The organism is Streptosporangium sp. NBC_01469 (assembly GCF_036227305.1).
Classification (GTDB): Bacteria; Actinomycetota; Actinomycetes; order Streptosporangiales; family Streptosporangiaceae; genus Streptosporangium.
In genome coordinates, this window is sequence record NZ_CP109465.1 from 2576429 (window position 1) to 2633755 (window position 57327).

Below are 57327 nucleotides of genomic sequence, written 5' to 3' on the forward strand. Positions count from 1 at the left end.
ACGACGACCCGCCTGATCACCTCCGCACTGTCGGAGCTCGGCGACGTCGCCACCAACGCCTTCGGCGCCAACATGCCCGCAGGGCACGTCTCGGCGCTGTCGTCGGCCAAGCACGCCCCGTACGGCGTGCTGGAGGTCGACGAGAAATACCTGCCCGAGGTGATCGACACCACCGGTGCCGGGGTCATCTGCCTGATGAACCTCAGCCGCGACCAGATGGACCGGGCGGGTGAGATCTGGCTGCTCGCCCAGAAGTGGCGGCGGGCGCTGGCCGGGAAGAACACCCACGTGATCGCCAACGCCGACGACCCGCTGGTGACCTGGGGCGCCTCCACCGCCGCCTCGGTCACCTGGGTCTCGGCGGGGCAGCCGTGGAAGGAGGACTCCTGGTGCTGTCCCCAGTGCGGTGGCCCCCTCGACCGCAAGGGCATGGAGTACGTCCCGCCCGGCAGCATGGGCGCCGGGGCCTCCTCCGGCGCGGGGGAGAACGACTGGGCCTGCCGCGAGTGCACCTTCCGGCGGCCCGAGCCGTCCTGGATCCTCGACGACGACGCGGTGATCGACCCGCGCGGGCAGCGCTGGGTGCTCGACATCCAGCTCCCCGGGCGCGCCAACCGGGCCAACGCGGCGATCGCGCTGGCCACCGCCGAGGTGTTCGGCCTGCCGGTCGAGCGGGCGCTGCCCCGGCTGCGCGAGGTCAGGTCGGTCGCCGGCCGATACACCACGGTGGAACGCGACGGCCGGCACGCCCGGCTGCTGCTCGCCAAGAACCCGGCCGGATGGCTGGAGGCGTTCGACGTGCTCGACACCTCGCTTCCGGTGATCCTTTCGGTCAACGCCCAGGGGCCCGACGGCCGCGACACCTCGTGGCTGTGGGACGTCGACTACCGCGTGCTGCGCGGCAGGCCGGTCTTCGTGACCGGTGAGCGGCGGCTCGACCTCGCGCTCCGGCTGGACGTGGCCGACGTGCCGTTCCAGCTGGCGAACTCGTTCGAACAGGCGCTCGCCGCGCAACCGTCGGGCAAGGTCGACGTGATCGCCAACTACACCGCCTTCCAGCAGATCCGATCGGAGTTCGGTCGTGCAGTCTGACAGCGCCCTGCGCCTTGTCTGGATTTATCCGGACCTATTGAGCACGTACGGCGACCAGGGCAACGTCCTGGTCCTGGAGCAGCGCGCCCAGCGCCGGGGCATCCCGGTCGAGACCGTGCACGTGCGCTCGGCCGACCCGGTTCCCGAGGGCGGTGACATCTACCTCATCGGCGGCGGCGAGGACCGGCCGCAGATCCTGGCCTCCGAGCGGCTCCGGCGCGACGGCGGCCTGCATCGGGCCATCCAGCGGGGCGCGGCCCTGCTGGCCGTGTGCGCGGGCTACCAGATCATCGGCACCACGTTCGGCGGCGAGGAGGGCCAGCCGGTCGACGGCATCGGCCTGATCGACATCTCCAGCGGGCGCGGCCAGGGCCGGGCCGTCGGCGAGCTGGCGGGGGAGGCGGACCCGGCGCTCGGCATCCCGACGCTGACCGGCTTCGAGAACCACATGGGCGTCACCCGGCTCGGGGCTGGGATCCGGCCGCTGGCGCGTACGGCGGTCGGCGTCGGCAACGGCGACGGCACCGAGGGCTGCTACACCGGCAAGATCGTCGGCACCTATCTGCACGGTCCCGCGCTCGCCCGTAACCCCGGCCTCGCCGACCTGCTGCTCACCTGGGCGGTGGGTGCCCAGCTGCCGCCGATCGACGACGCCTGGTTCGACCGTCTCCGAGAGGAGCGCCTGGCCGCGGTGCTGCCCCACTGACCAGGTGTCGCCCCCGCCGGCGGGGATGTCTCACCGGCAGGGGCGGCTCACCGGCGGGAGTGTCTCACTGACAGAGACGTCCTACCGGCGGGGCGCCTCGTGGCGGGAGCGTCTCACCGGCGGAGGCGTCTCAGCGGCGCGGGAGACCGGCTGCCCGGCCTTGCCAGGCGGCCGGTGGCTCGACGGCCGAGGGTTCGGTGGGCGGGTGTTCCGGTGGTCTCTCAGTAGACGAGGGCCTGGACGCCCTCGCCCAGGACCTCCTCCACGAAGGTGGAGGCGCCCGCGATGCGTATGCCCTCGATCACGTCGTCGACCGTGATGTCCCGCCGGGCCGCGCACTGCGTGCACAGCGTCACCGTGCCGCCCGCGAGCACCGCGTCGAGCAGGTCGCCGAGCTGGGCCGCGTGCGGGAGGGTGAACTCCTTCGCCCGGCCGGGAAGGGCGAACCAGGCGGACTCGCCCGTCAGCCAGAGCGAGACGGGGACCCCGCTCGCCAACGCCGCCGCGGCCACCGTGAACGCCTGATTGCAGCGCTCGGGTGAGTCTTCGCCTGCGGTAACCTTGATCACCAGTGATCGTGCCATGTTCGCAGCCTATGTGTCCCGGTGTCACCGGCGCGAACCATATCGGAGCGGCTCTAGGCTCGTTTCCATGGACGTTCCCGAACTGCATCCCGATCTTGAGCCGATCGCCTTCCTCGTGGGTCGATGGGAAGGCGCGGGGGTCGGGGGATATCCGACGATCGAGAGTTTCAACTTCGGCCAGGAGATCGTCTTCGGTCACAACGGCAAGCCGTTCCTGACCTACAGCAGCCGCACCTGGCTGCTCGACGAGGCGGGCGACAAGGTGCGCCCGCTGGGCACCGAGACCGGTTTCTGGCGCCAGCTCCCCGGCCGCCAGCTTGAGGTGTGCCTGTCACACCCCACCGGCATCGTGGAGATCTACGTCGGCGAGGTGGTCTTCAACAAGATCGAGCTCCAGACCGACGTGGTGGCCCGCACCGCGACCGCCAAGGAGTACACCGCGGGCCACCGCCTCTACGGCCTGGTCAACGGCAACCTGATGTGGGCGTACGACATGGCCGCCATGGGGCAGCCGCTCCAGTCCCACATCTCGGCCGAGCTCAAGCGGGTCGGTGACTTCGTACCCGACGCGGAGTGAGGTCCGTCCCCGGCGGCGGGTGAGCCGGGGCGTCACGGTGCGCGGCTCAAGCGGGTCGGTGGCTTCGTACCCGAGGCCGAGTGAGGTCCGCCTCCGGCGACGGCGGGTGAGCCGGGGTGTCAGGGTGCGCGTCCGGTGCCGGGTGAGGCCGGGGCCGGGGTCCCTGACCGGTGCCCGAGGCCGGGTGGGGCGGGGCGCTGGCTACGCTCTGGGGCATGAGCACCCCTTTCACCCCCGACGTGGTCGAGGCCATCAAGCGCCACATGAACGACGACCACGCCGATGACGCGCTGCTGATCTGCAAGGGGCTGGGCGGGCAGCCCGAGGCCACCGGCGCGACGACGACCGGCGTCGACGCCGAGGCGATCGAGTTCGCCGCCGTGGTCGGCGGACGGGACGTCACGGTCCGCGTTCCCTGGAGCACCACGCTGACCGAACGTGCCCAGGTCCGTATGGAGGTCGTCCGCCTCTACCGTGACGCCTGCGCCGCCCTCGGCGTCCCCGCTCGCGGCGAACACTGACCGGCGGGTCCCCGGGCCCGGCCACCGATCGGCGGGCCCCCGCCGCCCGGTCGGCGCCGGGCGGTCAGGCCTGTTCGATCAGGGTGGCGATGCCGTCGAGCATGCGGTGAAGGCCGAACTCGAAGATGTTCTCCGGCTCGGACGCCTGAAACGCCTCGGCGCCGAACCCCGACACCATGGGAAGTCGCGCCGCGCGCAGGGTGCGATGGAGCGTGTCCTGCCGGGCGTCCGCCCACTGCTGCCGGGTGTGCTGGGTGGTCCGCGCCGCCTGCGTTTCCTGGGCGAGGGGCATGGCCGCGCTCTGCAGGTACGTGCCTATCATGATGGCGATCTGAACCATGGTGGCGAAGTCCAGACGGTGGCCGTCCACGGCCCGCATGCGCCAGTCCGTGTACGCCATGAGCCTCGGGGCGATCGGCGGCCGGGTGGTGGCCGCGACGAGGTGTGACACCCAGGGGTGATCTCGGTATAGCGCCCACTCCTCACGCGCGGAGAGCTCCAGCTTGGGCCGCCAGCCGTCCGGGCCCGGTTCGGGCAGCGGCCGTTCCCCGAAGACGGTGTCCACCATCAGGTCGTTGAGTTCTTCACGGCTCACGACATAGCGGTACAGCGACATCACGCTTACCCCGAGCTCCAGGGCGATGCGCCGCATGGACACCGCGGCGACGCCGTCACGGTCGGCGAGCTCGATCGCGGTGCGCACGATGAGCGGCTGATCCAAGGCCCTTTCCGAGATGCCCGCTCTGGCGCCGCCCTTGGGCATCTGCCGGACGTCGACGGAGACATCAGGCCGGACATCGGGTTGGACGTCGGGTTGGACGTCGACCGCGGAACGGTCCGAGACCCGCATCCGGTAAGCCCGTGCCCGGCACGCGCGCGAGCAGTATCGCGGCGGTCGCCCCCGTACGGCGGGGCGCAACGTCCGTCCACACATCTCACACGTCGGCATCTCCGGCGGCCCTCTTTCGATTTTCGTCACGAAACTCGGATCGTGTCGAAATTATAGCGCCGAACGCACGGGTGAACCTGTATAGCCTATTGAGCTGCGGTTTTACTATTGAATTCCGCCCTGCTTGTGAATGATGTACGGTGTATTTATGACTCGTATAGCGTATTCAAGAACGGCGCACACAACGTCGGACCACGCCCTCGAACTCCGGGAGGTGGTCAAGCGCCACGGACACGGCGATGCCGTCGTGACCGCGCTGGACAGGGTCACGATGCGCGTCCCGCGGGCCACCTTCACCGCGGTGATGGGTCCTTCGGGCTCGGGGAAGAGCACGCTGCTGCACTGCGCCGCGGGGCTCGACCGGCCGACCTCCGGATCCGTGGTCCTGGACGGTCACGAGCTGAGTGACCTCGACGAAACGGCGCTGACCCGGCTGCGGCGCAACCGCATGGGGTTCATCTTCCAGTCGTTCAACCTCGTGCCGACGCTGACGGTGGCGCAGAACGTGGCGCTCCCCCTCGAATTCGCCGGCCGCCACCCCGATCAGCGGGTCATCCGGGCGCTGCTCGCGCGGTTGGGGCTCGCCGACCGGATCGATCACCGGCCGGCGGAGCTGTCCGGCGGCCAGCAGCAGCGGGTGGCCATCGCCCGCGCCGTACTCTCCCAGCCCGCCGTCGTCTTCGCGGACGAGCCCACCGGCGCGCTGGACACCCAGGCCGCGGGCGAGGTGCTCGGCATCCTGCGGGAGGCGGTGACCCTGACCGACCAGACGATTGTGATGGTGACCCACGACCCGGTCGCCGCGTCCTATGCCGACACGGTCGTGTTCTTCGCCGACGGGCGGATCGTGGACAGCATGGCGCGGCCGAACCCCGGCGCGGTGGCCACGCGAATGGCCCAGCTGTCCGCGTCGGCCCGATCCGCCGCGACGGCGGACGCGGGGCAGGGCCGCCAGGGCGGTGATGTCCGATGATGTGGAAGCTGGCCTTCCTCACGGTCCGTGCCCACCTCGGATCGCACTTCGCCTCGGCCGCCGTGATGACGGCCGGCACCGCACTGCTCACCGCGTTCGCGGGCCTGCTGGAGACCGGTCTGGAAACCGGTCACAGCGCCGGTTTCCTGGTCATGCTGCCCGCCATCTTGGGTGGGTGGACGGTGGCGATCGTGGCTTTCGGCGTGGTCTCCACCGTTTCTCTGACGATCCAGCATCGTGAGCAGGAGCTCGCGCTGTTACGGTCGATCGCCGCCACCCCGCGGCAGATCCGGCAGAGCGTCGTGCTGGAGACGGTGATCGTGGCGCTGCCGGCGGTCGCCGCGGGCCTGCTGCCCGGTATCGCGCTCGGTACGGTCATCCTCGGGCGGTTGGTCGACGGCGGCCTGGTCAGCGCTCCCACCGAGCTGAACGCGGGCGGCCTCTGCGTCGCGATCGGCGCGGGCACCTCCCTGCTCGCCGCGATCGGCGCCGCCCTGATCTCCAGTGGGCGAGCCGCGTCCATTCCGCCCGTGCGCGCACTGACCGAGGCGACGCCGTCGCCGGCCCGGTCTCTCACCCGCATTCGGGCGATCAGCGGTACGGGGCTGCTGGTCGTCGGCCTGAGCCTGGCGACGGCGACCCTCTTCATGGCGAACGGCCCGCTGCTCTCCAGCACCGCGGGCCCGGCGGGCGTCGCCGTCGCGGTCGGGCTCGCCCTGCTCAGCCCGGCGGCCATGAGGCCTGTCAGATGGTTCTGTGACGCCCGGATCGGAGCCACCGCCCGGCTGGCCGCCCGCAACACCCACACGCGGGCGAGGCACAGCGCCAACGTGGCGTCCCCGCTGATACTCCTGGTCGGCATCGCGGCCGGAACCCTCTACATGCAGAGCACGGAGGACAGCACCCACCGGGGTCCCATCGTCGCTGGTGATGTCAGCGGGCAACTCGCCCCGGTGAACTACCTGATCGTCATCATGATCATCGGATTCTCGGCGATCGTGGTGGTCAACACGCTGGTGGCGGCCACTCGCCGGAGACGCCGCGAGTTCGGCCTCCTGCGGTTGTCCGCCGCGACCCGTGGTCAGGTGCTGAGGATGGTGACCGTCGAGGCCGTCGTGACCGCCACCATCGCCGTCGTGCTGGGCACCGTCGCGGCGGCGGCCACGACGGTGCCGTACAGCCTGGTCAAAACCGGATCGCCGATCGCGTCCGGCCCGGCGTGGATGTACCTCGCCATCGTCGTCGGCGCCTTTGTGCTGGTCGTGCTGGCCACGGTGCCGACGGCCGTGGGAGCCCTCCGCATTCGGCCGGTCGACGCCCTCTCCGCCGCGTAGCCGCCTTCCATGTGGTGAGTGGGTCGGTTGATGACGGTCCGGTCACTGTCGAGACCGATCGTGGTGTTCGTGGAAAGCTCCCAGATACCAAAATTTCCTGAAAAAGGAGGCGCGGTGAAACCACGAGCACTCGTACTGGCGCCGATGCGGGGTCAGGAGTGGAACCGCCTGAGAGAGCTGATCGACGTCCACTACGACCCGGCCGACCACCGTCCCCACCAGGCGGCCGAGCTCGCCCGGCAGCTCGCGGACACCGGCTCGCGCATCCTCATCACCGAGGCCGACGAGGTGGCGGGTCCGGTCCTGGACCTTCCCCTGCTGGTGGTGGGCTGCGCCCGCAGCGAGGCGGGGAACGTGGACCTCCCGGTCGCCACGGCGAAGGGCATCCCCGTCGTCTGCGCCCCCGGCCGCGACGCCGACGCGGTCGCCGAGCTCACCCTCGCCCTGATCCTCGCGGTGACCCGCCGGGTGGCGGTCGGCGACCGGGAGGTCCGGCGGGGCATGGCCTCCTACCGGCGGCACCGCGCGTGGGAGCTCGCGGGCCGGACCGTCGGCCTGATCGGTTACGGGGCGGTCGGCCGCGCGGTGGCCTGGCGGATGAAGGGGCTGGGCATGCGCGTCATGGTCTACGACCCCGAGGCGGCGGAGAACCGGTACGGTCTCGACGTCCTGCTCGCCCAGGCCGACGTCGTCTCCGTGCACACCCCCGCGTCGGCCGGTCGGCTGGTCGGCGCGGTGGAGTTCGCCACGATGAAGCCCGGAGCGATCTTCGTCAACACCGTGGACGCGGCCCTGCACGACATGGACGCGCTCGTCGGAGCCCTGAAGGCGGGCCATCTCGGCGGCGCGGCCCTCGACCGGTTCGCCGGGGAGTGGCTCGATCCGGCCCACCCGCTCGCCGACATGGACAACGTGGTGCTCACCCCGCACCTGGGCTCCGGGACCTACGACACCGAGATCAACCACACCCGGATGATCTGCGAGGACATCGTCAGGATCCTCGGCGGCGAGCGCCCGCTGCACTGCGCCAACCCCAACTTCCAGGAGTGACGGCCGTCACTCCTGGAAGCGGCACCGTGGTGATCCCCTGGCCGCATCGGGCCAAAGGCGGCGCCCTGGTGCTCGGCGTGAGCGGGCCGGGCGAGTGTGACGGCCTTGTCGCGTTCGGGCCGCCGGGTGGTGCGAATGGAGATCTTCCCGGAGAGGACGTCATGATGAGCACATTCCCTTGCGTGTGGAGGTGGCGGTCAGGCGGTGTAGGGGCGGGTGGTCTTGGCGTCCCGAAGCGCACTGGCCCACCACGTCACCTGGTCGAGAAGCGTCTTGGCGGCCGTGGCGGGGCCATCAGGGTCCTTGGGCTGCCCGTCGGCTTCGAACTGCGTCCACGCTCCGTGGAAGCTGACGGTGTCTCTGGTCGTGACGGCGTGTAGCTCGGCGAAGACCAGCCGCAGGTGTTCCACCGCCCGCAGGCCACCGGAGATGCCGCCGTACGACACGAACGCCACGGGCTTGGCGTGGAACTGGCTGCTGTGCCAGTCGATGGCGCTCTTGAGTGCCGCGGGGAAGCTGTGGTTGTACTCGGGGGTCACCATGACGAACGCGTCGGCGGCCTCCAGGCGGGGCGTGAGGCCGCCGAGTGCCCGCAACACCTCGGGCGCCGGTGACATCGAAGGGGCGGCCGATCCGATCGGCACCTCCGCCAGGTCGATCAGGTCGACCTGGAATCCCTGGTGACGTTCGGCCTCGCCCACGAACCAGTTGGCGACCGTCGGGCCGAAGCGTCCTTCGCGGACGCTTCCGACGACGACGGCCAGCTTGAGCTTGTTGTCAGACATGAAGTGCTCCTTCTCGATTCGGCAGGTCAGTGGTGTTGGGCTCGTACGGCAGGCTGTCGCGCAGGGGGATCTCGCGCACGAACCAGGAGAGCGCGAACGCGACCAGCCCGAGGACCGCGCAGCCGATGGCCATGGCGTGTACGCCGCTGGACACCGCGATCTGGGTGGCCTCGCGCATGGCCGCGGGGAAGGCGGTGAGCGCCTGGGCCGTCAGCTCACCGCCGGAGAAGATCCGCTTCCCCGCTTCGGCGCCGAGGTGGTCGATGAGGGTGTCCTGCAGTCGGCTGGTGTAAAGGGCACCCAGTACGGCGACGCCCAGCGAAGCGCCCATGGTGTGCCACAGGGTGATCGAGCCGCTGGCCGCGCCCATGTCACGGGGTTCCGCGCTGTTCATCGTGATGATCGTGGTGCTCTGCATGAGCAGGCCGACGCCGACGCCCCCGATCAGCGTGAGCCCCGAGGCGAGCGCCAGATTGGTGTCGGTGCGGAGTGCGAGCAGCACGAGCATGCCGACGGTCAGGGCGGCCCCGCCGAGGATGGGGTAGATCCGGTAGCGCCCGTTGCGGGTGATGAGCTGCCCGGTGCGGATCATCACGAGGACCATGCCGAGCATGGAGGGCAGGATCAGCAGCCCGCTCTCGGTCGGGGAGGCGCCCTGCACGATCTGCATGTACTGGGGCAGGAAGTTGGCCGCGACCACCATCCCGACGCCGCCGAGGAAACGCAGGATCTGGGCGAGGGTGAAGTTGCGGTCGGCGAACAGCCTGAGCGGGACGATCGGTTCGGCGGCGTGGCGCTCCACGTGGATGAACACCGTCAGGGCCACCACGACGGTCGCCGCCAGCGAGACGATCGGGACGGAGGCCCAGGCGTACTGCGTGCCGCCCCAGCTCGTCAGCAGGCTCAACGCCACCAGTCCGACGGTCAGGAGCGACGCGCCCAGGAAGTCGATCCTCGCCTTGATCCGCCGTGGTGCGAGCCGTACGGCGAAGCCGATGAGCAGGAGGGCGACAGCGCCGATCGGGAGGTTGACGTAGAAGGTCCAGCGCCAGCTCAGCCGCTCGGTGAGCAGGCCGCCGACGAGCGGCCCCGCGATGAAGGCGATCGGCATCATCGTGCCGATCAGTCCCATCAGTTTGCCGCTCTGGCGGGGCGGCACCATTTCGGAGATGAGCGCTATGGCGCCGACCATCAGGCCGCCACCGCCCAGCCCCTGCACCGCTCTGAATCCGACGAGCTGGGTCATGTCCTGCGACAGCCCTGACAATCCCGACCCAAGCAGAAACACCACGATCGCAGCGATGTAGACGACCTTGCGGCCGTACAGGTCGCCGAGTTTTCCCCAGATCGGGGTCGAGGCGGCCATGGCGACCAGGTAAGCCGTCATGACCCAGGAGAAGTTCTCAAGACCGCCCAGATCGCTCACGATCGCCGGCAGGGCCGGGCCGAGCATCATCCCGTCGAGGGGAGCGGTGACCATGCCTAACACCACCCCTGACAGGCCCACGTACATCGATCGATTCATGACTCCTCCATTTCGGGTACGACGTACTCGAAATGGACAATAGCTTTCAGGTACGATGTACGCAAGAGAGGGAGGGGGCCCATGACCACCGAGGAACACGTCAGCATCTGGATGCGCCCCGAGCGCGTGGACCGGTCGGGGCCGGGGCGGCGGCCCGGGTTCAGCAGGGAGCAGGTCACCCGGGTGGCCGTGCGGATCGCCGACGCCGAGGGGCTGGGCGCTGCGACGATGCGGCGGATCGCCTGCGACATGGGCACCGGCGCGATGTCGCTCTACAGGTACGTTCCCAAACGCGACGACCTGATCGACCTCATGATCGACGAGGTGATGGGTGAGATAGATCTCCCCGACCGGCCGACGGGGGACTGGCGGGCCGACCTCTCACTGGTCGCCCATCAGTCCAGGACCGTGGGTCTACGTCATCCCTGGCAGAGCGCGCTGGTCACCCGGCGCCCGACCATGGGCCCCAACCTGCTGCGTGTGCACGAGTTCACGGTCGGCGCCCTCGCCGGATTCGACCTCGACATCGACGAGATCACCAGCTACGCCGGGATGCTGAACGACTACACCAACAGCGCGACGCTCAGAGAGATCGGCTGGATCGAGGAGGCCCGCCGTACGGGCATGGACATGAAGCAGTGGATGCACGAGTACGTCGGCCCCTACGTTCAGGCGGTCGTCGCGTCAGGCAAGTATCCGATGTTCAACCGATCCATCCTGGAGGCCCGGGTTCCGCACATGCCGCCGGAGGCGCGCTTCCAGTACGGGCTGGACCGGGTACTCAACGGCATCGCCGCGGGTCTCCCCGTCTGATGTTCTCCTCGCCGGCCGGGCCGGGGCCGCCGCCCCCGTGGTGTCAGGGCGCTGGAAAGGGAAGAACCCCGGGCCACTTCCCCCTGCTCGGCAGGGGGGCCGGTGGACTACAGGCGGGATCGCCCGCCTCCGGCGGCCCGGGGTTCCGGTGATTGTCGTGGATTCGCCGAACGTCGCCAGACGCCCGGACAGAGTCCGGTCGCGGCGTCCTAGCGGACAGCCACCTCGCTAGCCCAACTATGAGCAACCATCGTTCGGACCACCTCCTTTCGGCGTGCCCCGAGACTACAAATCCTGTCCTGCCAGAGCAAATGTTTTTCGACCGCCCTCAGTGCCCCCTGTCCCCGACCCCGCCAACACCCTCCGAACAGGGCCGACGGGAACAAAATGGGAACACCACGTAAACGATCACGCCTCCGCCGCCGGCCCCTGAACGAGCGTCAGCACCCGCTTCGCCGCGCCGTCGTGAATAGAGAAGCGCCCCGCTCCGTCACGGAGCGGGGCGCCCTATCGCGTTCGTGGGTTACGCGCTCCGGGAGAGGCGAAGCTTGAGCGGAGGAAGCGTCCGCTCCATTGGTAACCCCGGCTAATGGAACCTGTGGAACAGCCCGCATAGCTCCAGAAGCCGCGCTCTCTCGGAGAATGAGGCCCCAAGGCGAACCGACGGGTCCTACCTGAGATGGCCTGAGACGTCCCAGTACAGTAGCAATGGAGCAGAATCCAATGAACTCGCCTCTGACCTGGGGTTATTGGGTTTGGGGGCGACTGACGATCTCTGCTATTACGGTTCATACTGGTTTCGGTGCGATCGTGCCCTCCATGCCTGGCTGAAGCGTTGAAGTTGCGGGGTCTCGTACGGGATGTATGAGTTACCGGTGCCTGCGCAGGGTGTGTGATCCTTTGGGGGATGCGTAACCCTACAGGGGTGCTCGCTGCCCTGGTCCTTGTGGGCGTGTGCGTCCTGGCCGCCGACACGCCCCCGAGCGGTGCTGGGCGGACCGCTGACGACGCCGTCGAGTCGGCGTCGCGCTGGACGCTGAGATACACCGGCCAGGGCGACTTACGGATGATCTCCACGACGGGCGGCGGGGCGTCGCTGTTCACCATGGAGGGGCGACGGTCCGGCTGGTCGATGCTGCGCTGGGACGGAGCCTCATGGAGACGCACCGGACTGCCCGGACCGTTCGGCAAGGCCAGGCGGCTCGATGTCACCAGCTCCCCGACAGGGAAGACGATCTGGGCGGCTGCAGCCGTCCACGGCGCGTACGACAACGTGACAGAGCAATTGTGGCAATGGTCGGATGGGCGCTGGACGCGACACCTTTCCCGAAGCGCGGAGTGGAATCCGGCGGTCGGCATCGCCGTGGACTCCCACGACGACGTGTGGCTCGTCACCGGCATGGATCCCGACGGCGGCTCCTCGAAAGTGCTGCATCGCAGTGGGAAGACCTGGCGGGATGACACGCCCCCGGTGCGTTCCCTGGCCAGGGTCGCCGCGGCCCGCCCTGACGATGTCTGGGTGGTGACCGACCAGCAGATGAGTAACGAGGTGGCCACCACGCTGCACTGGAACGGCGCGAACTGGAAGAAGATCGATCACCCGTGCATGGTGGACGCGGCTCCGGGATCGTGTCGCGGGCGGAGCTACCTTGGGCAGCTGAGCCTGACGGCCCAATCGGACGGCCAAGCGTGGGCGGTCGGCCCATTCTGGGCGGACGGCGGCAGCCCGGTCGTCCTGCATTGGGACCGCACCCAGTGGAAACAGGTGAGCCTGAACGTGGTGCGGACAGGCTTGACCGCAGTGCGCACCGACCCGGTGTCCGGCCTGTGGATCGCCGCCAATCCCACCGCCGGCGCGCCCTATGTGCTCAACCTGCGCGGCGGCAGATGGACCAAATCGACCTTACCGGTGGGCGGCCCAGCCGACCGCATCGTGAACATCGCCCCCGTGCCCGGCACGACGCGACTCTGGGTCCAGACCGAGCGCCGCGACCCTGCTGGCCACGAGGCCGGGGACAAGGTGGCGTCGCTGGTGTACGAACTCTCCTGAACATCTGGAGAGCAGCGTCAACATGAACTCCCCTACCGGACCGCTTCCGGTAGGGAGCCACGCATCACGACAGTCCTTCTCAGGTTTTGGGGTGATGCCGATCGGGGAGTTCTGCCGCGTAGCGAACCCACTTGCCGCCCGTCTGCGTCCAGGCGGTGACGGTCTCTGGGCTGATTCCCAGGAGCTCCGTGAGGACCATGGGCGGCAATGCGGTGGAGAGGCTGAGGAGAGCCGATGTCCGATTGGGGCGGGAGCAGATGCCCAGCCGCTTCAGCCGGGTTCCCAGCTGAAAGTCGCTGAGGTGCAGTCCGGCGAACCCGCCGGGGAAGAGCCAGGGCGAGTCCTCGGTGACGCCGATAACCCGAGCAGCTTCCCGCATTCGTCCGGTCGATGGCTCAGTTGGGTAAGGCGTCGATGGGTGTCACCCCGTTCGGCGACGGCCGGGCTTCCGCGCGCATTGCCGATCTCACCGAGATGCTTGCCGCGAGCGCGCCCTGACCGGGCCCCGCCGGCCGGAATGGTGCCGACGCTTTCACAACAAACCGGGACAAAAGGTGAGGTTGTTGCAGGCGGGATCCTAGAGACATGCGGACTTGAAGATCAGTAGCATGGCGTCCGCCACGGCACATTCACCCCGAATGGGGCTGAATCGTGCGATGGCTTCCACTGGAAGTACCGAAGATGAAGGATCACGCGTTGAGTCGCAGAAGAATCCACCGTCTGACGGCGGTGACGGCTTCCATGGCCGTCGTCGCCGGGCTGTCCAGCCCTCCCGCAGGGGCGGCAGCCGCGAACGTCACCGTCGACTTCGCCACCGTCGAACGTCCCGTGTCGCCACACGCGTTCGGCCTGGATATCACCGGATACGGTTACGGGCACTACATCACCAACGACCCCCGCGAGCAGGCCATGGTCCAGGGCCGGTTCGGCATGATGCGGATGGGACTGCAGTACGCCACCCCCGGAGACCCGACCAGCGCGATCGTGGCCAACGGGGCGGGTGCCGACACCACTGTTACGGGTGACCAGTGGGTTTCGGCCATCAAGGCACGCGGTGCCGAACCCATGGTGATCGTTCCGGAGAGCGCCGTCGACGCCGCCAACATCGTCAGGCACTTCAACACCGGTTCCACGCAGAACCGGGTCGCCCGATGGATCATCGGCAACGAGCCCGCCGACTTCGCGGCGTACTCCGTCAAGTTCAACGCCGCCTACGACGCGATGAAGGCCGTCGACCCGACCATCAAGATCGGCGGACCGGCGGCCGCGTCGCCCAACATGGATTCCATCCGGACCTTCCTCAAGACCAGCGGCAGTCGTACCGACTTCGTCGACTTCCACAAGTACGGCGAGGGCCGCGAGGTCGGTAAGCCCGGCGGCAAGCTCGTCTGCGACAGCCAGCTGCTCGCCGAGACCACCCAGTGGGGGAGTGACGTCAACCAGGTCCGTTCGATCATCAAGGAGGAGGTGCCCGCGCGCGCGGACAAGATCGACGTCCAGGTGGGAGAGATCAACTCTTCCTGGAGCGTCGACAACGATCCCCCCGAGCTCGCCCACTGCGGCAACATCGGCACCGAGCCCTTCCAGTACCGCAACGCCGCGATCTGGTGGTCGGCCAGCGTCTGGGGCCACCTGCTGAAGGCCGGCGCCCAGGGCTTCCTCTACGGTGACAAGAACGGCGCGCTCGGCCTGCTGTACGACCAGCCGAACGACGAGCGCCCCCTCTACGCCCGCAACGGGGCCGGGCTCAACGAGCGCATGCCGATCTACCAGGGAGTGGGCTTCTTCACCGGGCAGCAGGACACCGCGCTGGCCCGCTTCGGAAGCTCCCTGGTCCGCGCCCAGACCACCCTTCCCGACGTCGAGGTGTACGCCTCGGCCAACCCCAAGGTCGTCGTCCTGGTGAACAAGGGCTCGACGCCCGCCGCCGCCGTCGTCGGCGTCGGCACCGGAGTGACGAAGGCCGCCGCCATCCAGAAGAGCGGGAACACGGCGAGCTATGAGTTGCCCGCCTCGCTGGGCACGCTGCCCGTCTCGCAGGGCACCGTGACGGTGACGCTGCCCGGACCGTCGGTCACCCAGCTGGCGATCTCGTAACCGTTCGGCTCATTGGCCGGTGCTCTGCCGGGCGGCAGTGGACGGTCAGTGCGCCGTACCGGAGCGGGCAGGGACCGGACATCCAGCGGCAGGCACGGGGACACCTGCCGCTGGACGAACGGGGTGGTCTCCGCCCGAGGTGTGGGCGGAGACCAGGCCCGGCAGGAGTCCCGCTGGAGAATCAAGCCAGCCCGCCGGCCAGCAGGAAGATCGCGGTCCCGTGGGCAAGGGCTGCGGCGATGACCCCGTGGCGCAGTCTCAGGAAGGCGCAGATCAATCCCTCGAACAGGGTGAAGACCAGTAGTGGCCAGCCGACACCGGTCACCGTGGAGGCCAGGAAAACATGACAGGCGGAAAACAGCACCGCTGACAACAGGGCCGCCCGTTGGGGGCTGTCGTGCTCTTCCAGGCGGCCCTGCAGGAAACCGCGAAACAGCACCTCTTCGGCCAGGTTGCCGGCCAGACAGAAGAACAGCAGTACCGGCAGCAGGCCGAGGGCGACCGCTCCACCGCGCTCGGGCAGTGGCGTGAACCGCGACAGCAGCAGCACCGGGGCGGCGGCCAGCACGCCGCCGCCGATGCCGAGCCCTACTGCGGCGATTCCAAAGTGACCCCAGCGCACCAGCGCACGAAGGCCGTGATCCAGGCGCAGCACGAGCGCGGTCAGCGCTACCGTGCTCACGCCGAACACCAGCAGGATCCCCGCATGGTCGGTGAAGCGCAGCCACGGCACCATGCCGGCGGCCCCGAAGCGCCAGAACCCCAGGGGCGTCATCGCGTCGCGGATCAGCACGAACCCGAAGACGAGCACCATGATCCTCAGCAGGGGGTCGCCCCCGCCGCGTGCCAGGGCGAAACAGGCGCCGATCAGCAGGAGGCCGGGCAGGACCCGGCCGGCGTAGGTCAGCAGGTCGACCAGCACGAAGAGGTCTCCGTTCAAGGAGGAGAAAAGGAGGAGAAGGGGAGGGGGCGCGAAGTGGCGCCTGCCACTCCATAATGCGAGTTATTCTCAGTTTTTGGTACTCGCATTGGAGGCCCGTGCTCACACCCCGTAAACACCCCCGTCAGCAGCGCTCACGCGAGACCGTGGAGGCGATCCTGCAAGCGGCTGCTCAGCTTTTCCAGCGGCATGGCTACGCCGACACCACCACCAACAAGATCGCCGAACGGGCAGGGGTGTCCATCGGCTCGCTCTATCAGTACTTCCCCAACAAGGACGCGTTGCTGGTCGCGCTGGCCGAGCAGCACCTGAGCCAGGCCGCCGAGCAGGTCGACCTGGTCTTCACCCGCGCCGCCGACGACCACCCGACGCTGTACCGGCTGCTGACCGACCTGGTGCGGTGCGTGGCAGCCCTGCACACCGATCGGCCTGGCCTGCACCGGCTGCTGTTCGACCTGGCACCTCGCACCCCCGACCTGGTCGCCCGCTTCCGTCACGCCGAACAGCGGATCGCCCACGCCCTGGCCCGCGAGTTGTGCCGGCTCGACGCCGGCGGTCCCGACCCGGAGACGACCGCGCTGCTGGCCGTCCAAGGCATCGAGGCCCACCTTCACGGCGCCCTGCTCGACCCTCCGGCGGAAGGCGGCACCACCGACCGTGTCCAGGCCGTCATCCACCTGTGGCATCGGGCACTGACCCAGCGGTAGTCCCGCATGGTCGTGCCTACTGCCCAAAACCGTTCCGATCCTCCCCGATCCCCGTGGTCATCGTTTGAGATCGTTCTCTGACGAGTGGCTTTGGGTGCCGCGTGCGGCGCCCTACGTCGAGCCGTCGCACCCGTTACCTGACCGTGCGACCGCCCTCGCAGTACGTCCTGCTGCGGTGAGTCAGTCAGTCATCTGGGAGTGGCCGGTGGTGGGTGTACCGTGCCAGGGCTATATCGATGATCTGGGTGTCGCCGGGAGGAGCGCCGGTGGTATCCCACCAGCAGGAGGCTGTCGGCAAGGGCGACTGCGCGGAAGCCGTCATCGAGGGTGGCCAAGTCACCTGGGACGCCCTGCTGAATCAGGTGAAGGAAGTCTGCGTGCTCGGCAGCGAGGGGCTCATGTCGGGGTAGAGAGCAAGCCCGGCCGTTAGCGTAGAGACGGTCACCGAGTTATGGAGAGCCAGCGTGGAACGCCGCCGATTCCTGCAAAGCAGCGCCTTCGTCACCGCGCTGGCTGTCGAGGCCGCCCTTGACTGGCGTGATACTCCGGCAGAAGCGTTCACAGGACGGGAAACCGGGACATCTGCCGTCACCGACGCGGACGTCGAACGCCTCCAGCAAGCCCGAGATGAGTTCCGCCATCTGGATCACGTCCACGGCGGCGGGTACGCACTGTCATGGCTTGAGGGGTATCTCCACACCGAGGTCGCTCCGCTGCTGCAGGGCCGCTACAGCGACTCGGTCGGTGGTGACCTGTTCGTCGCGGCGGCCACCCTCACGGACATGGCGGGCTGGATGGCGATGGACGTCGGCCATCAGGGACTCGCCCAGCGCTTCTACACCCAGGCGGCGGGCCTGGCCAAGCATGCCGGAGATTCGGCCTACGGCGCCTACGTACTGGGCAATCTCGCCACGCAGGCTCTGTTCGTCGGGCAGACCCGCACCGCCGTACGGCTCGCGCGCTCGGCCCGCAACGCGGGCGGCCGGGCCATCACACCAACGCTGACCGCCCGGATCACCACCACCGAAGCCCGCGCCCATGCGCTGATCGGCGACGCGCACGAGACCCGTCGCGTGCTCCAGATCGCGGAGCGTGCAATGGCCCGATCCGATCCGGCTCACGATCCGGACTGGCTCGGGGTGTTCACCCCCGCGCACTACTCCGGCTCGGTGATGCACGCTTTACGGGACCTCGGCGATGCCAAGACAGCCGCGCGTCACGCAGCCGACGCGATGGACCTCCCAGCGGCGAATGCCCGCACTCGCGCTCTGCACACTGTGTTGCACGCCACCGTGCTGGCAGAGCGCGGCGACCTGGACGGGGCCGTCGAGATCGCCAGGCCGGTTCAGCAGGCCGCCGCAGGAATCAAGTCCCAGCGACTGGACCAGCGACTGGATGAATTCGCTGAACGACTCGCCCCGCACCGCAGCGCGCCTGTCGTCGCTGCCTACCTGGAAGCGAATCAGGACCAGTAGCGTTCGCTTTCGCCGATCTGCCCCAACGGTTGCGGACCATGAGAAAACTGCGCGGGCGCGTGACCTTATGGAGCCGGAGCGGGGAAGTCCGATCCGGGTGTCAGCGTTGTCGCGCCTCACCGTCCCATGTGGTCGATGTGATCCCGTCCTGCCGCAGGCGGAATTTCTCGATCTTCTGCGTTGGTGTCTTCGGGAGCACCGGCACCAACTCGATGTAGCGGGGCACCATGAAACCCGGCGCCGTCGCACGGCAGAACGCGTGCAGCTCCTCAGGCGTCAGCCGCGTGCCGGGCTTGAGAACGACGGTGACCTTGACGTCCTCCTCCGTGAGCTCGCTGGGTACGCCGACGGCGGCAGCCTCCAGCACCGCCGGATGCCTGAGCAGCAATTGTTCTACCTCGTAGGCGGAGATGTTCTCGCCCCGCCGGCGGATGGAGTCGCTGAGCCGGCCCTCGAAGGTCAGGTATCCGTCGTCGTCCAGCGTGCCGAGGTCGCCGGTGTGCAGCCAACCGTTCTGGAAGACCCGCGCCGTGGCCTCGGGCATCGCGTGGTAGCCGTTCATCACCAACCCCGGCTCGCGACCGCGTATGACGATTTCCCCCACGCTTCCGCTGGGCAACGGCCCTCCACGGTCGTTCACGATCCGAACGTCGAACTCCGGGATCACCAGGCCGCACGCCCCCGGCTTCCGCGGGCCGTCGACGGGGTCATAGACAGGTATGCCGCCATCGGTCAGGCCGTAGACCTGTCTGAGCGGGATGCCGAAACGCTCCTCCCAGCCGCGTTGCCACTCGGGCATGGGCACCCCCCACGCCAGCCGGACGCGGTGATCGCGGTCCCTGGCACCGGGCGGCTGTTTCCACAGGATCGTCAGCGTCGCGCCCATGAAGTTGAAGACGGACGCGTCGAAGGCACGGACCTCCTCCCAGAACCGTGAGGCGCTGAAGCGGCGGCCCAGCGCGGCCGTACCGCGGCACGCCAGAGCCGCCACGACGGTCAGAGTGGCCGCGTCGATGTGAAACAGCGGGAAAGGACAGTACAGGACGTCGTCGGCCCGCAGCCCCATGTATTTGGCGTGCAACTGCCCCTGCCGGGCCAGGTATCGGTGGGAGAGGACGCACGCCTTGGACGGACCGGTCGTGCCGGAGGTGAACAGCATGGTCGCCGCGGCCAGCTCGTCCACCTCGGCGACGGGAGCCAGGTCGGTGCCGCGTCGATAGTCGGCCAGGTCCTCGAACCGCCTGTCACCCGGAACGCCGTTCACGATGACCCGATCCAGCTCGGGAAGCCGGCCGAGCACGGGCGTGAGGACCGTCAGCAGCTCGGCATCGGCGATCAGCACCGAGGCCCGTGCCACCCGCAGGGCGTGGACGAGGCGATCCCCGAGCAGGGCGGTGTTGAGGGGAGCGTGGACGGCGCCCAGGCGCATCAGGGCGAACCAGACAAGAACCTGATCGAGGCTGTTGTGCATCAGCAGCGCGACACAACTGCCCGCACCTATTCCAGCCTGGGAGAAGGCCGCCGCGAGCCCGGCCGACCGCCGCTCGACCTCGCGGTAGGTCAGGTCCCCTTCATGCGTACGCAGAAAAACAGCGTCGGGGGTGTCGGCCACCGCCCGGGTGAGCATGGCGGTGACCGTGACTCCGTCGCCGTTCTCGGCCGACCCGTGCGTCACCGCGATGGGCTTCCGAGTCCGAAGAGCCGGGCGGCGTTGTCATGCAGGAGGGCCTGGAGCGCCGCGTCCGGCAATCCCGAGGCTCGCCATTCCGCGACGGCACGAGTGGGGGACATCATGGGCCAGTCGCTGCCGTAGAGCACCTGATCACGCAGAACGTTGGGCATCATGCCGAACAGCGGGTCCCAGCCGGTCCCGGCCTTGGCGACATACTTCGGCGCCAGAGCGCCGAACTCCAGATAGACCGTCGGGTGACGGCGCGCCACCGCGCAGTACTCGGTCACCCAGGGCCAACCGGCGTGGCAGGCGATCAGCGTCAGGTCGGGGAAGTCGCAGGCCACCTGGTCCAGCAGCTCCGGCCGTTCGTGGCGCAGAGGGTGCATGCGGCTGTAGGTGATGCCCGTGTGCACGGCGACGATCAGGCCGAGCTCCTCGGCACGTGAGTACATCGGGTAGAGGCCGCGATCGTCGATGTCGAGCCCGAAGAACGCGGGCTGGAACGTGATCCCGAGCAGACCGAGGCCGGCGATCGAGGCCGTCTGCCGGGCGATACGGGTCGGCCGGGCACCGGCGATGTCGACACATCCGATGCCCGTGAACCGGTCGGGATGCCTGGCCAGGACCTGGCACAGTGCCTCGTTGAGCGCGTCGGCCGATTCGCCCCCCTCGGACTCGGCGTGCATGACCGCCCGGCCGATGCCTTCGGCGTCCATGACCTGGAGCAGGTCGGCCAGGCGGCCGGTGTTCATCTTGTCGGTCAGCTGCAGAACCTTGTCGTACTGCTCGGTCTGCAGGCTGGGAGCGGCATAGGTGGGACTGGGCCGGAGCTCCTGGGGGAGCCGTACCCGGGCGTCGATGATGTTCATCCTGCGGCCTCCATGCCTGCTGTGAGCATGTGGTCAGCGGCAGGCTCGCTGGCCAGCCGAGTTGGAACCGGCAGATCTCCGGACTCCTCGCGACTCACCGGCGGCACCCCGACGAGACGGCAGGCGAACTCGACGAACCGGTCCTGAACGTCGGCGACATCGAGTCGCCCGTCCGGCCGGTACCAGTTGGCGACTCCGTTGCACATCTCCAGAAGCGCCAGCCGGGCGAGGCGTAGATCGGTGAGCTGGAAGGCGCCCGTGCGTGCGCCGCGTTCGATGACCTTGGCGAAGATCGATTCATAGTCGTCACGCATGCCGACGAGTGCTTCGCGGTCCTCCGACGTCAAGGCGCGCATCTCCTGGTCGGTCACCCTGGCTGTCAACGGATTGAGCGCGGACAGTCCCACGTGCGCCCTTACCAGGCGTGCCAGCTGAATGCCCGGATCGGCCGACGCGCCGACCGCGTCGATCGCGGAGCGCAGCAGCTCGTCAAGGCACGAGCGCATGATGCCGGAGAGGATCTCCTCCTTCCCTCCCGCGTAGTGGTACAAGGTCGCGGAGTTGATGCCCGCGGCACGTCCGAGCTCGCGGATGCCGGTCGCGGCGTACCCCTTCCGAGCGAACAGCCGGACCGCCGCCTGCTGGATCTCCGTATGCTTCAAAGGCGTTCCCAATCGATCGATTGAGAGACGATAGCCAGTCCAGCGGGATCGGGTCAAGCGAACATCGGCTTCTCAATGAGGTGTGAACTTCCGTGTACAGGAGGTTTCAGGCTTCCCGGCGAAATGGATTCGGGGATTCGACCGCCTTGATCACGCCTGGATCCCGTGGAGACAACCGATCGATCGATTGGGCCGTGGGGCACAGTGAAGATCGTCAATGGAACCCAGGCGGGGGCCGCTGGGGCTCCGCCGGGTGGACATCGACCTCGACGGGCCTAACTCGAAGTGATCCAGATCCTCCGGAGTGTCGAGCCGCCTCCCGTTCGCCCACCCCGAGCCCGGTGACTCCGAGCGAGCCGTCCCGCTCCCCTTCGTCCGCGCCGAAGCGCTTTGCGCCGGTGCGGGCCGCCATGATGGGCCGGGCTTCTCGTGTTTCGGGGGTAGGGCTCTGCTTCGAGCACCGGCCCGTTGTTCTTCGGCGTCTCGGGCTGGAGAACGACGAGGAGAGTCCCGGTGCTCATAGACTCTTGGTATGACCGAGACGTCGTGGCATGAGGAACTACGGGCGCGCGGTTACCGGGTCACTCCGCAACGCCAGCTGGTGCTTGAGGCGGTCAAGGCCTGCGAGCACGCCACCCCGGAAGAGATCTGCACCCGGGTGCGGGAGACCGCGCGCGGGGTGAACATATCGACCGTCTACCGGACCCTTGAGCTCCTTGAGGAGCTCGGCATGGTCACCCACTCCCACCTCGGGCACGGCGCCCCCACCTATCACCTGACGGCCGAGGCCGATCATGTGCACCTGGTCTGCCGTGGCTGCGGGGAGATCAGCGAGGTCAGTCCCGACCTGGTGGAGAGCTTCGTGGGCAACCTCGATCAGAAACTCGGGTTCCTCACCGACGTGCACCATCTGACGGTCTTTGGCCGCTGCCGAAACTGCCGCGACTGACGATCGTCCCGAGGGCCGCGACGCTCGGCGCGTACCGGTAGGGGCGCCGAGCACCCGCTGGACGCGACCGCCTCGGTGGTTTCCGGCGTCGACGCGCGAGGACGGGGGCCCACTCTCGGCCGGGCCACCCGGGCCGGGGTGTGATCAGCGAAGTGTCGGCACCTCGCCGCCCTCCGTCCACTCGACGCCGACTCCGCGCAGGCCCGCCGCCCACGGAGCGGTGATCTCGGTGAGCCCGGCCGCGTCCGGCGGCGTGCGGCCGAGGCCCACGGCGTACCGGGCGATTCCCGGGCCGGTCTCGAAGGGCCGGGGCCAGGCGTGCGCGTCCCGCACCCCCGCGCGTTCCAGGGAGGTGAGCAGCGCGCGCATCCGGCCCCGCACGCGGCCCAGCGTCACGTCGAACCTCTCGGCTTTCCCCACCTTCACGGTCACCACCGCCCACGCGGCGTGCCGCCGGTGCGACGGCGGTGCCGACAGCAACTCGGGCCGGGGGTCCCGGCCGACCTCCGACGCCGCCTCCACGATCTCCCACGCGTTGTAGAACTCCAGGGTCAGGAGATCTCGTCCACCGGTGCCGACCTGCTCGCTGCACAGGCGGACGGGGGCCGTGGGGGTCATGATCGACACAGCCGCGCCGAAGCTTCCGTCTGCTGACCCGTCCGAGAATCTGCCCGATCCGTCCGGTCTATCCGGTCTGTCTGACCTTGCCGGTCCGTCCGACCTCGCCGGCCCATCCGATCCCTCCGACCCCTCCGGCGGTCCGTCCGCCCCGATCGGTGGTTCGCCTGGATTGGTCGCCGGGCTGTTCAGGCCGGTTGGTGCACCTTTGAGAGCCTCCGGCCGGAGGCTGATCGGCCGGTGCCAGTCCCACGCGGCCCACGTGCCGAAGAAGTGACGGAGCAGGTCGTCCGAGGGGAGATCTCCGGCTTCGCGCACCGTACGCGCCGCGAGGACGGTCCAGGCCAGACCCGGCAGCCCTCCGAACGGAGCCGAGTCGAGCCCGCGCGCCCTCGCCCACGCCTTCACCTCCCGGGCCAGTCCGACGAAGGCGGCACGGTGCTCGCCGACCGAGGCGAGCACCGCGTCGGCGTCGCTGACCGCGCTCAGCGCGATCGCCGAAGCCTCGCCCAGCTCGACGCGGCGCGACACCGCCTCGGCGGGAGTGACGTTCGCGGCCCCCGCGATGTCCGTGACCGCCGTGATGTCCGTGACCCCGGCGGTGTCCGTGACCGCCGTGATGTCTGTGGCCCCGGCGGTGTCCGTGACCGACGTGTCTCCTGTGACCTCAGTGATCCTTGTGATCGACGTGCTCCCTGTGGCCCCGGCGGTGTTCGTGTTCGACAGGCCCCCGGTGGTGTCTGTGGACGTCGTGACGACTGTGACCGGCACGACGACCAGATCGACGTCCAGGTCCCCGACCCGGAACCGGAGGCCGGGCACCCTGGCGCCGATCACGCGCCGCAACCCGGTCGCCTCCGGCAGAGCCGCCCTCACCCGTGCCTCGACGTCTGTGAGATCGGCCGCCGAGGGCAGCGCCGCCACCAGGTCCAGGTCCGCGTCGGCCAGGGCGCAGCCCAGACGCCGTGACCCGGCGACGTGGACGACCCCCTCCGCCAGGGAGGACCGCAGTCGCTGCACGACCTCCCGGGCCCGAGCCTCCCCGCGACGTTCCCTCTCCCGGGAATCGTCCTCGTCGTGGCCGTCCCCCGGGGTACGCGCCGGGTCCGGCAGAGCGCCGGGCGGGTATGTCCCGTGGTCGAGCCAGCGCACCTCGCCCGTTCCGAGAGCGACGGTCGCCCGGGGCCGCATGGGCTCCTCGCCCCGGCGTGACAGCAGGACCAGCTCGCCGACCGGCGCCGTCCCGTCGCCCAGCCGTGTCTCCCAGTCGGCGGCGAACCGTTCGGGATCCCGGACCCTCCCCAGGGTCAGGTGCGGGGTGTAGCCGTCGGAGCGGCCCCGGCAGTTCGGGAAACCGCGCTCCAGCGAGGCACGCAGCGCGGCCCAGGGTTCCGGCCCGCCCGCTGCCGGGTCGAGCCAGACCGTGGAGCCGTCACGATGGGAGAAGGCGCGCACGCCTCGCAGCCGGGCGGTGAACGGGGAGATCGCGGCCACGGCGGTGGCCAGGACGGGAGCCGCCTCCTCGAAGCCGGACTCCGGTACGAAACCGAACATCACCGTGACATGCGGTGGCCACCGGTGGCTCTGGGGGTCGTGTTCCCGGCGGATTTCCTGGATCACCGGCCAGAACTCCACCGGCGGGATCCAGGCCACGGCCGTCCGCGCCGTCGGCCGCGCGCCGAGGACGCCGGGGATGCCGGAGATCCCTGAAGAGCTGTGGGTGCCGGAGAAGCCGTGTGCCGCTGCCGAACCGCGGATCTCGGAGGAGTCGAATGTCCCCGAGGATCCGTGCGCCCCTGCCGAACCGCGGATCCCGGAGGAGCCGTGTGCCCTCGGGGAACCGGGGACGCCGGGGGATTCGGGGGAGTCGTACCCGCTCTCGCCGGCGGTGATGTCCACGGCGACGCCGTAGTGGTCCGACACGAACAGGCCGCCGGGCGCCGGGGAGTCGCCCCGCAGAGCCGCGGCCGTGACCCGCAGGTCGTGGCCGCGCAGCAGCACGCGGTCGAGCCGCGACGCGCGGCCGGAGAGAGAGGAGAGGGCCGCCAGCGGATTGACTCCCGGATCGAAGGTGGCGGTCAGGTCGCCGGGGCCGTGGATCTCGGTCCAGGCGTCCCGCAGGCCCAGCACCTTGGCGGGCCCGCTCCCGCCGTCGTTGAGGTCGCCCAGCAGGATCACGTCTCCGTCCACGCCGAGCAGCACCTCGGCGAGCCGGGCCAGCTCGGCTCCACGCCGGGCGGGACCGTTGTCGGAGTGATCGCTGGTGAGATGCGTGACGGCCACCACGATCGGTCCGGCGGACGACTCCACCGTGACGGCGGTGACGGCCTTGTGCGGGCCGAGGGCGTGCAGGCCCGCCTCCAGCACGGGCAGGCGGGTGAGCAGGAGGAGCCCGTCGTCGTCGACGTCCCGGCCCGTGGGATCGGTGCTCAGCGTGTACGCGGAACGGATCCATGGGGTCCGCAGCAGCATGCCGAGCAGCTCGGCCTCGACCTCCTGCAGCGCGATGACGTCCGCGTCGGCCCGCTCCAGCTCCTCCAGCAGCAGTGGACGGCGCCGCGCGGTGTCCAGCCGGTCGCTGTCGTAGCGGTCCCACAGGGTGTTCCAGGTCAGCACGCGCAGGTGTGTCGCGGTCGGCGCATACCCGGCCGACCCGGCCGACCCGGCCGACCCGGGCGGTACGGGACGCCAGCCCGCGACCGGATCCCACGCGAACGGCGTCCTGGCCGTGAAGAACGGCGCCCGGAGCCTGCGCGGATCCCGCACCCGCCCGGCCTGCGACGAGTCGATGAGGTCCAGGCCCGCCGACCGGTCCCAGACCGTCTCACCGTCCGCCTCGACGAACAGGATCCGGTGCCAGGGAATGTCACCTCCGGGGACGAACGCGGGCAGCGGCACGCGTTTGGGTGAGGCCCCGCGCACGTTTATCCCCAGGACGAACCGCGCCGGGTCGAACCGTGGATCCCAGCGGATCCGGTGGAAGATCTCCTCGCTCGTCCGCATGCTCATCCCTCATCCCCCATCGCCGTCAAGGGCTCCGGCGACGTCGAGGACGTTCCCCTCCGGCCCGATGTACCAGGTGCGGTGCGTCTCTCCCGCGCAGGGCGGGGAGAAGCGGCGAAGCTGGGCCGAGAGCACCTCCGGCGGCACCGGGTGCGTACGGCTCGCGTTACGTCGGGCCAGCAGGTCGCCGGGGACCAGCATGACCGCCTGCGTCGTCAGCGCGTCGCGTCCTCGGGCCACGGTGTGCACCAGGGAGCGCTGGTGCCGGTTCAGGGCCGTGGCGTCCCACACGACGGTTCCACCGGCGGCGAGGAGCGCGTCGAGCCGGTGCAGGCCCTCGCGGAGGATCGCCGGGTTGGCCCGCTGGTCGGATCGGGATCCACGCGCCTGACGCAGGTCGTCGAGCGCGACGACGGCGCCGGTGTCCGTGAGGTTTCCGGCGAACGTGCTCTTTCCGCTGCCCGACGGGCCGACCATGACGACGAGCCGGGGGAACCCGCCGGACCGCCATCGACGGCTCAGCGCCAGACCCCCCTCGGCCGTGGTGATCCGGCCCAGCGCGTAGGCCTCCCGGGTCTCGGCCCAGCACCGGTCCGCCACCTCGGGTTCACAGTCGCCGAGCGCCTGGCGCAGGCCCAGGCGCAGCGGCTCCAGCGGTGCCTCGCCGAGCAGACCGGCCTCATCGGCGTGGAGCTCCGACCACGCGACCTGCTCGCGCGCGTCGGCGGCGTCATCGTCGGCGCGCCCGGCCAGCGCCGCTGCGGCGACCGCGTGCAGGACCCCCAGGTCGGCCGCGACGGCCAGCCGTACCAGGCCGGTTCTGCGTGCCTCGTCGGGGAAGTCGCGGTGCAGGCGGGGGTGCAGCTCAACCAGGTCGGCGACCCGCCGTGCCAGGGGCATGCCGAGGGGGGCCACCAGGGCGGGCGCCAGCCAGGCCCGGCGCGTGCCCTGGAACAGGGCGGCCATGACGCCCTCCAGCCGGGCGTCCCCCGTCCGGCCCAGCAGGTCGAGCCTGGCGGAGACATCGGCCATGGCCGCCTCGGCGCGCTCGACGGCGGCCTCCGGCGGCGCGGGCCTCGCCGGGCCACCGGCCGTAAATCTCCATCCGGGCGGCGCGGTGGCGGCGTGGGCACCGGCGGCCGGTGTCGCGGGGGTCGCGTAGGCGTCGACGGCCCGTGTCGCGGTGGCCGCGCGGGCACCGGCCTCCGGCGGCGCGTGTCCCGCCAGGTCGCCGGCCGTCACCCCCGTCGCGGTGAGGAGCGCCGATACCTTTGGGTCGGCTCCGGCCGTCACCCCCGTCGCGGTGAGGAGCGCCGGCACGTCCGGATCGGCTCCCGAACGTACGTCCCACAGTGCCGCGACCGGGCCCAGGCCGTTTTCGACGACAGGCGCGAGCATCCAGTGCTCGGTCGTCTGGACATGGCGCGGACGCACCCATTTGGCGACGCGGTGGGCGAACTCCTCCCGGTGGAACCCGTCGACGGTCCGCACGACGTATCCCTCCTGCCGCGCCGTGTCCAGGCGCAGGGCCCGCAGCGCCCGCTCGTCGAAAACGCCGCGCCACAGCACCGGGGGGACCGGGACTCCCAGCCGCCGGGTCAGGCGTGCCGTCCTGTCCCAGTCGAGGCAGTGGTCGCCGTCCCAGACGGAGAAGGCGTAGAACCAGCTCTCCAGATCCCGGTACTCGATCGAGTGCCGGGCGTAGAGGTTCTCGCCGCACACCCGCCGGCCCGGAGGGATGAACCGGGCGATCCTGCCGTGCAGGGCCTTGATCCACGCGCGGGACGGATGGTGCGCCGAATCCAGCGAACGGGCGTGCGTCCCGTCCTGGTACAGGGTGGTGTTCTCCCCGTCGAGCTTCTCGGTGACGACGACCTCCCGGCCCACCAGCCCCGCCAGGCCGCCGGCACGTACGTCGTCCGAGGCGACCCCCGGAGACCAGGGCAGATGAGGAGTGCGGGGGTAGGGCACTCGCATGATCTGCTCCCGATGACGAAGTCGCGCTGCGGCGACTGTATGGGAGGCGATGCGGCGGATCCACACAATAACTGCGCTCCTGCTCGAACCGCGTGACGACCGGGCGGAGCCGCACATCCAGCCGCAGCGGATCAACACAGCAGGCGACCACAGCGCCATGGCCGCCAGCCGTTCTCCGCTAACGCTCGCCGAGCAGACGGGTGGCGTCCTGGGCGGCGAGGGCGAGGGCCTGGCGAAGAGCGTTGGGACGGCGCCCTCCGGCGCTGGCGATGGGGCCGCGGCCCCCGGAACCTCCGCCGACGGTCCGGGCCGCTTCGACGAGGACCTGACTGGCTTCGGCGCCGGCCTGGTCAAGGTCAGACGACACGGCGGCCGCGAGGAGCGCTCTGCCCTCATGCTCAGCGCCGAGGACCACGACGGCCGGGCCGCGCTGGACGCGCCGGACGACCTCGATGGACAGGCCACGCAGCTCGTCCGGGGTGACGCCGGTGACGATCTGGGCGACGAGCCGCCCCTCACCGGCAGGCTGCGCCTGACCGGCCAGGCGCTCAGCCTGATGCCGCAGTTCCTCGGCCCGCAGCCGTGACAGCTGGTTCTGGGCGGCGGCCAGGGTGCCCAGGCGCTTACGCAGGACATCGGGGGCCTCCGCCGGGCGGGTGCCAAGCAAACCGGACAGTTCATTCAGCAGGCGCCGCTCGGTGTCGAGGTAGCGCAGCGCGTCGTGGCCGGTGAGGGCTTCAACACGACGGAGGTTGGAGCCGATGGAGGACTCGCTGAGCAGACGGAAAGCCCCGACCTGGGAGCCGTGGGCGACATGGGTGCCGCCGCACAGCTCGCGGGAGAAGTCACCGATGTCGACGATTCGGACGGTGTCGCCGTACTTCTCGCCGAACAGCGCGATAGCGCCCGCGGCCTCGGCGTCGACCCGGTCGGCATACCACGCCCGCACGTACGGGTCATCGAGGACGTGCGCGTTGACGGTCGCCTCGATCTGGGCGAGCTGGTCAGCGGTGAGGGCGGAGAAATGCGCGAAGTCGAACCGGAGCCGATCGGGCTCGACGAGGGAACCCTGCTGGCGGGCATGGTCGCCCAACGTCGCGCGGACGACCGCGTGAAGGATGTGGGTGGCCGAATGCGAGCGCATCAGGCCCTTGCGGCGATCACCGTCGACGGCAGCCTCCCCCTGATCTCCGGTGGACAGCTCACCCCGCAGGACACGGCCGGTGTGGACGCGGAACCCTTCCAGCCCATAGCGGGTGTCGGTGATCTGCACGACGGTGCCGCCGCCGGTGGTCAGGGTGCCGGTGTCGCCGATCTGACCGCCAGCCTCGGCGTAGAAGGGTGAGCGGTCCAGCGCGAGCTCGACCTGCGCCCCCTCGGAGGCGGTGGTGACCACCGAGCCGCCGCTGACGATGCCCTTGACGATGGCTTCGGCCCTGAGATGGTCATAGCCGACGAACTCGGTGCGGGGCAGGTCTGTGGCCAGCTCACGGTAAGTGTCCATCTTCTTGAGGGCTTCGACGGTCTTGGCCTTGCCCCCGGCCTTCGCGCGCCTCCTCTGCTCGTCCAGCAGCGTGGCGAACCGGTCCTCTTCGACGGTGAGCCCGGCGTCGCGAGCCGCCTCGACGGTGAGCTCCAAAGGAAAGCCGTAGGTGTCGGCGAGTTCGAAAGCGGTCTCACCCGGCAGGGCGGCCGACCGGTTTTCGCGAGCGCGGCCGATCGCGGCGTTCAGCAGCCTCGTGCCCTGCGCCAGGGTGCGGGTGAAGGACTCCTCCTCGGCGGTGACGACCTGCTCGATCAGAGCGGTTTGGGTGTGCAGCTCGGGCCAGACGCCGCCGAGGTTACCGATCACGCTGGTGGTGGCGGCCGGAAGGACCGGCCCGCTGATGCCAAGGAGACGAGCATGGCGGATCGCGCGGCGCATCAGGCGCCGCAGGATGTAGCCGCGGCCGTCCTTGGCGGGCAGCACACCGTCGGCGATGAGGAAAGCGATGGAGCGGGCGTGTTCGGTGACGACCTGGAAAGAGACCTTCTCCTCGCCCTCACCCGGGTATGGGCGGCCGGCGAGGTTCTGAACGGTGTCCAAGGTGGGCAGCAGTAGATCGGTGCTGCAGACGTTTTCGACGTCCTGGAGGATCGCGGCGAGCCGGTCCAGGCCGAGCCCGGTGTCGATGCTCCTGCCGGCCAGCTCACCGATGATGGGGAAGTTGCCCTTCTTGTCGCCTTCGCCGCGCTGGAACTGCATGAAGACCAGATTCCAGATCTCCACGTAGCGTTCACCGTCGATGGCCGGACCTCCCTCCTTGCCGAAGGAGGGGCCGCGGTCGTAGTTGACTTCCGAGCAGGGGCCGCACGGGCCGGGCACACCCATGGACCAGTAGTTATCCTCCATCCCGAGCCGCTGGATACGGGAGGCGGGCACGCCGATCCGGCGCCAGAGGGTTTCGGCCTCGTCGTCGTCTTTGAAGACGGTGATCCAGAGCCTGTCCTTCTCCAGCCCGAAATGCTCGGTCAGCAGCTCCCAGGCGAAAGCGATCGCGTCGGCCTTGAAGTAGTCGCCGAAGGAGAAGTTGCCCATCATCTCGAAGAACGTCGCGTGCCGGTTGGTGCGGCCGACGTTGTCGATGTCGGAGGTCCGCGCGCACTTTTGGACGCTGGTGGCGCGGGGGAAGGGCGGGATGGTCTCGCCGAGGAAGTACGGCTTGAACTGGTTCATCCCGGCGTTGGCCAGCAGCAGGGTGGGATCGTCGGGGATCAGCGAGCTGGACGGCACCCGATGGTGGCCGCGGGAGGTGAAGTAGTCAGTGAACAAGGTGCGGATCTGCGTCGAGCGCATGGCGAGATGACCTCACGGAAGAGTCATGGAAGGTGGTGGGGGAAGCACACGCCGAGCCGGGCCGAGAACAGGGACTGAGAGGGTTCTCAGTTCTCCAGCTCGACGCAGATAGCTCGCGCCCCCACGGTGAAGACCATGACTCCAGATCCGTTGATCACAAGGTGGTGCGGCAGGTTGAGCTCACATAGCTGTCTGCCGCACCACTTACTGTAGCGGGTCTGATGTCAAGACCGCTTGGTGCGCGTCGCGGTGAGCGAACCGGCGAGGTGATCCAGCACAGCGGGGCCGAGCTGCGTCGGGTCGTCCAGGACGACCACGGCGCCCGCGTCGGTCAAAGCGGCAGGCCCGGTATACCCCCAGCTCGCCCCGATGGGCGTGACCCCTGCGGCGAGTGCTGCGGCGATGTCGCCTTCGGTGTCGCCGATGAAGACCGCCTCGGTCGGTGCTACGCCGAGCCGGGTCAAGGCGAGCAGGACGCCGTCCGGGGCGGGTTTAGGCCGCGCGTCTTCCCAGCAGACGGTGACGTCCAGCAGCGCCAGAGCGGCGGGCGGCAGCAGCCAGGGCAGCCGATAGCGGGCCTGCAACGTCACCAGGCCCGTCGCCGCCCCACTGCCTTTGATGGCCCTCAGCCCATCCAGCACACCAGGAAACAAGGCGCCGGCGGCGGTGGCCAGCGCCGGATCCCACCACGCCCCGCAGATCACGTCCGGATCCGGAACACCGAGAGAGGCCAGCACCTCCCGCCTGGATCGCGTCGCGGCGGCCACCGGTAGATCAGCGATGGTGACGCGCCGCCCCAGACAGGCGGTGGCGACCCCAGCGAGAGCGGCCAGCATCGCCGACTTGCTGTCCAGTAGCACACCATCCAGATCGAACAGCACGGCCGCGGTCACGGCGTCGTCCTTGAAGCGGGCAGGTCAGCCTCGGTCAGCAGTGAACCGAGGGAGATGCCGTGCTCGTCCAGCAGCAGCCTGCCGCCCAGTGGCCGCTCCAGCACGCACAACGCGCCGACGACCGCAGCTCCGGTGATTCGCAGCATGCGGGCCACGTTCAGCAGCTGAACGCCGGAGCGGACCACGTCGTCGACCAGGACCATCCGCCGCCCTTCGACGGCGGCGCCCTCGACCTGCCGCTTTGAGCCGTATGTTTTGGGCTCGCGCCGCAGGAACGCAGCCGGCAGGCCGGTGGCCGCAGACAGGGCGACGACCAGAGGGACGCCGCCGAGTTCGATGCCGGCCAGCACTTCGGCGTCTTCGGGGACCAGGGCGGTCATGGCGTCGACGACGTCGCCCAGCAGGACCGGGTCGGCGGCCAGCCGGTACTCGTCGAAGTAGGAGTCCAGCATCTGCCCGTCGGTGAGTGCGAACGGGCCGCTGACGCAGGCGACCTGGGCGAGTCGAGCGACCAAAGCGTCCCGACTCACACCGGCGGACAGAGCAGCGACGGTCATAGCTTTCCCCTCAAGGCCAGGGATTCCGACAGGTGGGCGAGTTCAATGGCGAACACCGAGGCTGAGGCGATCGGTGTGAGGAATCCCAGCGGCCGGGTGGGGGTCTCAAACAGCCACATCTCCCGTCGAAGGAACCCCAGCAGCGTCGTCGCGGTGCGCCCGACGGCCCAGACGGGCACGGAACGGATGGTGCCCGCGTAGTAGAGGGCGGCGGTCAGCTCGTGCAGGGTGCCGATCCCACCGCCCATCGCGACCACCAGATCGGCGTGGTGAAGGTAGTGGTTGAGGCGGGCGCCGAGGTCGGGCAGGTGAACTGCGGCGGTGACGTGCGGATTGAAGTCACCCCACTCGGCATGCTTGCCCTCCAGAGTGACCGCGACGACCTTCCCACCTGCGGCGGCGGCTCCGCAGGCGGCGGCCTCCATCAGCCCGTTGTAGCCGCCGTGCAGGAGCGTGAACCCGGCGCCCGCCAGTGCGGTGCCGATCTCCTCGGCCAGGTGTTCCTCCTCCGCCGAGGCGGGGACGACCCCGCCGAAGAACACCGCAGTCTTCTCCTGCTCTTCCCCCTCGCCCCTGCCTCGGTCCACGGTCGAGGCAGGAAGGCGACCCTTGGGTCTCACGCCCACTCCAGGTAGGTGCGGTAGGCGGTCAGCGCGGCGCCCAGGCCGTCCAGCACGTTCGGGCAGGCCCGCTCGGTCAGCGCGAGCACCCGGTCCAGCGCGGCCTCGACGTCGGCGGCGTCAGGGACGGCCGGGGAGGTGATCGCAGCGTCCAGGTCCGTCAGGCAGGTCCGGCCGATCGGGGTGAGCGCGATCTCCTCCCGCAGCTGGTACCAGCCCCAAAAGCGGGAGGTTGGGGCGAGAGCAGTCTTGATGAGGTCCTTGGTCGCGGTGTGCAGCAGGTGCCATTCGGCGTAGGCGACGAACCGCTGGCCACGCTGGATGCGCTTGTGCAATAGCACCACCAGCACCAGGTGCTCGATCAGTATGTCGGTGCACGACCTCGGCTGGTTCATCTGCTCGGTGACGTACGTCTTGGCCTGCTCGATCTGCGACGTGGTGATCTCCGACGGCTCACGTTCCAGCAGGACCGCGCTGGGGATGCGGCGGCGGATCGCGGGAACCTGCGAAGTCGGCGCGAGGTAGAGATCGACCTGCTGGAGTTTTCCCTCGTGCTGGACGAGGAAGACGAACCCTACTCCGCCTAGGTCCATGACGATGCTGTCGCGCCAGCCGGGCAGCAAAGCTCCACCCTCGATGGTCATCAGATCGTCCAGGGCTGTGGCGAAGGCGGTCAGGGCGCCGTCGTGGACACCAAGAACGAAGTCCACATCCGAAAGGCGGTCGGCGGTGCCGGAGGCGAGAGAACCGCGAACCAGCAGATGCGTGACCGCCGTGGACGCGGACAAGATCTTCGCGATGCGGGTGAGCAGCGGCAACTGGGCTGGCAGGTTAGCCTCGGTGAGCTGGGCTAGGCGCAGTTCGGCCGAAACCGAAGCCGGAGCCAAGACGGTGGGCATGTGCAGTCCTTTCGAGCTGAAGGTGGCGTCGGATGGGGAAGGCAAAGACGGCATCAGGAGGTGAGGGCCAGGAGCTTGCTTTTCGCCTCCACCCAGCGGGTGCTCGCCTCGGCGTCGCCGAGCGCGGTGTGCAGTTGGGCGATCAAGTCGTAGGTGGTGCCCTCGGGCAGGGCGAAGGAGTAGAACAGCCGCAGTAGCAACTGCTCGGCCGCGTCGACGTAGCCGAGGTTAGCCAGGCGCCGGGCGGCGGCGACCTTGTCCGCCAGTACCGCCGGGGAGGCGTCCGGCAGCGATTCAGCGGCCGAGGGGGGCAGCTGCCCCTGTCGGGCCAGACGCTGGTAGGCGTCGTTGGCGTAGACGTCCGCGATCAGGTGGATTCGGTCCGGGCCGAGGAGGTTGCACACCCCGTGCGCGTAGGTCGGCGTCAGCCGCCAGATCCGCCCGCCGCCCATGTGGACTTTGGCGCCTCCGGTGACCAGGAACGCGGAGGAGTTGGTGTGCAGCGGGATGTGGAGGCGGTGCCGCTCGACGTGGTCGAGCTCGTCGTAGTCGCGGTGCTCCCACAAGAACGCGTTTGCCTCCAGCCTCGCCAGCCGTACCCACATGTACGACAGGCCTAGCTCGGCCAGCAGAGCGGCGGTGGCGGGCATGGACTCCAGCAGGGCGGTGGGGCGGGCGACGCAGTCGCCGATCTTCACATCGTCCGCCTCGCCGGAGGCGTTCATCAGTGACGTGGTCCACCAGCCGCCCGACTGGTATTCGCCGTACTCGGCTTTCCAAGGGGCCGGCGCGGTCAGGGCCTCATGCCGTAGCCGTTCGATCAGCTGCGGATTGAGGCGGTCCAACTGGGCGATCTGCCCAGACAGAGCGTGAAGCGGCTGGACATCTTCCACGGCGTTCCTCTCGATCTCTCACCCGGTCAAGCCAGGAGTCACGTGGACAGGGGGCGCGCCCCGTCCGGCCGGATGCCCGTGGAGAGTCCGTCGGCCGGACGCGGCGCCTGCCACCAGACTGATCCGCCGACATCTGCGAAGGTAGTGAGAGGTTCCCGCCCCGGATGGGTGACATGGTCGCCCGCAGCGGGCGCCCAAGCCGCCTTCAGACGGGGGTTTGACAGCATCACGCGGCAGGTAAGCATTTTTCGACAGCGCGCGACGCATCCAGTGTCCAGGCCCGTGGCACTCCGGCGGAGGTAGACGTGAGCGTCCAGTCGGCGAGGCGATCAAACCCGGTGCACGGCATTTCTTGCGGCCGAGCCCAGCGCGAACGCGTACTCGGCCAGGCAGGATCCCCCGACCCTGTGCCCTCAGCACTGGTCGCGGTGATCGCCGCTCAGATCGCCGAGCACTGCGGGCACCGGCTTTTTAAATGCCGCCGCCTGGCGGCGGGCTGGACAGTCGCTCAAGCCGTCAAGGCCACCCATGACCTCGTCGAACAGGAGGGGCTGACCAAGGTCGGGTTGACCGTGCGCTCATGGAAAGACTGGGAGGCAGGCCAGCTGCCCAACCCTGACTATCAGGACCTGCTGTGCCGCCTGTTCACCACCAACCCGGTCGAGTTGGGCTTCGCCCGCGACTACTCTCCCGCCCCGCCGCAGCACGACAGCCCGCATTGGAACGCGGTGCGAGGGGATGTAACACTCCCAGAAGGAGAGGCCGACCACGCTGGCACGGGATCGCGGACCAAGGAGGTGGAAGAGACGAAGCGTCGCGACGCGCTGAAGTTCGCCGGGCTGGCCCTGACCGCCCCGTCCGCCGCAGCGCAGATCCTGCAGCAGGCCGCCACCGAAGCGATGGAGTTCACCCGGCAGACCGAGGCAAGCGCGTTGGGCTCCGGCACCCTCGACCACCTCGACCTCGCGGTCACCGAGTTCAACCGCGTCTACTCACTCCAACCTCCCCAGCAGGTCTTCGGCGCCGTACTGGACTACCGGCGCAAGGTCGACGGCCTGCTCAAAGGCAAACACACCCACCGGCAAGGCCAGGAACTGCTCGCCTTCGCCGGGTGGCTGTCGGAACTCCTGGCCTGGCTCGCCCACGACCTGGGCGACGCCCGCACGGGCCTCGCTTTCGCGACCGACGCGTTCATCCATGCCCAGCAGGCCGGACATGGCCAGCTGTGCGCGTGGGCAATGGACGCGGCCGCCTCCATCAACCTGTACGAACAACAGCCAGGAAAAGCCCTGGCCGCCGCACGTAAGGGCCTGACCGAAGTCCCCGCCGACCATCCGCTGACCGTGCGGCTATACGCCCAAGCCGCCCGCGCGGCCGCCGCCGCCGGAGACACCGCAGGCTTCACCGCTGACTTCCAAGCAGCCGAGGACGCCTATCGGCTCCTGCCGTCCCGTCCACCCCGCCGGTTCGGCATGGATGTGCTGCCGCTGGCCGACTACGCACTCACCTCCTACCCCGCGACCTCCTTCATCTGGCTCGGCCAGGCCGAACAGGCCCGCCGACATGCCGAACACGCTCTGTCGGTATACGAATCGGCTCCCGAGACGTCCCGATCGCCCAGCCGGGAAGCCATCGCCCGTATCGATCTCGCCCTCGCCCACGCCCAACTCGGCGACCCCGACGACGCCGTTGCCCTTGGCCACCAAGCTCTTGACTCCACCCGAATCGTTGGCTCCGTCTTGGGGCGGGCCGGCGACCTCACGTTCTTTCTCGCCCGCCGATACCCCCGCCAGGCGGCCGTGGAAGAACTGCGTGAACGCCTGGCAGCAACCGGTGCGGCCGTCCTCCCGCCCTTCCCGTAGCCCGCCCCTGAGCGTGAAGGAGACCAATGGCTTCCCAGCAGCCGCCGCCCGACGAGTACTCGATCACCATCCGCCGGCCGTACTTCGAGCTGATCGCCAAGGAGATCAAGACCATCGAGGTGCGCGTCGGCTACCCCAAGATCCGTAAAATCGCCGCCGGAGACACGCTGTGTTTTGTCTCCGGTGAGGACTCCTTACGCGTCCGCGTCACCGTGGTGAAGGAGTACCCGTCGTTCGAGGCGATGCTGAACGCCGAGGACAACACCACGATCGGCGGCCAGGGCATGACCCGCGACCAGCTACTGGCCGCGTGCCGTGACATTTACCCGCCTGAGAAGGAAGCCCTCGGCGTCTTCGCCATCCACCTGGCGCCACTGCCCGACGTCTGATATCCGGCCGAGCACTTAAGCTGGTGGGGCAGAGCCGCGCGCCTGCTGGCCATCTACCACCGGGCCGTCCCCGTGCTGCTGCATCTGACCGCCGCCTACCGGGTCACCCGGGTACGCCGTGCTTCGGCGGCTGTTCCGCCGAGTCGCGGAGTGTGCCGTACGGCCCGGGACCCGCCTGGGGAAGAGCCGCTGCCGTTCGCACCGGTGGGGCCTCGTAGGCTGTGTGTATGCGAAGCCCTCTGCTGGACACTCCCGGCGCGGTCGCGGCTGAGACCCCCGACGCCGACGTCGCCGGACACTATGGCGACCCGTTCGCCGAGCAGCGCGCGTTGCTCGCCGGAGAGGCGATGGTCGACCGGAGCAACCGCGAGGTCGTCCGGATCTCCGGGCCCGACCGCCTGAGCTGGCTCAACAGCCTCAGCTCGCAGAAACTCGACGACCTGAAACCCGGTCGGCCCACCGAGACGCTGCTGCTGGACGCCCAGGGCAGGGTGGAGCACCACCTCGTCCTCGTCGACGACGGCGAGGCGGTGTGGGCCCACGTCGAGCCGGGCACCGGCGCGGAGGTGGCCGCGTTCCTCGACAAGATGCGGTTCATGCTGAGGGTCGAGGTCGCCGACGTGACGGACCGCTACGCCGTGGTCTCCGTGGCGGGGGAGGCGCACCCCGACCTGCCCGAGGGGGCCGTCGCCGTCGGCAGGGACATCCTGCTTCCACGCGACCTGCTGGCCGGGCGGCTCGGGCTGAGGCTCGCCGGGCTCTGGGCGTACGAGGCGCTGCGGATCGAGGGGCACCGTCCCCGCCTGGGCTTCGAGACCGACCACAAGACGATCCCGCACGAGGTGGGCTGGATCGGCTCGGCCCTCCATCTCAACAAGGGCTGCTACAAGGGCCAGGAGACCGTGGCCCGCGTTCACAACCTGGGCCATCCGCCCCGCCGCCTGGTCTTCCTGCACCTGGACGGCAGCGTCGACACCCTGCCCAAGCACGGCACCCCGGTGACCCTCGACGGCGCGGAGATCGGTTTCGTGGGAAGCTCGGCGCGCCATCACGAGCTGGGCCCGGTCGCGCTGGCCGTGGTGAAGCGGACCGTGCCGGTGGACGCCACGCTGGAGGCCGGAGGGGTGGCCGCGTCCCAGGAGGTCATCGTGCCGCCGGACGCCGGGCGCAACGTCCAGATCGACCCGAGCCTGCGCCGCCGCCTCCGCTGACATCCGACGCTGACATCCGACGGTGTCGCGTCCGGGGCGGGCCGCACCGGCTTTGCGGGGCGCGTACGGCCTCGGGCGGCTCAGATGTCCAGGACCAGGGTGATCGGGCCGTCGTTGGTCAGCCCGACCTTCATGTCGGCACCGAACACCCCGGTCTCCACCCGGGCGCCCAGCCCGCGCAGTTCGGCGCAGACCGCCTCCACCAGCGGCTCGGCGACCGGCCCGGGGGCGGCTGCCTGCCAGGTGGGACGGCGGCCCTTGCGGGCGTCGCCGTACAGGGTGAACTGGCTGACCACCAGCAGTGGCGCGCCGATGTCGGAGCAGGATTTCTCGCCGGAGAGGATCCGCAGGCCCCAGAGCTTGGCGGCGAGCCTGGCCGCCTCGGCGCGCGTGTCGGTGTGGGTCACGCCGACCAGGACCAGCAGCCCCGGCTCGTCGATCGCCCCGACCGTCACGCCGTCCACCACCACCGACGCGGAACTCACCCGCTGTACGACCGCACGCATGCCCCCATCATCCCGTGCTCCCGGGCATCCCTAGACTTCGGACGAAAGGAGACAAAGGTGTCTGCTGAGTCATTGTTCGTCGAGGTTGTCCGTTCGGGGTTCGTGGAGTCCACCCATCGGGCGCGGATGCTCGCGGTGGCGGCCGACGGGTCGCTGGTGAGGGTTCACGGGGAGGTGGACGCCCTGGTGTCGCCGCGCTCGTCCATGAAGCCCCTGCAGGCGCTCGCCATGGTCCGCGCCGGGCTCCCGCTGGAGGGGGAACTGCTCGCGCTGGCGTGCGCGAGTCACGCGGGGGAGCCGTTCCACGTGGACGGGGTACGCAGGATCCTGGCCGGGGCCGGTCTGGACGAGAGCGCGCTCGGCTGCCCGGAGGACCTGCCGGAGGACGTCGCCTCCCGCGACGAGGTGCTGCGCTCAGGAGGGGGCCGGGCCAGGGTCTACATGAACTGCTCGGGCAAGCACGCGGCGATGCTCGCCACCTGCGTGGCCAACGGCTGGCCGCCGGAGACCTACCTCGACCCGGCGCATCCGCTGCAGCGGGCCGTACGCGCCACGATCGAGGAGCTGACCGGCGAGCGCGTCGCCGCCAGCGGGGTGGACGGTTGCGGCGCCCCGCTGTTCTTCGTCTCGATGCTGGGCGTGACGCGGGCGTTCCGCGCCCTTGTCCGGGCCGACCGGGACACCCCGGAGCGCCGCGTCGCCGACGCCTTCCGCGCCCACCCCGAGTGGACGTCGGGGACCACCCGCCCCGAGGCCCGGCTGATGCGGGCGGTCCCCGGACTGCTGGTCAAGGCCGGGGCCGAGGCCTTCGACGCCTTCGTCTTCACCGACGGGCGCTCGGGAACCGTCAAGGTCGAGGACGGCGGCCAGCGCGCCCGGGTCCCGGTCACCGTCGCGGCCCTGACCGCTCTCGGCTTCGAGGCCCCCGGGCTCGACGAGCTCGCCGCCGGGGTCCTGCTCGGCGGGGGGCGTCCCGTGGGCGAGATCCGCGTGCGGTAGCCGCCGTGGATCCGCGTACGGCGGTCGCTACAGCGAGCGGAACTGGCGGGTGGTGGAGATCGCCCCCGAGGTGGTCATGGTGAAGGTCCGCATCGAGTCGGCGAACCTGGACAGGTCCCACTCGGCAGGGCCGTGGTACCAGTACAGGTGGTCGGCCTGCTGGCCGTTGCCGGTGACCGATGAGACCACGCGGGCCCAGCGGTCGACGCTGTCGAAGATCACGGCGTAGGGCAGGTAACGGGAGAACAGCTCCACCCGCTGAGCCACCGGGACGTCCCCGCCGATGTCGGCGCCGGAGAGGTACTCCCTGAAACCAAGGGTGTGGGCGAGGGCGCCCGCGCCCTTGGCGGTCTTGGCGGGCATGTACTGGCCGCCCACGGCGAGGGCGGCCCCGGCGATGATCAGGGCCAGGCCGAGCACCCCGTACGTGGTGAACCAGGCCAGCCCGACGGTGGCGAGGACGCCGAGCCCGGTGAGGACCACGCCGATGGTCGTCCAGCGAGTGCGGACGGTGTCGGGGCGGCGGGCGAACCAGCCCTGCGTGACCACGTCGCGGTAGAGCGCCTCGCGAACCTTGCCCAGCTTGGCCCCGAACGATCCCTGGAGCTCCGAGAGCAGCACCGCGTCCCGGCCGTCGAAGATGGCGTTGTAGAGCTCACGCTCATAGGGCATCAGCGAGGCGACCTGGGCGGCGGGCATCCGCACGAGGCTCCAGTCGGGGGTCTCGTACGTCTGCCGGGACTGCTCGTCGATCCTGAGATAGCCCCGGACGGCCAGGTCGACGATCGTGGCGGTCACGTCGATCACGTCGGCCTGCTCGTCCATGAGGGTGCCGATCTGGCCGGGGCGGACGCCGTCCGGCGGGGTGAAGTGGCCGTTCTCGACGCCGCTGAGCGAGCCCGACTCGTGGCCGACCACGCGGGCGTCGCGACCCCGGGTCCAGTAGAGGAGGGCGAGGCCGCCGAGCATCAGGAGCAGCAGGCCGGCCAGCGCGCCGCCGGTGACGGCGTTCAGGGTGAAGGCGTTGGACAGCTCGAAGCGGCGCTCCAGGACCGGCGCACCCTGGGTGGCACCGGTGGGGTAGCCGACGACCACGGTGAGCACCTCACCGGCGCCGAGGTCCTGCTGCCCGAACTCGGCGGTGACGCCCGTGTGGTCCATGGAGGCCTCGGTGCAGGCGATCGCCGAGGTCAGGGGGCCGGCGAAGCACGACAGGCTCTGCATCGTGGCCGGTCCGCTCACGCTGACCCTGGCCTGCTCGACGGGGACGGACCAGGCGCCCACCGCGTACCAGCGCAGCTCCTGGGCGTCGGCCAGCGGTGTGACGGCGCCCTGGACGTCGTACTCCAGGGTGGCGCTTCCCGCGCCCTTCAGGGTGATGGTCTCGCCGGTCAGCGTGGCGTCGCCCTTGAGGCCGGTGACCCGGTAGAGCCGGTCGCTGCTGTCGTCGTAGCGGGTCCGGTCGACGATGCCGCGCGACGGCGCGTCACCCTCGAAGACGACCTCCTCCTTGACGTGGAGCACGCCGTCCTGCCGGAGCTCCAGCTGGACCGTCGTGCTCGTCACCTTGCCGGCCTGCGTGGTCCGCGCGGCCCGCGCAACCTGCGCGGCCTGCGCAACCTGTGCGGCCCGGGTGCTCTGCCCGGCCTGGGAGGATCCCGCCCCGGCCCGCCCGGCCTGGGGGAACTCGGTGCCGGTCGGGCCACTCGCCAGTGCGGGGGACGCGAGGGCGGGGGACGCGCTGAGTGCCAGCGCGAGGATGGCCGTCGCGGCCAGACTCCCGGCTGCTCGGCGCGAGAAGGCCACTCGGCGCGAGAAGGCCACTCGGCGCGAGAAAGCCGCTCGGTGCGAGAAAGCCGCTCGGTGCGAGAAAGATGCCGCCATGTGTCGGGAGCTTAGCGAGATCCACCGGCCCGTGATGGCCGACCCAGTATCCATTTTTTCCCACTCATAAACCCATATGTGGTTGCATCCGCTAGATTGCCGCCCGGAGATCAACTCTTTGGAGAGGCGGTCGCATGCGCCCACGGGGGTCGAACCCGCTGGCCTTCGGCGTGCTCGGCGTTCTCGCCACGGCGTTCGCCGCGGTCGTGGTGATCGCGGGCCTGGCAGGCGAGAAGGAGGCCGAGGTTCCCGCCGGTCCCGGGACCGCCCCGGTGGCGACGAGGAGCGCGGTCCCCCAGCAGACGGGCGACACCGAGATCACCACGCCGGACTTCACCCCGCCGGAGAAGCTGAACCTCGGCTCGCTGGGCGACGTCGAGATCACGCCGGTCGCCGCGAAGCGGAACCTGGCCGTCGACCTCCGCTACATGCGGCGCTCTGACACCACGGCCAGGCTCAAGCGCAACCCGCTGTACGGCACGGGCCTGATGCGCCCCACCTCGTGCCGCGCCCCGAGGCCCTCGACCCAGCCCCGCGACATGCTGTCCTATCTCAACGCCGTCACCGACTGCCTGGAGCGGGCGTGGTCGGCGAAGTTCTCCCAGGCCGGCGCGGTCTTCCTCCCGGCACGCAAGGTCTACTGGTCCCGTCCCGGACGCGGGCCCTGCGGCACCTACCCCGACGCCAACGCCTCCGCCTACTACTGCCCGTCCAACCGGGGCATGTACATCGGCCTGAGCCACGTGATCGAGCAGAGCGGCGACGTCGACCCCGCCGGGAACCACGTGCCCTACCTGGCCGTGCTCGCCCACGAGTACGCGCACCACGTGCAGAGCATGGCGGGTATCGGCGGGGCCTGGTGGTGGGAGGTCTCCAACAAGTCCCGTAGTGCCCAGGACGCCCACTCCCGCCGCCACGAGCTCCAGGCGCAGTGCCTCTCCGGGGCCTTCGTCCGCACCGTACGGGTCCCGCTCGGGGTCACCAACGCGCGCTGGCAGGAGGTACTGCGGACGGAGTTCGGGCGCGGCGACGACCAGAACGGCAACACCCGGCGCGACCACGGCAGCGGCGAGCACTACGCCGCCTGGCTCCACCAGGGCTGGAAGTACGCCAGGATCGCCTACTGCAACACCTGGTCCGTCAGCCCCTCCGAGGTCAGCTGACCCGTCCCCGCCCCACGGCGTCACCTCGGTCCGGTGGTGACCCGGGCGGTCGCGGTGTGAACGGTGCTGTTCCAAGCTGTTTTACGTCGATGGTGCCGCTCTGATCCGATGGGGCCGAGCCGGATCCGCGGGTCCGGTCGTGTTCGTGGGGCGGAGTCGCCGCGGTCGTCGGCGGACATCTGCAATCATGTCGGGAGTCCGACGTTTCCCGAGGTGGCATGCGCACGCCCGTACGTAGACGACCGTGGGCGTTCACGGTCGCATTTCTTGTAGCGATTTCCTGCCTTATTTCGGGATGTAGCCCCGGAGACGGCGCGACCACGCCGATGGCCGCCGGCACGGAATCCCCAGCCACCTGGCCGCCCCAGGCCCCGCTCGTCATGATCGTCGGCGACAGCTTCACGGTCGGGTCGGGTCCCGTACGGGGGTGGGACGGCTACGCGGCCCGGGTCGCGCGGGAACTGGGCTGGCAGCTGATCACCGCGGGCGCCGCCGGAACGGGCTTCGTCAACCCCGGCAGGGTGGGCCGGACCTTCCGGGACTCCTTCGTCAAGGAGCTCTCCTGGCGCCCCGAGCCCGACATGCTCATCATCTCCGGCGGGCGCAACGACCGCGGGATCGAGGCCGTCAGGATCGAGAACGCGGCCGTCCACCTGCTGGCGCTGGTCAGGCGGCGATGGCCGCACACCAGGATCGTGCTGGTCGGCCCGATCTGGATGACCAGGGCACCTCGGTGGGCCTACGGCGTGCGGGAGGCCGTCTCGCTGGCCGCCGACCGGCAGGAGGTGCCGTTCCTCGACCCGTTCGAGCCCCTCGGCCCGCACGGCCGGGGCTGGGGTCGCGGAGCGGTCCTGCCCGACGGCGTCCACCCCACCCTCGTCGGCCATCTACGCCTCTCGCGCTGGATGGTCTCCACGCTGCACAGGTACGGCATCGACGCGCGTTCTTCCTGAGCGGGACGGAACGGTCAGCCGGTGGGCGTCACTCTCGCCACCGAAGGATCCGAGAGCGTCCGGGGCGCCGTCGCGATCTCCACGGGCCGGGATTCCTCGTGGAACATAGAGGACATTTCACCGCAAATCAATCTGGAAGAGTTTAATAACCACAATAAGCGGACAATCGCAGTGTAAAAGGATTGAATTATCGTTTATGGGCAGAGATAGCAGGAAAGTATGACAGGCAGGGATGGCTCATACCTGGCCACCTCTAGTGATTTCCGGCCGATCCAGAAATGCCGGGAATCGGGGTAATTGAACCTTTCGAGGGGAAAAGCAATGCCCAAGTTCAAGAGTGTTATTGCAGGGCTCGCCTTCACCGTGGCGCTGACCGGCGGGGCTGTCGGTATGGGTGCGGCGACTACAGTCGCGAGCGCCGGTGCCACGACCGCCACGGTCACCGCCGTGGCCTTCCCGACCTGGGGCGGCGGTGGCTGTGGTCGCGGCTGCGGTCGCGGCTGCTGCGGTGGCGGCGGCGGTGGCTGGAACCGGCACCGGCACCACCACCGCGAGAACTTCAGGATCCGTATCAACAACCACAACAACAACAACAACCGCCTGGAGAACAGGAACAGCAGCGGCGGCTTCGGAGGCTTCGGGTTCGACGACTGACCGGGTCTCCCGATCGCCGGACCACATCCGCGTCCCGATCCGGGCGCGCTGCGGGGGAGCCCCGTGGCCGGTGTGAACCGGCCACGGGGCCGCGGTGAGGCCGCCGGTGACGGCGGCCTCACCGCCCGGCGTACGACGGGAGGCAGCCGGCGCGGGGCGGGGAGGCCACCGGGGTACGGCTAGGAGATGGTGGGGGTGGGCGGGGTGCCCGTGCCGGACCAGGTGCCGATGAAGCCGAAGGTGGTGGATCCTCCCGCCGGGACGGCTCCGTTCCAGGCGGCGTTGGTGAAGGTGAAGACCGGGGGAGCCGCGGAGAGGGTGGAGCTCCACGACTGGCTGACGTTCACACCGGAGGGGTAGGTGAGGACGGTCCGCCAGGTGGTGACGGCGGAGGTGCAGCGGACGGTGACCTCGCCCTGGAAGCCGCCCTGCCAGGAGTTGCTCGTACGGTATGTGGATGTGCAGGTGCCGCCGGGTTGTCCGGCGAGGGTGGTGAAGGTCGTCGCCGCCGAGGCGGTGGAGGTGTTTCCCGCGGCGTCGCGGGCGACGACGGTGACGCTGTATGCGGTCTGCGGGGTGAGCCCGGTCAGGGTGATCGAGTTGGTCGTCGAGGAGCCGAGCCTGGTGGTTCCGCGGAGGACGTCGTAGCCGGTGACCGCGCGGTCGTCGGTGGAGGCGGTCCAGGACAGCCGGGCGCCGGTGGCGGTGACGTCGGAGGCGGCGGGGGTGCCGGGCCTGGTCGGCGCCTGGGTGTCGGGGGTGCCGGTGCCGCCGTAGATCGTGGCCTCGACGGAGGTCTGCGCGATGCCGTTCGCCCCGTTGAACAGGCGCTGTCCCCAGGTGGTGAGGGCGGCGACGTTGAAGTTGGTCACCTGGTCGAGATACTCGACGCCGCCGCCGTTGCCGCTCCACGACCAGCCGAGGTAGCCGACGCCCCTGGCCTGCGCCTGGGCCATGATCGTGTCCTCGTCGGGGTTGCCGTCGGAGTGGTCGAAACCGAACTCGCCGACCACCAGCGGCAGTCCCGCGGTCTGGAACGCCTGGAGGTAGGAGGTGACCTCGGCGGCCGTGTCGAACACCCCGTACATGTGGACGGAGAAGACCGTGTTGCGCTGCGGGTCGGCGGCGAAGACCGTGGAGGCGTTGTCGCGCATGGTGAAGCCCCAGTCCTGGCCCCAGTTGGGCGCGTCCACCATGATCAGGTGCTGGAACCCGTTGCTCCGCAGCCGGGTGATCGCGGCCGAGGTGGCCTGGGTCCAGCCCGGGGTGGTCGCGTTGTTGCCGAAGGGCTCGTTGCCGATGTTGAGGACGACGTGGTCCTCCTGGCCGACGATCGCGCTCTTGACGCTGATCCAGTAGTCCACGGCCTGTTCGAGGGTGTACGCGCCGCTCTGCTCGCCGTACCCGGTGGTGTCATGATTTTCCAGGACACAGATGAGCTTGTTCTGCTTGCAGAGCGAGACGACGTTCGCCACGTCGGAGGTGCCGTTGGCGGTCCACCGGCCGCCGCTGAGCACCACCCGGACGGTGTTCGCGCCGAGTGACTTGATGTTCGCGAACGAGCTGGTCTGGGTCGGGTACCAGGTGTGCGCGTGGCTGGTGCCCCGCATGACGAACGCGTTGCCGTTCGCCTCGACGATCCGCGTACCGCTCACGTGGAGGCCGACGGCGGCGTGGGCGGGCGGTATGGAGACGAGGAACGGGAGAAGGAGCGCCGCGAGCAGCGCCAGTCTGATTCGCATGACCTACCTCGGTTGGGGGGTGCCCGGCCGGGCGGAGGGGTCGTCGCGCCCGGCCGGGGTGAGGAGGCGTCCGGTGGGAGGAACGGACGCCTGGACAGGGGAGCGGGTGTCGGTTCGCGGTACGGGTGGTCGGAGTGGGGCGTCGGTTCGCGGTGCGGGTCGCCGGAGCGGGTGCCGGCCTTGTGGTGCGGGCCGCCGGAGCGGGTGGTCGGAGTGGGGTGCCGGCCTTGTGGTGCGGGTCGCCGGAGTGAGCCGCCGGAGCGGGTGTCAGCCGGTGGTGCAGGTCACCGGCGCCGGGACGCCGTTGGTGCCGTTCTGGCTCGCGGTGAAGCCGAAGGACGTCGAGGCGTTCGGGGCGAGGGCGCCGTTCCAGGCCACGTTCCTGACCGACACGTCCGCTCCCGTCTGGGTGTGCGTGCCGTTCCAGAGCTGGCTGATCGTCTGGCCGTTGGGGAACCTCCAGGTCACCGTCCAGCCGGTGATCGCCGAGGTGCCCGCGTTCGTGACGGTGACGTTCCCCTGGAAGGCGCCCTGCCAGCTGTTGCCGACCGTGTACGTGGCCGTGCAGCCGCCTGCCGGGGCCGTCGTCGTGGTGAACGCGGTGCTCTCGGACGCGGCGGAGGAGTTGCCCGCCGCGTCCCTGGCCACCACGGACACGGTGTACGCCGTCGCGGGGGTCAGCCCGGTGAGGGTGTGCGAGGTGCCGGTGGAGGTGGCGACCCTGGTCGTCCCCCGGTAGACGTCGTAGCCGCTGACGCCCACGTTGTCGGTCGAGGCCGCCCAGGTCAGGGTGGCGCCGCTGCCGGTGATCGCGGAGACGGCGGGTTTGCCCGGCCGGGACGGCGCCACGGTGTCGTCCCCGGGCTCCTCCGGCTCCTCGGGCTCGTCGCCGGGCGGGTTGCCCCAGATCTTCGTCGTGCCGGAGTAGACCGTCATGTTCTGCACCCGAACCGGGGTGGCGCCGGGCGTGGTGGCGACACCGGTGTACGACCAGTCGTTGGACGGGTCCCACGTCCCGGTGCTCGCGAGGCGGAACTGCACCTCGCGCCGGTGCTGTGACTGGCCCGCCGGGGCGATCGAGCTGTTCGAGCAGTCGACGGTGACGTAGTAGATCTTCCCGGACAGCAGGGTCGGCCCGGTCGGCGCCTTGCACTGGTTGTAGGCGGACGTCACGGAGACCTGGCTCGCGGTCGTGGTGCCGTCGAGGGTGAAGTAGTAGCGGAACGAGCCGTTGGCCAGCGGGCGCGCGGGCCAGGCCGACTGGTTCCTGACGATGGCCTTGATCTCGGTGAACGTCGAGCCCGAGGCGTTCACCCCGGCCTCCACGAAGATCTCGGGGCCGTCGGGGGTCTCGGCGGCGGGGAAGTTCGCGGCGGGAGCTCCGCCGTACTCGCGGTAGAGGCGGGCGAGGGCGCTGGTGAAGCCCGCGTTGTAGTCGGTGGCGACCTCGTTCATCACGTAGTCGTCGCGCCGGTCGGTGTAGGCGTCGTTGGGGTCGGGCGGGCCGCCGACGAGGGCGCCGTACAGGGTGTGGCGGGTCTCGACCGGGTTGGTCATCTGGTCGGTCCACGAGCCGTGCGCGGTGCGGTGGTGCGGGTTCTTCGGCGGGTTCGCGCCGAAACCGATCATGTACGAGGAGTTGCGCGGGTTGTCGCCGAGCGCGTAGTTGATCTGCCTGACCGCGAAGTCGTGATATCTCGTCTTACGTGTCGCATCGGTGATCGAGTCGGCGTGGACCAGCGCCGCGAACGCGGTGTTGGCCGCGTAGCGCAGCGACCCCCACCGGTCGAGCACGGCCTGGCCGCCGGGGGAGTATCTCACCCGCTGCCCGTCGACCCCGACCGTCCAGAAGTCGAGCCAGCGGTTGGCGTCGTCGAGATACCGCTGCTTGCCGGTCAGCTTGTTGAGCAGCACGTAGGCGCCGTAGGACTTGTCGTCCCAGGCGATCGTCCACTTGTAGGACTTGACGGTGGACTGCGGCTCGGTGCCGAGGTTGTCGTAGTACGACTCCGCCTTGGCCAGGTAGGAGGCGTCCTGGGTGGCCCGGTGCAGCCAGATCGCGCCCCAGACCAGCTCGTCGTTGTAGCCGCTCCACGACTGGTAGTAGCCCGACGCGTCGGTGATGCAGTCGCTGTACTTCTTCCGCACGGTGTCGGCGAAGGTGTAGAGCTGCTTGGCGTGCGTCACCAGCGTGTCGGCATAAGTCGGATTTGTCGGGCGGAAGACGATCGACGAGGCCGCCATCGCCGCCGCCGTCTCCCCGGCCAGGTCCGACCCCCCGCACGAGGCGTCGATCCGGTACGCGGGCCGCTCCATCTGCATCGCCTCGGCCGGGCCCCACCAGGCGTGGTCCCTGCCGCCGTTGCCGACCTGCCCGTACAGCACGTTCGCCGACGGGTGGGCCTTGATGAAGTAGTCGTTGACGAACTTGAGGTTGTTCAGCAGGTGGGTGAGCTGCCCGGAGGAGGCGTACGCGTCGCGGTACTCCACCGCGCCCCAGGCCAGCATCGTCGCGCTCGCCGCCATCGGCAGGCCGAACTTGACGTGGTCGCCCGCGTCGTACCAGCCGCCGGTCAGGTCGAGCCCGGCGTCCTGGCCGTCGCCGAGGCCGGAGGGGCCGCGCCAGCCGACGCGGTTCCAGCTCGGCAACGTCCCCGACTGCTGGGCCTCGTAGAACCAGATGGACTTCTGCAGCGCCTCGCCGTACGCGAAGGCGGGCGCCGCGGCCTGGGCGTCGGTGGCGGACACCGTCACCGGCACGGCCGCCAGCGCCAGCAGCGCGAGCGCCGCGAGAGTTCTCTTCATTGGGGGGATGGCCTCTCGGGGATGGTGCTCGGGGCGTGACGGCAGGTCAGGGGTACCGTCACGCCCCGAGGTCTCGGGGGGTCGGGCTCGGGTCGGGCTCGGGGCCGGCCCGGCTCGGTCGGGTCGGGCTCGGGGCCGGCCCGAGAGAGGGCCGGGCCCGAGGACGGGGGATCAGGGGAAGAGGCGGCCGTACTCGGCGAGGGCGACGGCCACGTCCACCTGCGCCCAGAACCGGTGGTAGTTGAAGGACGGGGCGGGGCCGGTGCCCTTCAGGTAGGCGTCCACCTTCGGCCAGTCCGGGTCGTTCTTGTAGAAGGACCGGATGGACATGAAGGTCGAGCTGGAGTTGATCGTGTCGCCGTTGGGCATCTTGCCGGTCCAGCCCGGGGGCACGTAGACCGGGTCGTTGAGGCGGCTGTAGTCGGCCTTGGTCTCGGTGACCGAGACGCCCTTGGCGTCCTGGTTGTTCCGCCACATGCCGTCGAGCAGGCCCTTGGCGACGGCCTTGGCCGTGGCGTTGCCGGACTTGGCCGCGTAGTAGGTCAGCACCTTGGCGTACGAGCCCGCCACGCCCACGTCGGTCGTGTAGTCCCTGATGCTCACGTGCAGCCCGGAGTTCGTGCCCGGGTTGCTCGGGTTCCAGGTGTCGGGCTGGCCGGTCCACACCAGCGTCGAGGGGATCTGGTAGGTCCCGTCGGCGTTGATCGTGGTGTTGTCGGTGGCCCACTTGACCCACTTGTCCAGCACGAGCTTGGCGTCGGCGTTGCCGGTCGCGTAGTACAGCTCCGCGACCCGCTCCATCGACCACGCCTGGAAGCCGAACCACTGGTTGGACGGCGGGTCGTGGTAGACCGGCTGCCAGTCGTAGGCCATCCCGTAGAAGGTGGGCAGCGTCGACGGCGGGGCCGCGTAGTGGCCCTGCCAGCTGTTGGTGGCGCCACCGGCGATCGCGCCCTCGGTCGACTGCAGCCAGCGGTAGAACTCCATCTGCCGCTTGGTGCTGGTGGTCCAGTCCTGCACGGCGGTCGCGCCCTTGGGCTTGAGCGCGTCCACGCTGGACAGCACCCACGCGGCCATCGGGTTCTGGTAGCCGGAGTGGTTGTGGCTGGAGCCGATCCGCCAGGCCCATCCGGCGGAGCTGTCGTTGGCGCCGCCCCAGGCGTAGTACCAGCTCAGCAGGTAGGCCGAACTTTCCTTGCCGGTTCCGGCCGGGCACGAGGTGCTGGTGCAGCCCTGCTTCTTGAAGTACTTGTCGTACATCGCGTAGCGCAGGTAGTCGCCCATCTTCGCGGCCTTGGCGATCGTGGCCGAGACCTGCGAGGCCTTGCCCTGCTCGGTGGCCCAGGTGTGCGCCCAGTAGGCCACCTGGACGGCGCGGGCGTCGGCGTCGGGGGCGTTGGTGTACTTCCACTGCTTGGCGTAGCTGCTGTCGCCGGTGAACAGGTCCAGGAACCCGTTCGGGCCGCCGTGCTTGAAGGTGTCGCAGGACGGCTGCGGGATGGTCTCGAAGACCGACTCCTCGGGGCCGCGCTGGTAGGTGTTGATGTACGCGGGCTTGGTGGTCCCGTCGCCGCAGCGGCCGAAGCCGTAGGTGTTGTCCACGTCCAGCAGCCAGTGCATGCCGTAGACGTCGCTGGTGCCGTACGCCGTCTTGAGCTCGTTGGCGATCGGGTCGGTGCCCACGCTCACGCCGCTGTCCAGCCTGGACGGGTACTGCTTGACGTCGTCCCACTCACCGGCGTACGTGGCGGGCTTGGCCGGGTTGTAGAAGGAGTTGGTCGGCTGGTCGGCCGTGGCCGGGATGATGTATCTCTCCATCGAGGCCCAGGCGTCGTTGAACCTGGTCCAGTCGCCGGTCACCTTGCCGTAAGCCGCCTCCAGCCACAGGTAGTAGCTGTAGGCCTCGGAGGTGGTCTCGTGCCCGTGGTCCGGCGCCTCGACCAAGAAGGTCTCGACGGAGTGGTAGGGCACGCCCTGCGGCGAGAAGTAGCCGTTCGCCGGGTCCTTGATCTTGTTGTACATCGCGGTGAAGCGCTGGATGTACTCGTTGTCGCCGCCGGACGAGTCGTTGTCGACCTCGGTGGCGGTCGCCTTGGCGGAGGTGTGGCCGGTGGCGGTCGAGGTGAACTCGGCGCTGCCGGAGGTCTGGTCGGTGTCCTCGGCCGCCGCGACCCGTACCGTCTGGGCCGTGTTCCAGTTGGCGGTGGTGAAGGTCAGCGACGCGCCGGAGGAGACCGTGAGGTCGGTGTCGCCGCTCGTCCTCGCGGTCGCCACGGTGACGTTCGCGGAGGGGGCCCTGGAGAGCCTGACCGCGAGGTCGGCCGTGCCGCCCTCGGGGACGGCGACCGTGGCCGGGGTGACGACCACGGCGGGGGTCGCGTTGGCGGTGACGGTGATCCCCACGGGAGCCGAGGTGGTGGCCGCGCCCTTGTCGTCGGTCGCCCTGCTGGTGAGGGAGTAGCTCCCGGCGGCGACGTTCGTCCAGTTGTAGGCGTACGGCGCGGTGGTGTCGGTGCCCAGCAGCGTGGTGCCGTTGAAGAAGTCGACCTTGGAGACGGTGCCGTCACTGTCGGCCGCGTTCGCGGCGATCGCCACCGTCGCGGGCGCGGCGAAGGTGGCCCCGGCCGCCGGGCTGGTGATGCTCACGGTGGGCGGCTGGTTGACGGGGGCGGTCCCCCCGCAGGTGGTGCCGTTGATCGTGAAGGCGGTCGGCTTGGGGTTGGACCCCGACCATGTGCCGTTGAAGCCGATGCTGGTCGAGGCGCCGGTGGCCAGGTTGCCGTTCCAGGCGAGGTTCTGGGCGGTGACGGCCTGGCCGCTCTGTGCCCAGGTGGCACTCCAGCCCTGGGAGAGCCGCTGGGTGGTCGTCGGGAAGTTGAACCCGAGGGTCCATCCGGTCAGCGGGTCGCCCAGATTCTTGACGGACACGCTGGCGGTGAAGCCGCCCTGCCAGTCGTTGGTGGTGTACGTCACGTCGCAGGCGACGGCCGCGAGGGCGGGGGAGGCTGCCAGCGCGGTGGTCGTCCCGGCCGCCAGGCTGAGCAGCGCCAGCGCGGCGACCCGTCTCCGGAAGCGTGGGAGCGCTCCCGCTCTGAGGGGGAACAGATGCATGAAATGGGCCTCCGTGAGTGGGGATCGATGCGAATCCGCTGGTGGTGGCACCGCATCGGATCAAGCAGGGGAGAGAGGGGGTGGGAGCGCTCCCATAAGGGATTCTGGAGACGGTGAACGGGATGTCAATGGCATGTGCCTTCGGTTACGCCGGTGTTTCACGGCCCATGCCGCCAGGCTGCTGCGATCCGGGCGGCCTTTTTCGCGAACCATGAAAGTTTCAGAACTTTCGATCTTCCCAGCCGAGTGCTTGCTTGTGAGTACGCCCCGGCCCCGGTGCCCGTCCCCGAGGTGGCCGTCCGATCCACGCGGGTTCCGGCCCCGGTGCGGGGGGTGATCCGGCCTGTTCATCCCCCGTCGCGGCGCCGCCGATGGATCCGCCCCACCGGCCAACGGCCGACGGGGCGGACTCACCGGCGGCGCCGGATGAACGGGTGGGCTCACGCGTCGCCCCGGCCGATGCCGATGCCGATGCCGGTGCCGGTGCCGGTGACGGTGACGATGACGCGGAAACGCGATGCGGTTCCGCGTCACCTCGAAATTCCCGGACGATGTCTCTCCGGAACCCACTGCCTTCTTGGGACCTTCTTGGGACCCGGGACGGCCGCTTTACCTCTCCTCAGCCCGTGGAGCCGTTTTTTCAGCGCTGGTGGCGATGGTGCCTGAACCGTGGATGGTGGTGACGGTGGCGTTCACTGTTCCTTCCCTTGAACGCCTTTTTCTTGGGCGGATACGTTACGGGGCCCCGATTGTTCTTGTTCTTGTTGTCGGCGCCTGCGGTGTCGCCTGCGGTGGCCGGACTCGCCGGTGGTGCCTGGCAGACTCCCTTGGGACCGACGGGCACGGTCAGCACCGGTGAGGTGCTGGGGTCGAGCCGGTTCGTGCCCGCGAAGGCGGCCACGAACTCATGGGTTCGTGTCGGGACGTGGGACACGGTCAGGGAGGCACGGCCTCCGTCGTCGGACTGGGACTTGTCCTGGCTCACCCCGTTGGCGAAGAACTCGACCGGCCCGGCCAGGGGGGCCGCTCCCGAGGACGTGACGTTCGCGACAAGGGTGAGATGACCCGGCGCTTCCGGATCGCAGAACGCGGCCAGCTTGGTGGAGGTCTGCCTCGACGGCACGACCGCGCAGGCGGATCGTGTGACGGTGGCGCCGTCCAGGTTGACGGTGCCCTCGCGAGCCAGAAGGCGGCCGTTCACGGTCGCGCCGTCGGCTGCGGTGATCGAGTTCAGCGCGAGGACGTTCCCGACGAAGGTGGAGTTGGCTCCCAGCGTGGCCGAGCCGCCGACCTGCCAGAAGACGTTGCACGCCTGGGCGCCGTTGGCGAGTCTCACCGCGCTGGCGGGCGCGGTGACCAGGCCGGGTGCCCTGAGGACGAAGACGGCGTTCGGGTTTCCCTGCCCGTCGAGGGTCAGCTCCCCGGCGATCTGGAAGGCGCCCGAGACGGGGTTGTAGACGCCCGGCTTCACGGTGAGACCGCCGAGCTGCGCCGGGAGAGAGGCGGTGCCGGGCCGCCTGACCGCGTTGTCGTAGGCGGTGGCCAGGTCGGCCTGGGCCTGCGCGGCGACGGAGTCGGCCGTGTAGACGGCGCCGGCCACGACGCCGGGCGGGAAGCCGGTGGCCGCCGTTCCCGGGCTCACCCCCAGTTCGCCGGTGACGACGGTGGCGCCGGTGTCGGCGACCCTCGTTCCCGCCAGCACCGCGAAGTTCGTGGCCGTGCCGAGCGGCACCGGCGTCGCCTCGTTCGTCCCGGGTCCCGTGTTCGTCGCGTTCATCTCGTGCGCCGTGCCCGCTGTGTTCACCGCCTGCGCCGCGCTCGCCGGGTGCGGTATCGCGGCGGCGCAGCCCAGCGCGACCGCGACGGTCAGGGCCCCCGTCAGCCAGGAGCGGACGGTACTTCGCGGAGCAATATGTGAGTGACCAATGCCTGTCACAACTTTATCCTTTTCTTTTGGTATTTCTCCGTCCAGGCGCATTGCCGATGATGCGCCATTTCTGCTGACTCTACTAATCGGCGGTGTCGTACTGGTTATACGACATGCGGGATGTTTTATTGTGTGGTTATCGGGGCGTATAAGAGAGATGATGCTTTTTATGTGGTTTTCCGGGGCGACCTGACTCCGGGCAGCGTTCCGCCCGCCGCATTCGCACCTTCTCCCACCTCGCCCCGTACGGCCCTCGCCCGCCCGTCACCGAGGGGAGGGCTCGGGGTTCATCGGGGAGGATCGCGGTGTTCGGCATGGTGACGCTGTAACCGGGCTATCGCGCTGTCCACGAGCCTGCCCATCTCCCTCAGGTCGTGGGCCTGCCGCGCCCGTTCCCCGGCCTCCCAGCTCTCGATGGCCGCCTGGATGCTGGGGAAGTCTCCCGTCGTGATCCTGACGTCCCGCCCGTTGACCCTCCGCGTCGCCATGTCGCCGAGGACGTGCCAGCCACTCACCCGCGCCTCCTCATCCTGCTCATCCTGGTTGGGCGGCGGGAAGGACGGGCGCGGCCGTGGGCGGCTCGGCGGCGTTCGGCGGGGTGGCCGGAATCGCGCACCACACCGTCCGGCCACCGGCCCCGAAATCGCGGACCCCCCATTTCCCGGCCGAGATCTCGTCGACGATGAACAGCCCTCGACCGCCTTCCGCGTCCAGGGGTGCGCATTCCTGGATGTGGGGTTTCCTGGACGCGGAACCGGGGTCGGTCACCTCGACGTACACGAAGTCGTTGACCACCTTCAGGACGACCATCACCAGATCTCCCACGGGGCCGGATTCGGAATGTTCGACGGCGTTCGTCGTGATCTCGGAGACGGCCAGCCGTACCTGCTCGTAGGCCGGATGGTCGGTGCCGAGGAGATCGCGCACCATCTCGCGCGCCTGGGAAACCGATTCGGGCTTTCTCCGCAGGACGATCTCGCCTAGCTTTCTGGGTTTTTGTGGCATGGTGCCCCTTCGTGCAATTCGTGCGGCTGCTTCCCTGCCCTATTGACCGAGGTGTCGATGTCTGCATGACTGGGTGCCTCCACCGTCCCAAACGATGCCCGGAGCCGGTAGCACAATGGGGTTCACATAAATTCACAATCGCCTTGGAATTGGTGCGCCGGAGCACGAAGACGGAGAGTATTGACGCGAAGACGCCGCGAAGTGATGAAAGGTAGGCCGAGATGACCGAGATTCTCCCCGCTGACCTGACGGTGACTCCTCGCCACTACTTCGGGCAGGAGGTTCGCAGGCTTCGCGCGGCGGCGGGATTGAGCCAGAAGCAGCTGGCGAAGCAGGTCCCCGTCTCCGTCAGTCACCTCAGCATGATCGAGACGGGCACCCGACCGGCGAACCACCACACGGCCGAGAAACTCGACGCCGCCCTGGACTCCGGCACGACCCTGGTCGACCTGTTCGACGCGCTGGAGAAGGCCAACTCCCCGGTTCCCCGCTGGTTCCGCCCGTGGGTCGAGTTCGAGCGAGAGGCGGAGGAGCTCCACATCTGGGCGTTGAGCGTCATCCCCGGCCTGCTCCAGACGGAGGACTACGCGCGCGCCCTGCTCAGTCGCGAGCCTGACGTGGACCACGACCAGACGGAAGGGCTTGTCGGCGCTCGAATGCACCGTCAGACCATCCTCGACCGCCTCAGGCCCCCGATGCTCTGGGCCGTGATCGACGAGGGGGTTTTGCACCGGCCCGTGGGCAGCCCGGAAATCATGTTCGCCCAGCTCAACCACCTGCTGGAGATGGGCGGGCGGCTCAACATTTCACTTCAGATTCTCCCCCACAACGCTTACAGTGTTCTTGGGCTGCTCGGCGCGTTCACCGTCGCCACACTGCCTCGCGGTGCCTCTCCCATGGCGTACGTCGAATCCCAACCGGCGGGCGACTGGATAACCGAGCGTCCGGCCGAGGTCAAAGGACTAACATTCAGGCACGGCGTGATCCGCGCGGACGCGCTGTCCCGCCGCGAGTCACTGAACATCATCAAGGAGAAGGCCGAGCAATGGACATGACCAACGAGCTTTCCGGGGCCAAATGGCGTAAGTCCTCACTGTCCGGTAGCAATGGCGGCGATTGTGTTGAAGTCGCTGACTTGTCCGGGGGGCGTGCGGCGGTCAGGGACAGTAAGGACCCGTCCGGTCCGGCGCTGGTCTTCGCCCGGGGCGAATGGGCGGCCTTCGTCGGCGGTGTGCGAAACGGCGAATTCGACTAGTCCCGCACCTGGCCAAGGAAAGGACCGAGCGATGGACAAGACCGACGAGCTTGCCAGCGCCGAATGGCGTAAGTCCTCACTGTCTGGTAGCGATGGCGGCAATTGTGTTGAAGTCGCCGGTCTGTCCGGGGGGCGTGCGGCGGTCAGGGACAGTAAGGATCCGTCCGGTCCGGCGCTGGTCTTCGCCCGGGGCGAATGGGCGGCCTTCGTCGGCGGCGTGCGAAACGGCGAATTCCACTGACCCCAACGGCCAAAACCTGAGCCCCCTCCGCCCTGGCTCCCGTTTCAGGGGTCAAGACAGGTCGGGAGTGACGTAACGGCACGACAGGTGAGAACAGGACCGTGGCGTCGGCGTTCGGTCGACGGGCGCCACGGTCCACCTCCACGCGGCACCCGCGTGGAGAAGAGCGCGTCCACATCGCCGAGCGGCCGGCCCGGATGGCCCGTTCGTGCTCGCGACGAACAGGACGAGTGCGACCTGAGTGATCTTTCCGATGCACCAAGGGCCGGACCGGCCCGCCGTAGAGCTTTGAAGGTGACGGTGAGCAGGGCGTTGGCGCGCTCGCCGAAGCGCTCCGCCGCACCCGGCATCCTGTGCCCGACCCGGCCGGATGTCGTTATATGACGCAGATCACACTCCATACCGTGAATTCGCAGTGGTTGTGCGGGCGAAAGCCGACGAACCATTGCGCAAGGACGGGAGCACCATGTGATCGCCGAAGAATCCGGCAGGGCCGATGACGCCGAGTTGATCCGGCGCTCGGAACGCGTCCCGGAGGCCTTCGCCGACCTCTTCGACCGGCACGCGCCCGCGTTGCGGCGCTACGTCGCCCGACGGCTGGGGCCCTCGCTGGCCGACGACATAGTCTCCGACGCCTTCCTGACCGCCTTTCGGCGCCGCCACCGCTACGACGCGAGCCACCCCGACGCGCGGCCCTGGCTGTATGGCATCGCGGCCCGGCTCATCAGCCGGCATCGGCGGGTGGAGATCCGCTTCTACCGGGCGCTGGTCCGCAGCGGCGTCGATGAGATCACCGAGCCGTACACCGAACGCGTCGACGACCGGGTCGCCGCCCAGCAGGCCGGGCTGGCGGCGGCGCTGGCGAAGCTGTCACCCGGTGACCGGGAGGTGCTGTTACTCGTGGCCTGGGCTGAGATGTCGTACGAGGACGTGGCCCGCGCGCTGGACATCCCTCCCGGAACCGTCGCGTCCCGCCTTCACCGGGCCAGAGCCA

At 69.5% G+C, this 57327-nt stretch carries 50 protein-coding genes (2 of these 50 only partly in view); 25 read left to right on the plus strand and 25 right to left on the minus strand.

The window, feature by feature from the left end:
* Together OG587_RS11790 and OG587_RS11795 are read left to right on the plus strand one after the other, a co-directional pair.
* Positions 1 to 1092: the 3' portion of a MurT ligase domain-containing protein gene (locus OG587_RS11790; RefSeq protein WP_329089626.1), read on the plus strand. Its footprint begins 195 nt before the window's first position; 1092 of the gene's 1287 nt are visible here — the last part of the coding sequence; its start codon lies beyond the left edge, outside the window; the stop codon is at positions 1090 to 1092.
* On the plus strand, positions 1082 to 1798 hold the full coding sequence (locus OG587_RS11795) for a type 1 glutamine amidotransferase (protein ID WP_329089627.1): 717 nt from the start codon (positions 1082 to 1084) through the stop codon (positions 1796 to 1798). The genes OG587_RS11790 and OG587_RS11795 overlap by 11 nt, the downstream gene beginning before the upstream one ends.
* A gap of 221 nt (positions 1799 to 2019) precedes the next feature.
* Here OG587_RS11795 and OG587_RS11800 read toward each other — a convergent pair whose 3' ends face one another.
* A complete protein-coding gene (locus OG587_RS11800) occupies positions 2020 to 2382 on the minus strand; it encodes a DsrE family protein (protein WP_329089628.1) in 363 nt (120 codons plus the stop codon).
* A gap of 67 nt (positions 2383 to 2449) precedes the next feature.
* Here OG587_RS11800 and OG587_RS11805 point away from each other — a divergent pair, with 67 nt between their 5' ends.
* Together OG587_RS11805 and OG587_RS11810 are read left to right on the plus strand one after the other, a co-directional pair.
* Complete coding sequence (locus OG587_RS11805) at positions 2450 to 2959, plus strand: FABP family protein (RefSeq protein ID WP_329089630.1); 510 nt, start codon at positions 2450 to 2452, stop codon at positions 2957 to 2959.
* Between the two features lie 215 nt (positions 2960 to 3174).
* The gene (locus OG587_RS11810; RefSeq protein WP_329089631.1) at positions 3175 to 3480 is read left to right on the plus strand and encodes a DUF2470 domain-containing protein; all 306 of its coding nucleotides are present in this window, start codon (positions 3175 to 3177) and stop codon (positions 3478 to 3480) included.
* Positions 3481 to 3544: 64 nt separating this feature from the next.
* Here the strand turns inward: OG587_RS11810 and OG587_RS11815 are convergent, their stop codons facing one another.
* Entirely contained in the window at positions 3545 to 4330 is a 786-nt protein-coding gene (locus tag OG587_RS11815; RefSeq protein ID WP_329089633.1) for a TetR/AcrR family transcriptional regulator, read from the minus strand.
* 247 nt (positions 4331 to 4577) lie between these two features.
* Between OG587_RS11815 and OG587_RS11820 the strand changes: the two genes are divergently transcribed.
* From OG587_RS11820 to OG587_RS11830, 3 genes are all read left to right on the plus strand, one after another.
* The gene (locus OG587_RS11820; RefSeq protein WP_329089635.1) at positions 4578 to 5402 is read left to right on the plus strand and encodes an ABC transporter ATP-binding protein; all 825 of its coding nucleotides are present in this window, start codon (positions 4578 to 4580) and stop codon (positions 5400 to 5402) included.
* A complete protein-coding gene (locus tag OG587_RS11825) occupies positions 5399 to 6736 on the plus strand; it encodes an ABC transporter permease (RefSeq protein ID WP_329089637.1) in 1338 nt (445 codons plus the stop codon). The genes OG587_RS11820 and OG587_RS11825 overlap by 4 nt, the downstream gene beginning before the upstream one ends.
* A gap of 114 nt (positions 6737 to 6850) precedes the next feature.
* Positions 6851 to 7786: an NAD(P)-dependent oxidoreductase gene (locus OG587_RS11830; RefSeq protein ID WP_329089639.1), complete on the plus strand. Its 936-nt coding sequence runs from the start codon at positions 6851 to 6853 to the stop codon at positions 7784 to 7786.
* Positions 7787 to 7983: 197 nt separating this feature from the next.
* On the opposite strand, the gene OG587_RS11835 is transcribed toward OG587_RS11830, so the two are convergent.
* Positions 7984 to 8571, minus strand: a complete 588-nt coding sequence (locus OG587_RS11835; protein ID WP_329089641.1) for an NADPH-dependent FMN reductase — start codon at positions 8569 to 8571, stop codon at positions 7984 to 7986.
* The gene (locus OG587_RS11840; protein WP_329089643.1) at positions 8564 to 10096 is read right to left on the minus strand and encodes an MDR family MFS transporter; all 1533 of its coding nucleotides are present in this window, start codon (positions 10094 to 10096) and stop codon (positions 8564 to 8566) included. Before OG587_RS11840 ends, OG587_RS11835 begins: the two co-directional genes overlap by 8 nt.
* An 81-nt stretch (positions 10097 to 10177) precedes the next feature.
* Between OG587_RS11840 and OG587_RS11845 the strand changes: the two genes are divergently transcribed.
* A complete protein-coding gene (locus OG587_RS11845) occupies positions 10178 to 10909 on the plus strand; it encodes a TetR/AcrR family transcriptional regulator (protein ID WP_329089645.1) in 732 nt (243 codons plus the stop codon).
* 907 nt (positions 10910 to 11816) lie between these two features.
* Positions 11817 to 12959 carry a hypothetical protein gene (locus OG587_RS11850; protein WP_329089647.1) on the plus strand — a complete coding sequence of 381 codons (1143 nt, stop codon included), beginning with the start codon at positions 11817 to 11819 and terminating at the stop codon, positions 12957 to 12959.
* A 79-nt stretch (positions 12960 to 13038) separates the two neighbouring features.
* Here the strand turns inward: OG587_RS11850 and OG587_RS11855 are convergent, their stop codons facing one another.
* Entirely contained in the window at positions 13039 to 13338 is a 300-nt protein-coding gene (locus OG587_RS11855; RefSeq protein WP_329089648.1) for a hypothetical protein, read from the minus strand.
* A gap of 317 nt (positions 13339 to 13655) precedes the next feature.
* Between OG587_RS11855 and OG587_RS11860 the strand changes: the two genes are divergently transcribed.
* On the plus strand, positions 13656 to 15056 hold the full coding sequence (locus tag OG587_RS11860) for a GH39 family glycosyl hydrolase (protein WP_329089650.1): 1401 nt from the start codon (positions 13656 to 13658) through the stop codon (positions 15054 to 15056).
* A 181-nt stretch (positions 15057 to 15237) separates the two neighbouring features.
* Here OG587_RS11860 and OG587_RS11865 read toward each other — a convergent pair whose 3' ends face one another.
* A complete protein-coding gene (locus OG587_RS11865) occupies positions 15238 to 15996 on the minus strand; it encodes a CPBP family intramembrane glutamic endopeptidase (RefSeq protein WP_329089652.1) in 759 nt (252 codons plus the stop codon).
* A 98-nt stretch (positions 15997 to 16094) separates the two neighbouring features.
* Here OG587_RS11865 and OG587_RS11870 point away from each other — a divergent pair, with 98 nt between their 5' ends.
* The 3 genes from OG587_RS11870 to OG587_RS11880 all read left to right on the plus strand — a co-directional run bounded on the left by OG587_RS11870 (position 16095) and on the right by OG587_RS11880 (position 18178).
* Positions 16095 to 16703 (plus strand): TetR/AcrR family transcriptional regulator, encoded by a 609-nt coding sequence (locus OG587_RS11870; protein WP_329089654.1) that lies wholly within the window; start codon positions 16095 to 16097, stop codon positions 16701 to 16703.
* 266 nt (positions 16704 to 16969) lie between these two features.
* Positions 16970 to 17113 carry a hypothetical protein gene (locus OG587_RS11875; RefSeq protein ID WP_329089657.1) on the plus strand — a complete coding sequence of 48 codons (144 nt, stop codon included), beginning with the start codon at positions 16970 to 16972 and terminating at the stop codon, positions 17111 to 17113.
* A gap of 54 nt (positions 17114 to 17167) precedes the next feature.
* On the plus strand, positions 17168 to 18178 hold the full coding sequence (locus OG587_RS11880) for a hypothetical protein (RefSeq protein WP_329089658.1): 1011 nt from the start codon (positions 17168 to 17170) through the stop codon (positions 18176 to 18178).
* A gap of 100 nt (positions 18179 to 18278) precedes the next feature.
* Here OG587_RS11880 and OG587_RS11885 read toward each other — a convergent pair whose 3' ends face one another.
* From OG587_RS11885 to OG587_RS11895, 3 genes are read right to left on the minus strand one after another with little or no spacing between them, the layout of a single operon-like run.
* Positions 18279 to 19853, minus strand: coding sequence for an AMP-binding protein (locus OG587_RS11885; RefSeq protein ID WP_329089660.1), 1575 nt, complete (start codon positions 19851 to 19853; stop codon positions 18279 to 18281).
* Entirely contained in the window at positions 19850 to 20719 is an 870-nt protein-coding gene (locus tag OG587_RS11890; protein WP_329089662.1) for an amidohydrolase family protein, read from the minus strand. Before OG587_RS11890 ends, OG587_RS11885 begins: the two co-directional genes overlap by 4 nt.
* Positions 20716 to 21381: a TetR/AcrR family transcriptional regulator gene (locus tag OG587_RS11895; RefSeq protein ID WP_329089664.1), complete on the minus strand. Its 666-nt coding sequence runs from the start codon at positions 21379 to 21381 to the stop codon at positions 20716 to 20718. The genes OG587_RS11890 and OG587_RS11895 overlap by 4 nt, the downstream gene beginning before the upstream one ends.
* Before the next feature lie 532 nt (positions 21382 to 21913).
* On the opposite strand from OG587_RS11895, the gene OG587_RS11900 reads away from it, so the two are divergent.
* Entirely contained in the window at positions 21914 to 22330 is a 417-nt protein-coding gene (locus OG587_RS11900) for a Fur family transcriptional regulator (protein ID WP_329089666.1), read from the plus strand.
* Positions 22331 to 22474: 144 nt separating this feature from the next.
* On the opposite strand, the gene OG587_RS11905 is transcribed toward OG587_RS11900, so the two are convergent.
* The 8 genes from OG587_RS11905 to OG587_RS11940 form a co-directional block, all read right to left on the minus strand.
* A complete protein-coding gene (locus OG587_RS11905) occupies positions 22475 to 25957 on the minus strand; it encodes a poly(A) polymerase (RefSeq protein ID WP_329089669.1) in 3483 nt (1160 codons plus the stop codon).
* A gap of 3 nt (positions 25958 to 25960) precedes the next feature.
* Positions 25961 to 27928 carry an RNA ligase family protein gene (locus OG587_RS11910; protein ID WP_329089671.1) on the minus strand — a complete coding sequence of 656 codons (1968 nt, stop codon included), beginning with the start codon at positions 27926 to 27928 and terminating at the stop codon, positions 25961 to 25963.
* Positions 27929 to 28106: 178 nt separating this feature from the next.
* Positions 28107 to 30764, minus strand: a complete 2658-nt coding sequence (gene alaS, locus OG587_RS11915; RefSeq protein ID WP_329089673.1) for an alanine--tRNA ligase — start codon at positions 30762 to 30764, stop codon at positions 28107 to 28109.
* Between the two features lie 224 nt (positions 30765 to 30988).
* The gene (locus tag OG587_RS11920; RefSeq protein ID WP_329089675.1) at positions 30989 to 31657 is read right to left on the minus strand and encodes an HAD family hydrolase; all 669 of its coding nucleotides are present in this window, start codon (positions 31655 to 31657) and stop codon (positions 30989 to 30991) included.
* A complete protein-coding gene (locus OG587_RS11925) occupies positions 31654 to 32214 on the minus strand; it encodes an orotate phosphoribosyltransferase (protein WP_329089677.1) in 561 nt (186 codons plus the stop codon). Before OG587_RS11925 ends, OG587_RS11920 begins: the two co-directional genes overlap by 4 nt.
* Complete coding sequence (locus tag OG587_RS11930) at positions 32211 to 32834, minus strand: LOG family protein (RefSeq protein WP_329089679.1); 624 nt, start codon at positions 32832 to 32834, stop codon at positions 32211 to 32213. Before OG587_RS11930 ends, OG587_RS11925 begins: the two co-directional genes overlap by 4 nt.
* Complete coding sequence (locus tag OG587_RS11935) at positions 32831 to 33733, minus strand: hypothetical protein (RefSeq protein WP_329089681.1); 903 nt, start codon at positions 33731 to 33733, stop codon at positions 32831 to 32833. Before OG587_RS11935 ends, OG587_RS11930 begins: the two co-directional genes overlap by 4 nt.
* A gap of 53 nt (positions 33734 to 33786) precedes the next feature.
* The gene (locus OG587_RS11940; RefSeq protein WP_329089683.1) at positions 33787 to 34626 is read right to left on the minus strand and encodes an aspartyl/asparaginyl beta-hydroxylase domain-containing protein; all 840 of its coding nucleotides are present in this window, start codon (positions 34624 to 34626) and stop codon (positions 33787 to 33789) included.
* Positions 34627 to 35033: 407 nt separating this feature from the next.
* Here OG587_RS11940 and OG587_RS11945 point away from each other — a divergent pair, with 407 nt between their 5' ends.
* From OG587_RS11945 to ygfZ, 3 genes are all read left to right on the plus strand, one after another.
* On the plus strand, positions 35034 to 36488 hold the full coding sequence (locus OG587_RS11945; protein ID WP_329089685.1) for a tetratricopeptide repeat protein: 1455 nt from the start codon (positions 35034 to 35036) through the stop codon (positions 36486 to 36488).
* 26 nt (positions 36489 to 36514) lie between these two features.
* Positions 36515 to 36877, plus strand: coding sequence for an ASCH domain-containing protein (locus OG587_RS11950; protein WP_329089687.1), 363 nt, complete (start codon positions 36515 to 36517; stop codon positions 36875 to 36877).
* A 227-nt stretch (positions 36878 to 37104) separates the two neighbouring features.
* Positions 37105 to 38088 (plus strand): CAF17-like 4Fe-4S cluster assembly/insertion protein YgfZ, encoded by a 984-nt coding sequence (gene ygfZ / locus OG587_RS11955; RefSeq protein WP_329089690.1) that lies wholly within the window; start codon positions 37105 to 37107, stop codon positions 38086 to 38088.
* 80 nt (positions 38089 to 38168) lie between these two features.
* Here ygfZ and dtd read toward each other — a convergent pair whose 3' ends face one another.
* Positions 38169 to 38594, minus strand: coding sequence for a D-aminoacyl-tRNA deacylase (gene dtd, locus OG587_RS11960; RefSeq protein WP_329089692.1), 426 nt, complete (start codon positions 38592 to 38594; stop codon positions 38169 to 38171).
* Between the two features lie 57 nt (positions 38595 to 38651).
* Here dtd and OG587_RS11965 point away from each other — a divergent pair, with 57 nt between their 5' ends.
* Positions 38652 to 39593 (plus strand): asparaginase, encoded by a 942-nt coding sequence (locus OG587_RS11965; protein WP_329089694.1) that lies wholly within the window; start codon positions 38652 to 38654, stop codon positions 39591 to 39593.
* A gap of 27 nt (positions 39594 to 39620) precedes the next feature.
* On the opposite strand, the gene OG587_RS11970 is transcribed toward OG587_RS11965, so the two are convergent.
* Positions 39621 to 41399, minus strand: a complete 1779-nt coding sequence (locus OG587_RS11970; RefSeq protein ID WP_329089696.1) for a DUF2207 domain-containing protein — start codon at positions 41397 to 41399, stop codon at positions 39621 to 39623.
* A gap of 212 nt (positions 41400 to 41611) precedes the next feature.
* On the opposite strand from OG587_RS11970, the gene OG587_RS11975 reads away from it, so the two are divergent.
* The 3 genes from OG587_RS11975 to OG587_RS11985 all read left to right on the plus strand — a co-directional run bounded on the left by OG587_RS11975 (position 41612) and on the right by OG587_RS11985 (position 44247).
* Positions 41612 to 42640, plus strand: a complete 1029-nt coding sequence (locus OG587_RS11975; RefSeq protein ID WP_329089698.1) for a neutral zinc metallopeptidase — start codon at positions 41612 to 41614, stop codon at positions 42638 to 42640.
* Between the two features lie 326 nt (positions 42641 to 42966).
* Positions 42967 to 43593, plus strand: a complete 627-nt coding sequence (locus OG587_RS11980) for an SGNH/GDSL hydrolase family protein (RefSeq protein WP_329089700.1) — start codon at positions 42967 to 42969, stop codon at positions 43591 to 43593.
* A gap of 321 nt (positions 43594 to 43914) precedes the next feature.
* A complete protein-coding gene (locus OG587_RS11985) occupies positions 43915 to 44247 on the plus strand; it encodes a hypothetical protein (protein WP_329089702.1) in 333 nt (110 codons plus the stop codon).
* A 179-nt stretch (positions 44248 to 44426) separates the two neighbouring features.
* On the opposite strand, the gene OG587_RS11990 is transcribed toward OG587_RS11985, so the two are convergent.
* The 6 genes from OG587_RS11990 to OG587_RS12015 all read right to left on the minus strand — a co-directional run bounded on the left by OG587_RS11990 (position 44427) and on the right by OG587_RS12015 (position 54837).
* A complete protein-coding gene (locus tag OG587_RS11990; RefSeq protein WP_329089705.1) occupies positions 44427 to 45989 on the minus strand; it encodes a cellulase family glycosylhydrolase in 1563 nt (520 codons plus the stop codon).
* A gap of 267 nt (positions 45990 to 46256) precedes the next feature.
* Positions 46257 to 48794 carry a glycoside hydrolase family 9 protein gene (locus OG587_RS11995; protein ID WP_329089707.1) on the minus strand — a complete coding sequence of 846 codons (2538 nt, stop codon included), beginning with the start codon at positions 48792 to 48794 and terminating at the stop codon, positions 46257 to 46259.
* A gap of 171 nt (positions 48795 to 48965) precedes the next feature.
* Positions 48966 to 51905, minus strand: coding sequence for a glycoside hydrolase family 48 protein (locus tag OG587_RS12000; RefSeq protein WP_329089708.1), 2940 nt, complete (start codon positions 51903 to 51905; stop codon positions 48966 to 48968).
* Positions 51906 to 52545: 640 nt separating this feature from the next.
* Positions 52546 to 53841 carry an ice-binding family protein gene (locus tag OG587_RS12005; protein WP_329089710.1) on the minus strand — a complete coding sequence of 432 codons (1296 nt, stop codon included), beginning with the start codon at positions 53839 to 53841 and terminating at the stop codon, positions 52546 to 52548.
* Between the two features lie 278 nt (positions 53842 to 54119).
* Positions 54120 to 54347: a hypothetical protein gene (locus OG587_RS12010; protein WP_329089712.1), complete on the minus strand. Its 228-nt coding sequence runs from the start codon at positions 54345 to 54347 to the stop codon at positions 54120 to 54122.
* 19 nt (positions 54348 to 54366) lie between these two features.
* Entirely contained in the window at positions 54367 to 54837 is a 471-nt protein-coding gene (locus OG587_RS12015; RefSeq protein ID WP_329089715.1) for an ATP-binding protein, read from the minus strand.
* Between the two features lie 221 nt (positions 54838 to 55058).
* Here OG587_RS12015 and OG587_RS12020 point away from each other — a divergent pair, with 221 nt between their 5' ends.
* The 4 genes from OG587_RS12020 to OG587_RS12035 all read left to right on the plus strand — a co-directional run.
* A complete protein-coding gene (locus OG587_RS12020; RefSeq protein WP_329089717.1) occupies positions 55059 to 55892 on the plus strand; it encodes a helix-turn-helix domain-containing protein in 834 nt (277 codons plus the stop codon).
* Complete coding sequence (locus tag OG587_RS12025; RefSeq protein WP_443075536.1) at positions 55883 to 56092, plus strand: DUF397 domain-containing protein; 210 nt, start codon at positions 55883 to 55885, stop codon at positions 56090 to 56092. Before OG587_RS12020 ends, OG587_RS12025 begins: the two co-directional genes overlap by 10 nt.
* A 31-nt stretch (positions 56093 to 56123) precedes the next feature.
* Positions 56124 to 56333 carry a DUF397 domain-containing protein gene (locus OG587_RS12030; RefSeq protein ID WP_329089719.1) on the plus strand — a complete coding sequence of 70 codons (210 nt, stop codon included), beginning with the start codon at positions 56124 to 56126 and terminating at the stop codon, positions 56331 to 56333.
* 468 nt (positions 56334 to 56801) lie between these two features.
* Positions 56802 to 57327, plus strand: the 5' portion of a protein-coding gene (locus OG587_RS12035; protein WP_329089722.1) for an RNA polymerase sigma factor. It continues 65 nt past the right edge of the window; the window shows 526 of its 591 coding nt (coding positions 1-526); it begins with the start codon at positions 56802 to 56804; its stop codon lies off the right edge, out of view.

Coding starts and splice junctions, on each gene's coding strand:
- OG587_RS11890 (WP_329089662.1), bottom strand. CDS start 20,719: ATGAACATCATCGACGCCCGGGTACGGCTCCCCCAGGAGCTCCGGCCC.
- OG587_RS11825 (WP_329089637.1), top strand. CDS start 5,399: ATGATGTGGAAGCTGGCCTTCCTCACGGTCCGTGCCCACCTCGGATCG.
- OG587_RS11925 (WP_329089677.1), bottom strand. CDS start 32,214: ATGACCGTCGCTGCTCTGTCCGCCGGTGTGAGTCGGGACGCTTTGGTC.
- OG587_RS11845 (WP_329089645.1), top strand. CDS start 10,178: ATGACCACCGAGGAACACGTCAGCATCTGGATGCGCCCCGAGCGCGTG.
- OG587_RS11980 (WP_329089700.1), top strand. CDS start 42,967: ATGGCCGCCGGCACGGAATCCCCAGCCACCTGGCCGCCCCAGGCCCCG.
- OG587_RS11995 (WP_329089707.1), bottom strand. CDS start 48,794: ATGAAGAGAACTCTCGCGGCGCTCGCGCTGCTGGCGCTGGCGGCCGTG.
- OG587_RS12020 (WP_329089717.1), top strand. CDS start 55,059: ATGACCGAGATTCTCCCCGCTGACCTGACGGTGACTCCTCGCCACTAC.
- OG587_RS12015 (WP_329089715.1), bottom strand. CDS start 54,837: ATGCCACAAAAACCCAGAAAGCTAGGCGAGATCGTCCTGCGGAGAAAG.
- dtd (WP_329089692.1), bottom strand. CDS start 38,594: ATGCGTGCGGTCGTACAGCGGGTGAGTTCCGCGTCGGTGGTGGTGGAC.
- OG587_RS11835 (WP_329089641.1), bottom strand. CDS start 8,571: ATGTCTGACAACAAGCTCAAGCTGGCCGTCGTCGTCGGAAGCGTCCGC.
- OG587_RS11905 (WP_329089669.1), bottom strand. CDS start 25,957: ATGAGCATGCGGACGAGCGAGGAGATCTTCCACCGGATCCGCTGGGAT.
- OG587_RS11910 (WP_329089671.1), bottom strand. CDS start 27,928: ATGCGAGTGCCCTACCCCCGCACTCCTCATCTGCCCTGGTCTCCGGGG.
- alaS (WP_329089673.1), bottom strand. CDS start 30,764: ATGCGCTCGACGCAGATCCGCACCTTGTTCACTGACTACTTCACCTCC.
- OG587_RS11815 (WP_329089633.1), bottom strand. CDS start 4,330: ATGCGGGTCTCGGACCGTTCCGCGGTCGACGTCCAACCCGACGTCCAA.
- OG587_RS12000 (WP_329089708.1), bottom strand. CDS start 51,905: ATGCATCTGTTCCCCCTCAGAGCGGGAGCGCTCCCACGCTTCCGGAGA.
- OG587_RS12030 (WP_329089719.1), top strand. CDS start 56,124: ATGGACAAGACCGACGAGCTTGCCAGCGCCGAATGGCGTAAGTCCTCA.
- OG587_RS12025 (WP_443075536.1), top strand. CDS start 55,883: ATGGACATGACCAACGAGCTTTCCGGGGCCAAATGGCGTAAGTCCTCA.
- OG587_RS11810 (WP_329089631.1), top strand. CDS start 3,175: ATGAGCACCCCTTTCACCCCCGACGTGGTCGAGGCCATCAAGCGCCAC.
- ygfZ (WP_329089690.1), top strand. CDS start 37,105: ATGCGAAGCCCTCTGCTGGACACTCCCGGCGCGGTCGCGGCTGAGACC.
- OG587_RS11900 (WP_329089666.1), top strand. CDS start 21,914: ATGACCGAGACGTCGTGGCATGAGGAACTACGGGCGCGCGGTTACCGG.
- OG587_RS11855 (WP_329089648.1), bottom strand. CDS start 13,338: ATGCGGGAAGCTGCTCGGGTTATCGGCGTCACCGAGGACTCGCCCTGG.
- OG587_RS11975 (WP_329089698.1), top strand. CDS start 41,612: ATGCGCCCACGGGGGTCGAACCCGCTGGCCTTCGGCGTGCTCGGCGTT.
- OG587_RS11800 (WP_329089628.1), bottom strand. CDS start 2,382: ATGGCACGATCACTGGTGATCAAGGTTACCGCAGGCGAAGACTCACCC.
- OG587_RS11840 (WP_329089643.1), bottom strand. CDS start 10,096: ATGAATCGATCGATGTACGTGGGCCTGTCAGGGGTGGTGTTAGGCATG.
- OG587_RS11990 (WP_329089705.1), bottom strand. CDS start 45,989: ATGCGAATCAGACTGGCGCTGCTCGCGGCGCTCCTTCTCCCGTTCCTC.
- OG587_RS11985 (WP_329089702.1), top strand. CDS start 43,915: ATGCCCAAGTTCAAGAGTGTTATTGCAGGGCTCGCCTTCACCGTGGCG.
- OG587_RS11805 (WP_329089630.1), top strand. CDS start 2,450: ATGGACGTTCCCGAACTGCATCCCGATCTTGAGCCGATCGCCTTCCTC.
- OG587_RS11850 (WP_329089647.1), top strand. CDS start 11,817: ATGCGTAACCCTACAGGGGTGCTCGCTGCCCTGGTCCTTGTGGGCGTG.
- OG587_RS11935 (WP_329089681.1), bottom strand. CDS start 33,733: ATGCCCACCGTCTTGGCTCCGGCTTCGGTTTCGGCCGAACTGCGCCTA.
- OG587_RS11820 (WP_329089635.1), top strand. CDS start 4,578: ATGACTCGTATAGCGTATTCAAGAACGGCGCACACAACGTCGGACCAC.
- OG587_RS11950 (WP_329089687.1), top strand. CDS start 36,515: ATGGCTTCCCAGCAGCCGCCGCCCGACGAGTACTCGATCACCATCCGC.